General features: G+C 62.9%; 53 protein-coding genes (2 of these 53 only partly in view). 32 read left to right on the top strand and 21 right to left on the bottom strand.

The features are described 5' to 3' along the window. Positions 1–2416: the 3' portion of an efflux RND transporter permease subunit gene (locus HED64_RS07555; protein WP_168151427.1), read on the top strand. It extends 989 nt beyond the left edge of the window; the window shows 2416 of its 3405 coding nt (coding positions 990–3405); the start codon falls outside the window, past its left edge; it ends in the stop codon at positions 2414–2416. Between the two features lie 54 nt (positions 2417–2470). Here the strand turns inward: HED64_RS07555 and HED64_RS07550 are convergent, their stop codons facing one another. Then, the gene (locus HED64_RS07550; protein WP_168151426.1) at positions 2471–2995 is read right to left on the bottom strand and encodes a hypothetical protein; all 525 of its coding nucleotides are present in this window, start codon (positions 2993–2995) and stop codon (positions 2471–2473) included. Between HED64_RS07550 and HED64_RS07545 the strand changes: the two genes are divergently transcribed. Then, the gene (locus HED64_RS07545; RefSeq protein WP_168151425.1) at positions 2985–3167 is read left to right on the top strand and encodes a hypothetical protein; all 183 of its coding nucleotides are present in this window, start codon (positions 2985–2987) and stop codon (positions 3165–3167) included. The genes HED64_RS07550 and HED64_RS07545 overlap by 11 nt on opposite strands. A 9-nt stretch (positions 3168–3176) precedes the next feature. After that, entirely contained in the window at positions 3177–3722 is a 546-nt protein-coding gene (locus tag HED64_RS07540) for a pyridoxamine 5'-phosphate oxidase family protein (protein WP_342590672.1), read from the top strand. Positions 3723–3753: 31 nt separating this feature from the next. Here the strand turns inward: HED64_RS07540 and HED64_RS07535 are convergent, their stop codons facing one another. Both HED64_RS07535 and HED64_RS07530 read right to left on the bottom strand, forming a co-directional pair. Then, positions 3754–4599 (bottom strand): ABC transporter permease, encoded by an 846-nt coding sequence (locus HED64_RS07535; RefSeq protein ID WP_168151424.1) that lies wholly within the window; start codon positions 4597–4599, stop codon positions 3754–3756. Beyond that, a complete protein-coding gene (locus tag HED64_RS07530) occupies positions 4596–5516 on the bottom strand; it encodes an ATP-binding cassette domain-containing protein (protein WP_168151423.1) in 921 nt (306 codons plus the stop codon). The genes HED64_RS07535 and HED64_RS07530 overlap by 4 nt, the downstream gene beginning before the upstream one ends. A gap of 328 nt (positions 5517–5844) precedes the next feature. Here HED64_RS07530 and HED64_RS07525 point away from each other — a divergent pair, with 328 nt between their 5' ends. After that, complete coding sequence (locus tag HED64_RS07525; RefSeq protein WP_168151422.1) at positions 5845–7698, top strand: HNH endonuclease signature motif containing protein; 1854 nt, start codon at positions 5845–5847, stop codon at positions 7696–7698. 97 nt (positions 7699–7795) lie between these two features. On the opposite strand, the gene HED64_RS07520 is transcribed toward HED64_RS07525, so the two are convergent. Next, positions 7796–9277, bottom strand: a complete 1482-nt coding sequence (locus HED64_RS07520) for an MFS transporter (protein WP_210149357.1) — start codon at positions 9275–9277, stop codon at positions 7796–7798. A 155-nt stretch (positions 9278–9432) separates the two neighbouring features. On the opposite strand from HED64_RS07520, the gene HED64_RS07515 reads away from it, so the two are divergent. Beyond that, positions 9433–10551 (top strand): LLM class flavin-dependent oxidoreductase, encoded by a 1119-nt coding sequence (locus tag HED64_RS07515; protein ID WP_168151421.1) that lies wholly within the window; start codon positions 9433–9435, stop codon positions 10549–10551. Then, entirely contained in the window at positions 10544–10999 is a 456-nt protein-coding gene (locus HED64_RS07510) for a MarR family winged helix-turn-helix transcriptional regulator (RefSeq protein ID WP_168151420.1), read from the top strand. Before HED64_RS07515 ends, HED64_RS07510 begins: the two co-directional genes overlap by 8 nt. A 99-nt stretch (positions 11000–11098) precedes the next feature. On the opposite strand, the gene HED64_RS07505 is transcribed toward HED64_RS07510, so the two are convergent. Next, positions 11099–11611: a GNAT family N-acetyltransferase gene (locus HED64_RS07505; protein ID WP_168151419.1), complete on the bottom strand. Its 513-nt coding sequence runs from the start codon at positions 11609–11611 to the stop codon at positions 11099–11101. Positions 11612–11698: 87 nt separating this feature from the next. Continuing rightward, entirely contained in the window at positions 11699–12064 is a 366-nt protein-coding gene (locus HED64_RS07500; RefSeq protein ID WP_132358206.1) for an SPW repeat domain-containing protein, read from the bottom strand. Positions 12065–12395: 331 nt separating this feature from the next. Between HED64_RS07500 and HED64_RS07495 the strand changes: the two genes are divergently transcribed. The 3 genes from HED64_RS07495 to HED64_RS07485 all read left to right on the top strand — a co-directional run bounded on the left by HED64_RS07495 (position 12396) and on the right by HED64_RS07485 (position 15341). After that, a complete protein-coding gene (locus HED64_RS07495) occupies positions 12396–12605 on the top strand; it encodes a DUF4287 domain-containing protein (protein ID WP_132358208.1) in 210 nt (69 codons plus the stop codon). Between the two features lie 276 nt (positions 12606–12881). Next, entirely contained in the window at positions 12882–13625 is a 744-nt protein-coding gene (locus HED64_RS07490; RefSeq protein ID WP_168151418.1) for a D-alanyl-D-alanine carboxypeptidase family protein, read from the top strand. Positions 13626–13694: 69 nt separating this feature from the next. Continuing rightward, positions 13695–15341: an ABC-F family ATP-binding cassette domain-containing protein gene (locus tag HED64_RS07485; protein WP_168151417.1), complete on the top strand. Its 1647-nt coding sequence runs from the start codon at positions 13695–13697 to the stop codon at positions 15339–15341. A 390-nt stretch (positions 15342–15731) separates the two neighbouring features. Here HED64_RS07485 and HED64_RS07480 read toward each other — a convergent pair whose 3' ends face one another. After that, positions 15732–17081: a 6-phospho-beta-glucosidase gene (locus tag HED64_RS07480; protein WP_168151416.1), complete on the bottom strand. Its 1350-nt coding sequence runs from the start codon at positions 17079–17081 to the stop codon at positions 15732–15734. Positions 17082–17491: 410 nt separating this feature from the next. On the opposite strand from HED64_RS07480, the gene HED64_RS07475 reads away from it, so the two are divergent. From HED64_RS07475 to HED64_RS07445, 7 genes are all read left to right on the top strand, one after another. Continuing rightward, positions 17492–18610 carry a PfkB family carbohydrate kinase gene (locus tag HED64_RS07475; RefSeq protein WP_255556972.1) on the top strand — a complete coding sequence of 373 codons (1119 nt, stop codon included), beginning with the start codon at positions 17492–17494 and terminating at the stop codon, positions 18608–18610. Between the two features lie 80 nt (positions 18611–18690). Continuing rightward, a complete protein-coding gene (locus tag HED64_RS07470; protein ID WP_168151415.1) occupies positions 18691–20052 on the top strand; it encodes an ABC transporter substrate-binding protein in 1362 nt (453 codons plus the stop codon). Next, positions 20027–20947, top strand: a complete 921-nt coding sequence (locus HED64_RS07465) for a carbohydrate ABC transporter permease (RefSeq protein WP_168151414.1) — start codon at positions 20027–20029, stop codon at positions 20945–20947. Before HED64_RS07470 ends, HED64_RS07465 begins: the two co-directional genes overlap by 26 nt. After that, the gene (locus tag HED64_RS07460) at positions 20944–21759 is read left to right on the top strand and encodes a carbohydrate ABC transporter permease (RefSeq protein ID WP_168151413.1); all 816 of its coding nucleotides are present in this window, start codon (positions 20944–20946) and stop codon (positions 21757–21759) included. The genes HED64_RS07465 and HED64_RS07460 overlap by 4 nt, the downstream gene beginning before the upstream one ends. An 87-nt stretch (positions 21760–21846) precedes the next feature. After that, positions 21847–22413 (top strand): GNAT family N-acetyltransferase, encoded by a 567-nt coding sequence (locus tag HED64_RS07455; RefSeq protein ID WP_168151412.1) that lies wholly within the window; start codon positions 21847–21849, stop codon positions 22411–22413. A 113-nt stretch (positions 22414–22526) separates the two neighbouring features. After that, positions 22527–22982 (top strand): HD domain-containing protein, encoded by a 456-nt coding sequence (locus HED64_RS07450; RefSeq protein ID WP_168151411.1) that lies wholly within the window; start codon positions 22527–22529, stop codon positions 22980–22982. A gap of 140 nt (positions 22983–23122) precedes the next feature. Further along, positions 23123–23881 carry a response regulator gene (locus HED64_RS07445; RefSeq protein WP_245325799.1) on the top strand — a complete coding sequence of 253 codons (759 nt, stop codon included), beginning with the start codon at positions 23123–23125 and terminating at the stop codon, positions 23879–23881. Here HED64_RS07445 and HED64_RS07440 read toward each other — a convergent pair. Next, positions 23878–25416, bottom strand: coding sequence for a sensor histidine kinase (locus HED64_RS07440; protein WP_168151410.1), 1539 nt, complete (start codon positions 25414–25416; stop codon positions 23878–23880). The two genes, HED64_RS07445 and HED64_RS07440, sit on opposite strands and share 4 nt — an antisense overlap. 222 nt (positions 25417–25638) lie before the next feature. Here HED64_RS07440 and HED64_RS07435 point away from each other — a divergent pair, with 222 nt between their 5' ends. Continuing rightward, positions 25639–26472 (top strand): sulfurtransferase, encoded by an 834-nt coding sequence (locus tag HED64_RS07435; RefSeq protein ID WP_168151409.1) that lies wholly within the window; start codon positions 25639–25641, stop codon positions 26470–26472. A gap of 204 nt (positions 26473–26676) precedes the next feature. Here HED64_RS07435 and HED64_RS07430 read toward each other — a convergent pair whose 3' ends face one another. The 5 genes from HED64_RS07430 to HED64_RS07410 are packed head-to-tail and all read right to left on the bottom strand — an operon-like array spanning position 26677 to position 32487. Then, positions 26677–27822 (bottom strand): aminotransferase class V-fold PLP-dependent enzyme, encoded by a 1146-nt coding sequence (locus HED64_RS07430; RefSeq protein ID WP_168151408.1) that lies wholly within the window; start codon positions 27820–27822, stop codon positions 26677–26679. A gap of 1 nt (position 27823) precedes the next feature. Further along, positions 27824–28690, bottom strand: a complete 867-nt coding sequence (gene nadC, locus HED64_RS07425; RefSeq protein ID WP_168151481.1) for a carboxylating nicotinate-nucleotide diphosphorylase — start codon at positions 28688–28690, stop codon at positions 27824–27826. Between the two features lie 52 nt (positions 28691–28742). Then, positions 28743–30497: an L-aspartate oxidase gene (nadB, locus tag HED64_RS07420; protein ID WP_342590671.1), complete on the bottom strand. Its 1755-nt coding sequence runs from the start codon at positions 30495–30497 to the stop codon at positions 28743–28745. Beyond that, positions 30494–31762, bottom strand: a complete 1269-nt coding sequence (gene nadA / locus HED64_RS07415; RefSeq protein ID WP_168151407.1) for a quinolinate synthase NadA — start codon at positions 31760–31762, stop codon at positions 30494–30496. Before nadA ends, nadB begins: the two co-directional genes overlap by 4 nt. Then, positions 31759–32487 (bottom strand): NUDIX hydrolase, encoded by a 729-nt coding sequence (locus tag HED64_RS07410; RefSeq protein ID WP_245325798.1) that lies wholly within the window; start codon positions 32485–32487, stop codon positions 31759–31761. Before HED64_RS07410 ends, nadA begins: the two co-directional genes overlap by 4 nt. Positions 32488–32711: 224 nt before the next feature. Here HED64_RS07410 and HED64_RS07405 point away from each other — a divergent pair, with 224 nt between their 5' ends. The 4 genes from HED64_RS07405 to HED64_RS07390 all read left to right on the top strand — a co-directional run bounded on the left by HED64_RS07405 (position 32712) and on the right by HED64_RS07390 (position 36745). After that, entirely contained in the window at positions 32712–33170 is a 459-nt protein-coding gene (locus tag HED64_RS07405; protein ID WP_168151405.1) for a hypothetical protein, read from the top strand. After that, positions 33167–35077, top strand: coding sequence for a M64 family metallopeptidase (locus HED64_RS07400; RefSeq protein WP_168151404.1), 1911 nt, complete (start codon positions 33167–33169; stop codon positions 35075–35077). Before HED64_RS07405 ends, HED64_RS07400 begins: the two co-directional genes overlap by 4 nt. A 435-nt stretch (positions 35078–35512) precedes the next feature. Beyond that, positions 35513–35836, top strand: a complete 324-nt coding sequence (locus tag HED64_RS07395; RefSeq protein WP_168151403.1) for an antibiotic biosynthesis monooxygenase family protein — start codon at positions 35513–35515, stop codon at positions 35834–35836. Between the two features lie 93 nt (positions 35837–35929). Then, on the top strand, positions 35930–36745 hold the full coding sequence (locus HED64_RS07390; RefSeq protein ID WP_168151402.1) for an alpha/beta fold hydrolase: 816 nt from the start codon (positions 35930–35932) through the stop codon (positions 36743–36745). A 67-nt stretch (positions 36746–36812) separates the two neighbouring features. Here the strand turns inward: HED64_RS07390 and HED64_RS07385 are convergent, their stop codons facing one another. Beyond that, a complete protein-coding gene (locus HED64_RS07385) occupies positions 36813–37610 on the bottom strand; it encodes a hypothetical protein (protein ID WP_168151401.1) in 798 nt (265 codons plus the stop codon). Between the two features lie 565 nt (positions 37611–38175). Between HED64_RS07385 and HED64_RS07380 the strand changes: the two genes are divergently transcribed. From HED64_RS07380 to hpaD, 4 genes are read left to right on the top strand one after another with little or no spacing between them, the layout of a single operon-like run. Beyond that, positions 38176–39681, top strand: coding sequence for a fumarylacetoacetate hydrolase family protein (locus HED64_RS07380; protein ID WP_168151400.1), 1506 nt, complete (start codon positions 38176–38178; stop codon positions 39679–39681). Between the two features lie 6 nt (positions 39682–39687). After that, positions 39688–40347: a GntR family transcriptional regulator gene (locus tag HED64_RS07375; RefSeq protein WP_168151399.1), complete on the top strand. Its 660-nt coding sequence runs from the start codon at positions 39688–39690 to the stop codon at positions 40345–40347. Positions 40348–40402: 55 nt separating this feature from the next. Next, on the top strand, positions 40403–41908 hold the full coding sequence (gene hpaE, locus HED64_RS07370; RefSeq protein ID WP_168151398.1) for a 5-carboxymethyl-2-hydroxymuconate semialdehyde dehydrogenase: 1506 nt from the start codon (positions 40403–40405) through the stop codon (positions 41906–41908). Between the two features lie 48 nt (positions 41909–41956). Next, the gene (gene hpaD / locus HED64_RS07365) at positions 41957–43066 is read left to right on the top strand and encodes a 3,4-dihydroxyphenylacetate 2,3-dioxygenase (protein WP_168151397.1); all 1110 of its coding nucleotides are present in this window, start codon (positions 41957–41959) and stop codon (positions 43064–43066) included. A gap of 136 nt (positions 43067–43202) precedes the next feature. Here hpaD and HED64_RS07360 read toward each other — a convergent pair whose 3' ends face one another. Next, on the bottom strand, positions 43203–43763 hold the full coding sequence (locus HED64_RS07360; protein ID WP_168151396.1) for a dihydrofolate reductase family protein: 561 nt from the start codon (positions 43761–43763) through the stop codon (positions 43203–43205). Between the two features lie 100 nt (positions 43764–43863). Here HED64_RS07360 and HED64_RS07355 point away from each other — a divergent pair, with 100 nt between their 5' ends. Continuing rightward, entirely contained in the window at positions 43864–44637 is a 774-nt protein-coding gene (locus tag HED64_RS07355) for a phosphoribosyltransferase (protein WP_168151395.1), read from the top strand. 28 nt (positions 44638–44665) lie between these two features. On the opposite strand, the gene HED64_RS07350 is transcribed toward HED64_RS07355, so the two are convergent. Continuing rightward, complete coding sequence (locus tag HED64_RS07350) at positions 44666–44914, bottom strand: META domain-containing protein (protein ID WP_168151394.1); 249 nt, start codon at positions 44912–44914, stop codon at positions 44666–44668. Positions 44915–44927: 13 nt separating this feature from the next. On the opposite strand from HED64_RS07350, the gene HED64_RS07345 reads away from it, so the two are divergent. Together HED64_RS07345 and HED64_RS07340 are read left to right on the top strand one after the other, a co-directional pair. Continuing rightward, on the top strand, positions 44928–45221 hold the full coding sequence (locus HED64_RS07345; RefSeq protein WP_168151393.1) for a hypothetical protein: 294 nt from the start codon (positions 44928–44930) through the stop codon (positions 45219–45221). A gap of 641 nt (positions 45222–45862) precedes the next feature. Next, positions 45863–46531, top strand: coding sequence for a phosphoribosyltransferase (locus tag HED64_RS07340; protein ID WP_168151392.1), 669 nt, complete (start codon positions 45863–45865; stop codon positions 46529–46531). Between the two features lie 122 nt (positions 46532–46653). Here the strand turns inward: HED64_RS07340 and HED64_RS07335 are convergent, their stop codons facing one another. Further along, positions 46654–48024 carry an MFS transporter gene (locus HED64_RS07335; protein ID WP_168151391.1) on the bottom strand — a complete coding sequence of 457 codons (1371 nt, stop codon included), beginning with the start codon at positions 48022–48024 and terminating at the stop codon, positions 46654–46656. 530 nt (positions 48025–48554) lie between these two features. Here HED64_RS07335 and HED64_RS07330 point away from each other — a divergent pair. Further along, positions 48555–49139, top strand: a complete 585-nt coding sequence (locus HED64_RS07330) for a dihydrofolate reductase family protein (protein WP_168151390.1) — start codon at positions 48555–48557, stop codon at positions 49137–49139. A gap of 230 nt (positions 49140–49369) precedes the next feature. On the opposite strand, the gene HED64_RS07325 is transcribed toward HED64_RS07330, so the two are convergent. Beyond that, on the bottom strand, positions 49370–49573 hold the full coding sequence (locus HED64_RS07325) for a hypothetical protein (RefSeq protein WP_168151389.1): 204 nt from the start codon (positions 49571–49573) through the stop codon (positions 49370–49372). Between the two features lie 189 nt (positions 49574–49762). Here HED64_RS07325 and HED64_RS07320 point away from each other — a divergent pair, with 189 nt between their 5' ends. After that, the gene (locus HED64_RS07320; protein ID WP_168151388.1) at positions 49763–50479 is read left to right on the top strand and encodes an IclR family transcriptional regulator; all 717 of its coding nucleotides are present in this window, start codon (positions 49763–49765) and stop codon (positions 50477–50479) included. A 95-nt stretch (positions 50480–50574) separates the two neighbouring features. On the opposite strand, the gene HED64_RS07315 is transcribed toward HED64_RS07320, so the two are convergent. The 3 genes from HED64_RS07315 to HED64_RS07305 all read right to left on the bottom strand — a co-directional run bounded on the left by HED64_RS07315 (position 50575) and on the right by HED64_RS07305 (position 56229). Beyond that, the gene (locus HED64_RS07315; protein WP_168151387.1) at positions 50575–51828 is read right to left on the bottom strand and encodes an MFS transporter; all 1254 of its coding nucleotides are present in this window, start codon (positions 51826–51828) and stop codon (positions 50575–50577) included. Between the two features lie 106 nt (positions 51829–51934). Next, complete coding sequence (locus HED64_RS07310; protein ID WP_168151386.1) at positions 51935–55066, bottom strand: AAA family ATPase; 3132 nt, start codon at positions 55064–55066, stop codon at positions 51935–51937. Further along, on the bottom strand, positions 55063–56229 hold the full coding sequence (locus HED64_RS07305; RefSeq protein WP_168151385.1) for an exonuclease SbcCD subunit D: 1167 nt from the start codon (positions 56227–56229) through the stop codon (positions 55063–55065). The genes HED64_RS07310 and HED64_RS07305 overlap by 4 nt, the downstream gene beginning before the upstream one ends. 77 nt (positions 56230–56306) lie before the next feature. On the opposite strand from HED64_RS07305, the gene HED64_RS07300 reads away from it, so the two are divergent. Continuing rightward, a complete protein-coding gene (locus HED64_RS07300; RefSeq protein ID WP_168151384.1) occupies positions 56307–57308 on the top strand; it encodes an ADP-ribosylglycohydrolase family protein in 1002 nt (333 codons plus the stop codon). 10 nt (positions 57309–57318) lie between these two features. Beyond that, positions 57319–57501 carry the beginning of a bifunctional lysylphosphatidylglycerol flippase/synthetase MprF gene (locus HED64_RS07295; RefSeq protein ID WP_168151383.1) on the top strand. 1935 nt of this gene lie beyond the right edge of the window, so 183 of the gene's 2118 nt are visible here — the first part of the coding sequence; it begins with the start codon at positions 57319–57321; the stop codon falls past the right edge of the window.

Raw genomic sequence — 57501 nt, 5'->3', positions numbered from 1 at the left:
CCTCACCGTGGAGGGACTGCTGGGACTGGGCTTCGCGGTGATCGTCATCCTGATCTTCCTCCTCTCGGTGCGCTCCACCCTGGTCACCGCCATCTCCATCCCGCTCTCCCTCTTGGTGACGTTTATTGGGTTGCGCGCCGGCGGCTACTCGCTGAACATGCTCACCCTGGGCGCGCTGACCATCTCCATCGGCCGCGTGGTGGATGACTCCATCGTGGTCATCGAAAACATCAAACGGCATCTGAGCTACGGCGAAGAAAAATCCACGGCCATCCTCAATGCGGTGCGTGAGGTAGCCACCGCCGTGACCGCAGCGACGCTGACCACCGTGGCGGTCTTTTTGCCCGTGGCTCTGGTCGGCGGCATGGCCGGGGAACTTTTCCGTCCCTTCGCCCTCACCGTTACCATCGCACTCATCGCCTCCCTCTTTGTCTCGCTGACCATCGTTCCGGTGCTGGCCTACTGGTTCCTAGGTCACACCCGACCCGGGGCACAGAATGTTCAGGCCGCCAGGCTCGCGGCGGAAAAGAAGGAAGCCGCATCCTGGCTACAGCGTGGTTATGCCCCGGTGCTGCGCTCCACCCAGCGCCATCCGGTGATCACTCTGGCCTCCGCGGTGGTGCTGCTGGGCCTTACCGTCTTGATGGTCCCGCTGGTGCCCACCAACCTCTTGGGCGGCACCGGGCAAAACACGTTCTCCGTGACCCAGAAGCTCCCTGCCGGTTCCTCGCTGGATACCACCATGAAGGCAGCTACTCCGGTGGAAGAAGCCCTCCGTACCGTTCAGGGCGTGAAGGACGTCCAGCTGACCGCCGGGAATCCATCCGGTGGATTCTCTGCCTTCCAAACCGGTGGCAACAATACTGCCAGCTTCACCGTGATGACCGATGCCGATCAAGATCAGGAAGCAATCCAGGCCGCTGCCCGCGCTATCATCGATCCGCTGGCTGGTGAGGGTGAAATTACCCTCTCCGCGTCGGAGGGCGGCATGGGCGGATCCACCGACATTACCGTCCAAATTGGCGCACCCACCCCGGAGCTGCTCACCGAGGCAACGGATCTCACCCGCAAGGCCATGACCGGCATAACTGGTGCCACGTCCGTGAGCGATAACCTCTCCACCGCCGGCCCACAGGTATCCATCACGATCGATCGGACCAAGGCCGCCAAAGCAGGACTCTCCGAGGAGCAGATCGGTGCGCTGAGCGCCGGCACTATCTCCCCGGTTCCCGCCGGCACGGTGCGCCTAGGGTACACCGATTTCCCCGTGCTGATCGGTGAGGGCACCGACCTGACAAATCTTGACCAATTACGCCAGCTGAAGCTGCCGGTACCCGGCGGCACCATCACCCTCGGTGAGGTGGCGAGCGTAGAACGCAGCCAAACCCCGGCCACCATCACCTCCTCCAATGGGGACCGGATCGCCACGGTGACCATCACGCCGGGAGAAAATGACCTCGGTTCGGTCTCCGCCGAGGTGTCCAAGCGCCTCGAGGCACTCACCCTGCCCGAGGGCACCACCGCCGAACTCGGCGGCGCCGCCACCGAACAGGCCGAATCCTTCGCTCAGCTCTATCTGGCGCTTCTGGCAGCCATCGCCATTGTGTATGTGGTGATGGTTGCAACGTTCAAGTCGCTGATCCAGCCGCTGATCCTGCTGGTATCCATCCCGTTTGCCGCCACCGGCGCCATCGGGCTGCTCCTGCTCACCGGCGTCCCGCTGGGCCTGCCCTCGCTGATCGGCATGCTGATGCTGGTGGGCATCGTGGTGACTAACGCGATTGTGCTCATCGATTTGATCAACCAATACCGCAAGCCCCGCGCCGGGCATCCGGCAATGAACCTGGCCGATGCAATCCACCACGGCGCCCGGCAGCGTCTGCGCCCGATCCTCATGACGGCATTGGCCACCATCTTCGCCCTGATCCCGATGGCGTTGGGACTCACCGGTGGTGGCGGGTTCATCTCCAAGCCACTGGCCGTGGTGGTCATCGGCGGGTTGGTTTCCTCCACCGCGCTGACGCTGATCCTGGTTCCGGTGCTCTACTTCCTCATTGAGGGTGCGAAGGAACGCGGGGCCGCCCGCCGTGCCGCGAAGCATTCGACTCCCGATGGGTCCGGTCCTGGGGCAGCCGCCGCGGTGACGGTCAACGCCACGGCCCAGGTCGCGGGTCAGCCCAGCGAGCCGACACCCGAACTGCTTCGGGCCATGAACGAGGCCGAGACGAAGCCGGCGCCGAGCACGGCAGGTCCCTCGCGTCCGCGCACCAGCGCCACCACTCCCGCCAGCTCCGCCAATTCACGGGATGAGGCACAGGACGAGTTGATCAATCCGGCCACCGGCATGATCCCACTGACCCGCAAGGAGCGTAAGGAAGTCGAAGAGGGATTCCGGGCCAAGCACAAGGCTGATTAGCCCCGTCCGCATCCTCGCGGCAACGATCCTTCGCCCGAGTGGTCGCTAGTGGCGCTAGCGGCCGCGGAGCCCGCCCAGACCGTGGGCTTCGATGGCTTCCCGAGCGATATTTGATCCGACGCGGTACACCAGTGGCGCGGCTTCGGGCGCCTTCCAGGCGAGCACCAAATAGTGCTCCACCACGGCTTCGGTCCACTCCCGGGCCAAAACATCACGTCCCAGCGCGTGTACCCGGATCCGATACCAGCCTTCACCCGCTTCATCAATCCGCGCCATGAAGGCGGGAGACGTTCCTGCAATAAAATCTTCGGTTCCGGCCACGATCACCGGTTCAATGCCGGCTGACCAAAAACTGACCTCGGAGACGTCCTCCCAGCCGGCATCCACCCGGTCCGGAGCCGCATCAAGAATGTAGGTTTCCATGCTGACCGGGCCATCGATGATCCCCGTCCCAATAAAAAGACTCTCCTCCGGGTGACCCCAGATCAGCCCACCCACCCACGTATCTTCATCACTAAACGTCGTCCTGGCATTGGCGATGTCGATGGTGGCGCCAAAAACATTGGTGATGTACTCCAAGAAATTTCTCTCCTACAAACTGGTCCTGCCGAGCCTCGGCGACTTCTCCGGCGGTCACTGCCCCGAGCACCGTCTCGACCTGGGCCTGGGCCTGGGCCTGGGCCTGGGCCTGGATCACTGTCTGGATCACTGCTTCGACGCAGGCACGGTGCCACTGGGGGCTGGACTTTGACCCTACAGGATGCGCACCGGCAAGAGCCCCGAGGCCAAGCCGAACGAATACTGCACCCTCGGACTTCTGGCCACGGTGCCCCGCGCGACGTACGCTCAAGACATGGACAGGGAACAGATACACACGGACGTCGAAAACCTCGAACCGAACCAATCTCTGGAGCTGCTTCGAGCCGTTTCAGTCGGTCATCTTGCCGTCAGTCACGGTGACATGCCACAGATCTTCCCCATCAATTTCACCGTGGACCATGGGTCGGTCATTTTCCGCACCGGCCCCGGGACAAAACTAGAAATTTTGCGCGCCCAACCCCACGTTGCTTTCCAAGCGGACGGCGTCAACGCGGAAACGGGTGTCGCGTGGTCGGTCATGATCCAGGGTCGGGCCGAACTCTTCGCGGGGATCGAGGAAACACTCGATTCCTTCAATCTCATGCTCTTCCCCTGGGAATCTGGCCCCAAGGACCAGTTCGTGCGCATCGTCCCCGACTCGATGACCGGTCGTCGCTTTAAGGTTGCCGACCCGCTGACCTGGTGGAAGCACATGCGCCACGGTTAAATCCACTGTTGCGGATGGACTACCGCCGGTTCTAAGCATCCCGACGATGAAACACCCACATCCCCGCTCCCAGCAGAACCGCGGCCCAAATCACCAAGATCAGGGCCGCGGTTCCCGTGCCGTAGGGCTCGAGCGCCCCGGTGCCCAGCACCTGTCCGGCGGTTGTCGGCAGATAGGACACCAGAGCTTGCAGCCAGTCAAGCGCGAACAGCGGCAGGATCTGCGGCAACCCAAAGAGCAGAACAAAGGCGCTGGATATGGCCCCGGCGGTGCTACGTAACAAGACCCCGATGCCCAGCATCATGACCGCGAGCAGCCCCAGATACACCCCGCCGCCAACCAAGGCCAGCAACAGCTCACCGATGGTAAAGCGCCCGTACTGCGCGGCTACGGGTGCGGCAATCAGCGTTCCGGCGCCCACCAGTGCCACACCGGAAACGAAGCCGAGCATCAATAGCACAGCCGCCTTGGCCCCCAGGAGCCGGGTGCGCACCGGCACTGCCTGCAGCGAGGAGATGATCGTCCCGTTGGAATACTCGGAGGTGATACTCAGGGCCGCCACGGTGGCGATGAACAACTGAGCCAAATTCAGGCACACCAGGGCGATGAACGGGGCGGGCATCACCGCTTCATAACCGTTATCCCCGCTGGCCTTCGCGGAGAAGCTCAGCAGCCATGCCATGGAAAGTTGCCCAAGAACCATCACCGCCAGCGTGATGCGTGTGGAGCGCACCGCCCACAATTTGGTCAGCTCAAAGGCGATGGCTGCTCCGAACCCCGGCCGCGCTCCCGGCAGCTGCGCCGACTCCCCCACAGCCGGCTCGCCCGTTCTCCGCTGGGACAGCCGAGCCCGCGCCAACGTCGATTTCGCCTTCATGATGATTCCCCGATCCGTGTTGGCACATAGTCAAGACTCTGTGCCGTCAGCTCCGTGTAGGCCTGTTCCAACGACGCTTGGCGCCCACCCAATTCGTTAACCCGCACACCCATCGTGTGTGCGATGCCACCAACCACTTCCGGGCTCGCGCCGATGACCTTCAGCCTGCCCTCTGAGGCGGCCACCACCGTGTAGCCAGCCCGCTGAAGCGCGGTGGCAAGTTCGCCCGCCTGCGGGGAGGCGACGATGACCGAGTTCTGTGCACTGGCGGCCAACACGTTGTCCATCGACTCGTCCGCTAGCAACTTCCCGCGCCCGATCACCACCAGATGGTCGGCCGTGGACTGCATCTCACTCATCAAGTGACTGGACACAAACACCGTCGCCCCGCTCGCCGCCTTCGCGCGCATAAGGCCACGGATCCAGGCGACCCCATCGGCGTCCAACCCGTTCACCGGCTCGTCGAAGATGAGCACTTCCGGGTCCCCCAACAACGCGGCGGCGATCCCCAACCGCTGGCGCATGCCGAGCGAAAAGGTTCCGATGCGCCGCTTCGCCGCCTCCGCGAGCCCCACCTCCTCGAGCACTGCTCTCACCCGGCTCACCGGGATCGAATTGCTGCGCGCCAACCCACATAGGTGCGAATCCGCACGCTGCCCGCGGTGCCCGGTCCGCGGCTCGAGCAGTGCACCGACGGTGCGCAGCGGCGCCGCTAGTTGGCCATAACTGACCCCGTTGATCAGCGCCCGCCCGCCACTGGGTGCATCAAGGCCCAGCAGCATCCGCATGCTGGTGGTCTTCCCCGCCCCGTTCGGTCCCAGAAACCCGGTGACCTTCCCCGCCGCTACCTCAAAGCTCAGCGAGTCAACGGCCAGCGTGGACCCGAAGCTCTTGCTCAGGTTCTCTAAGGTGATCATGCTGCTTCCCCGCCCTCGAATCGATGAGAATGCCTGCTGAGGGAGGTGCATCCTCGCCGCAATTCCTCTGCCTTTCACGCTAGCCCCGGCCCACGCCCCAGCACAGCAAAATCCCTCGGGGTCTGCCCCGAGGCCACCCTGATTTATCCCCTAGTCGAGTCCTCGCGCGCGGCGCTCACGCGTGCGCGCGCGAGAGGTCATCGCGTGCATTACAGACCACTGGCCTTGGGCAACCCTCTCGCGGCCCGGCAGATCATGCCCGCCAAGGTTCTGCACAACCCCGCGCACCCATCCCCCGTCGGGACCACGGCGCCCGCACACTGGAGAAATGCAGACAGCCACGCTCATCGCTCACCTCGCTGGCCACAGCGACGATCCGGGGTACACACCGACCCCGGACGATGAGTTGCGTGCACTATTCGAGACCATCCGCGGAATCGACGTCCTCGTCGCCCGCATCGCAGCCCGTCCCGCGTCCCCCACCCGGGCCCTGCTCGCCGCAATCACCATCGAGCAGGCCAAGCACGTCGTCGCCGTCGCACAGCTGAAGGTAGCGCAACTGGCCCGAAAAACGCTGGTCAACGAGCTCCCCGCCGACACCCTCACTCAGCTGCGGAGCATCACCGAAGACCCCACTGCCTTCGTCACCGGTGCTGCCCGGCTCCCGGATGACCCACGCACCGTTCCCACCGGCCGCCTGCAGTTCAGGACCCCCGCCGATTGCCTCGCAGCCATGGCGGGCATCAACTACTTCGAGGTCCTGAACCGCATGCAGGCGGGCGACGATCTACTGCCGGGCATCGACGAGCACGGCGTAGCCCATGGCCCGCACTACCCGCAGCTGGCCGAGCAGCTGGCCACCGGCAAGAGCGCGCCCGGTGCCATTGCCGCCGCCGCGCGCAAACTGGAGAAGTTGCGCCCGGCCATTGAAGCCCGCCCAGACGCCGCACAACTCTCTGAACTTCTTGAGTCCCGGGTGGCAGAGTCTCTGGCCGAGGGAGATACGAAGAACACCACCAAGCTTTTCGAGCAGATCAGCGACGAGCTCGACGAAGCCGGCTCCACCCCCACGCCCAAGGAAATCCGTAACAAGACCGGCATCTCCGTTACCAAGCGCACCCGGCATTTCACCTACTTCACCGCTTGCATGCTCAATGCCGACGCAGAGGTTTTCCTTTCCCACTTCGCCGAGTCCGACAACGCTCGCACGCTGGCCGGAAACCGCCAGGCCATCGCCGCAGCAGCCACAGTCCCAGTCCCAGTCCCAGTCCCAGTCCCAGTCCCAGATCACACTTCCTCGGCTGCCCAGGCCGACGGCCGGGACTACCAGGAGGCCGGCACGGCAGAGAACGCGAAGACCTCTACCGAAACCGATACGAACACCGACACCGACGCCGTAAATGAAACCCCTCAGAACCTCGAATCTCACCCTGAACCGGCACCCGGCTCTCCTCCAGCCAAAGGCACCGACGACAACCCAACTCAGGATTCCTTGTTCCCGCCACCAGAAGCGTCGGATGGTCCCGATTGGTTCGAACACCCGGCCACTGCGGAAACCTTCGATGACCCACCGCCGCTGGAATCCGGGACCACCGTTGAGGGGCCAACTCCAGCCCAGCGGCACCTACAAACTCTGCTGAACCTCATGCGCACCCCGAGGCCTTCGGCCAAGGGTGCCACCGGCCTGCCGACTTCAAAGCTCTTCGTGTACATCACGCTGGAGGTGCTCCTCGGCATGGCCCGCGGCGCCGGATGGAGCGCGCACGGACTGGAAATTTCGGTCACCGAATTGCGCCAACGCCTGACCGAGTTTGGATTCATTCCCATCGTCCTCGGCGGTGATGGCCAGATTCTGGACTACGGGCGAGAGCGCCGATTCCCGCCCGAGTCCATGAAGGAGGCGATCCGTGCCCGCGATCGCGGCTGCATCAAGCCCGACTGCACCGTCCCGCCGGAGCACTGCGATCTCCACCACATCAAGCATTGGTCCGATGGCGGAACCACGAGCGTATGGAACTTGGGGATGTTCTGCCCCTCCGAGCACCGCGGCGCCGACAAGGGCGATTTTGAGGTCGTCATGAAGAACGGTGTGCCGTGGGTGAAGCTTGCCCCGTTCGAGGACCCCGAACAGCTTCCCCGCCGCAACAACCACTGGCAGGGCGAACAGCCCCCGCTCTTCTGAGCCTTCAGCTGCAAATCTCCGCTTCCCCCGACCGCCGAACCGCCAAACGGCCAAACCGCACGGTGTCACGGCACAATCACGATGCCGCGCACGAATATCAGGAACGAGTGTCCTCCAACGCATCGCGCGGGACGGCAAACAGGATCACGGCGCAGACGATGGCGGTTCCGCCGCAGATCACCCACACCACCATGTATCCGGACAGCGGAGCCGCGAAGTTCTCGGCCGCTCCATTGGAGAGTGCCCCGGTCACCTGTCCAATCAGCGCCAAACCAAAGATGGCCGAGGCGAAGGAGCCACCGATGGTTTTGACCGCGTTGGTCAGCCCGGTGGCCATGCCCGTGCGGTGGAAGGGCGCGGCGGCCGCGGCCGCCGCGGGTAGTGCGGCAACCAACGCACCGGAGCCGATGCCGGCGATCATCATGTTAATAAGCACCTGCGTCAGTGAGTCATGAAGTGGCAGGAAGAGCAGGTAGCCGAGACCCACCAAGAAGCTGGCGGCAATCAAGGTTCTTTTGCTACCGGCCCGGCGTGCCGCAAGCGGGAAGAGCAACGCCCCGATCAGCAGTGCCAACACGTAGGCACCGATGATGATCGAGACTCCGGAAGCACTCAGGCCCAGCCCGTAGCCGTTGACCGCCGGGTCGGTGCGGGCAAAGGTGCTCATCGGGATTTGCGCGCCGAGGACCGAAACTCCGAAGAGTCCCGCGGTGAGTTGCACCGGCCACATGGAGCGAGCCAAGAGCACCTTGAAGTCAATCAGCGGATCGCGTTGCTCGTTTTCGTGGCGATAGAACACATAAAGAACAAGCAGCCCCAGCACCAGGCAGCCCCAGACCAGCGGGCTTGCCGGCCCGTTGATCCGTAGGAAGCTCAGTCCGCTGGTCAGCAACAACAGTCCTACCGCCAGATAACCGAATCCTCCGCCATCGATCTTGGCCCCATTGCGCGCCCCGTCATCGGGCACCCCCAGGGCCACCGCCCCAATGCACACCGTGGTGGCAAGCGCGGGAATAGTCATCGTTAAGGCGAGATTCCCACCAAACACGCCGATGAGCGCGCCACCGGCCAGCGCGCCGGCGATCACCCCAAGTTCTAGGGCACCCACCAGCAGACCCGCGGCCCGGCGGGTCATGGGACCGGGGACACCCAGCTTGCGGGCGCGGGAGAAGACGATGGCAATTTCCAGCGGCAGCCACACAGCATAAAAGCCCTGCAACGCCCAGGCGATCAGGAAGGTCGTGAACGAACCGGAGAACACGACCGCCCATGAGGCAAGTGCCGTGACGACGGCGGAGAGCAGCAGCATCCGCTTGTGCCCAAAGATATCTCCCAGTGAGGCCAGCAGGGGCACGGCGAGGGCCGAAACCATCAGTTGAGCCGCCTCAAACCAGTTCACATCCGCGTCGTGAATGCCCAAATGTCGGGCAATATCGGTCATCAGCGGGGTGTAGTAGCCCTGAAGGATGCCGCTGGTCAGTTCCACGATGGCGAGGAATCCGACGATGCCCGCCACCGCGCGCCAACGAACCGGTATTTGCTTGGCGATTTCCGGGTTCCCTGGCGGTTGGATGTCCATAGCGGGAGCCTATCGCGAAGCAGCGTGCCGCGTGACGCAAACCATAGTCGAAAGCCGGGAATTTTTCCGAGCCCGTGAGTGCTATTACATGCAAACGCATACAAATCTGTCATACTGATTACAGAACGACAGTCCAATGGCCCTAGGAGGCACCCATGCAGTTCGGTATTTTCTCAGTCAGCGACATCACCCGCGATCCCACCACGGGCAAGACGCCGTCCGAGGCCCAGCGCATCAAGGACATCGTGGCCATCGCCAAGAAGACCGAAGAGGTCGGTATGGACGTCGTTGCCATCGGCGAACACCACAACCGCCCGTTCTTCTCATCCTCCCCCACCACCACGCTGGCCTACATCGCCGCGCAGACCGAGAAGATCATCCTCTCCACGGCCACCACGCTGATCACCACCAATGATCCGGTGAAGATCGCCGAGGACTTCGCGATGCTCCAGCATCTGGCCGACGGCCGTGTGGATCTGGTGCTCGGGCGCGGCAACACCGCCCCGGTCTACCCATGGTTTGGGAAGAACATGCAGGACTCGGTGAACCTGACGATCGAAAACTACAACTTGCTGCGCCGCCTTTGGGATGAGGACACGGTGAACTGGGAAGGCAAGTTCCGCGGACCCCTGCAAAACTTCACCTCCACCCCGCGTCCGCTCGACGACGTGGCTCCGTTTGTCTGGCATGGCTCGATCCGCACCCCTCAGATCGCCGAGATTGCGGCCTACTACGGAGACGGTTTCTTCGCCAACAACATCTTCTGGCCGAAGGAGCACTACATGCAGCTGATCAACCTCTACCGCGAACGCTATGAGCACTACGGCCACGGCCGCGCGGATCAGGCCATGGTGGGCCTGGGCGGACAGTTCTTCATCCGTAAGAACTCGCAGGATGCCAAGAATGAATTCCGTCCGTACTTCAACAACGCACCGGTCTACGGCCACGGTCCATCGATGGAAGACTTCACCGATCAGACCCCGCTGACCGTCGGCTCACCGCAGGAAATGATCGAAAAGACCCTCACCTTCCAGGAGGCGTTCGGCAACTACCACCGCCAGCTCTTCCTCGTTGACCATGCTGGCCTGCCGGTCAAGACCGTTCTGGAGCAGCTTGATCTCTTCGGTGAAGAGGTGTTGCCAACACTGCGGAAGGAACTGGAATCCCGCACTCCGGCTGATCACCCGGCACCGCCGACCCACGCCAACCGCGTTGCTGCCCGCGATGCGAAGCTCGCCGCCGAAACCCCAGCGGCCGGGAGCGTTAATGCCTAATAATCCAGCTTCATTACGTTCGTCAACCGCCGCGTGGGAGGCACTCTTCCGGGCACAAGTAACCGTGATGCGCGAAATTCAGAAGCTTCCGGAATTCAAGGCGTTGAGCACCAAGGAATACGACGTGCTCTTCAATCTCTCGCGCTGCCCCTCGGGATCCAGCCGACTCACGGATTTGAACCAGTACCTGCTCATTTCCCAGCCGAGCCTGAGCCGCATGGCCGAACGTTTAGAGTCCAAGGGCCTGCTTTCCCGCCATCCCGACCCCACCGATCAGCGCGCGGTACTCTTCACCCTGACTGAGGAGGGCGCTAGGCTACAAAAGGCCGTGGGCCGCGAGCACATCAAGGGTATCCATGCCCTGATCGGCAAGGCTTTATCCGCTGAGGAGTTCGAAACGCTCCAAGAGCTGAGCACCAAATTGCGTCTGCACATGGAAGCACGCTAAGGCAGTCAGCGAACCTGACTTCCTTGGTCCCGCCTCGCCGAACATCCGGCAGGGCGGGGCCTTTCCCGTTTCACCGGCACCTGCCCGGCAACGCAGCATCTAGACCCCAAACGGTTCCGCATAACGAAACTTGCCCTTCGGCAGCGGCGCTGTCGATAGATTAAGCACCATGAAGTAGTCGCCCCAGGAACTATCGGAAGGAATGATTCCGCTGGGGATGGCCGGGACGTATCCGAAACGGGTGTAGTACTCGATGTGCCCCAGCAGCACGATGGCGCGTTCACCATTCTGCGTGGCCCGGAGCCGGATCTCCGCCAAAAGTGCTGCACCAATTCCCTGTTTCTGGCTCGCAGGGTCCACCGATAGTGGACCAAGACCCAGCAGCGGGATGTCCCCGTCGAGCCACCCACGTGTGGCAATCACGTGTCCAACGATGTGTCCGTTAACCTCTGCCACCACGGAATACTCGGGCAGGTACCCGTCGCACGCGTAGAGTTCGGCAAGCAATGCAGCTTCACCGGGCGTTGTGACGGAATCGGGGTTGGTGAAGGCGCGAATTGTCAGCTTATGGATGTTGGGCCGGTCCGCAGGCGTCTCGGTACGAAGTTTCATCCATCCAGCCTACGGCGCAAGAGCCCGCGATGGTCGGCGGACAGCACAAGGGCCCGGTCAATGACCGAGCCCCAAATTGTTGAGGATCTAGTGCGAACCCATGGGGTGATGCTCGCGGTAGACCTTCATTGCGGGTTGAACGGCCATCACCGAAGCAACCAGGGCCACGGCTCCTGGGATCCAGGTATTCCATGCAACGCCTGGAGTGTTCATTGCGAAATTACCCATCCAAGGTGACGCAATCACCAGTGCTGCCACGATCAGCTGAATCCATTCGGCCGCGGGCATGCCCGGTGCTGCGAGGTTGATGGCTCCGATAACCGCCAGAACGACACCACCGGTGAGCATGTACGCGTTCGATGATCCGACTGCGGTTGTCCACGTCATGGCCACGACCGTATAGACACCAGCGGCCACGGCGACCCAATTTTGCCATGCAGTCCATCGCTTCATGGTCAAGATCTCCTTTTGTCTCTCTTCAGCTCCCGATTAACGGATGACCCGAAATCGCGAAGTTTGCCCTTTCATGCACCGCCAGCGCTCCGGATCAATTGCGACCCACTGCCGCTTCGGCTGTATCTCCATCGTGCTCGTGTGCTGATACTTCGGGTAGGGTCCAAAGTCACTGTCGGTAATGCTGCGGTCTGCGCGTGGTTTGATCTACAAATCCTGCCACTCAGCGTCGCCCTCGTCCGTTTCGCCCGCTCCAGGCCATTGGTCGCGGTGGACTAGCGCCGGACAAAGGCCCTTGATTGCGTCAAGATCATACGGTTGGATAAATGCCATGAGTGAACCGATAAAGGGTCCTAAATCCTATTTCCCGTCCATTGAAACTAAGTACGGTCAGCCGATCGAGCACTGGATGACGTTGCTGGGAACAGTTTCTGGACAGAAGCACCTTGAGCAGGTGAACTGGCTGAAGGTTGAGCACGGTATCGGACACGGACATGCAAATGCGTTAGTCCACGTGTACCGGGCAGAACACCAGCAATAACACCCCACGTCCGGCCGCCGAGAAGATGGCCGTGCGCCAGAGACCTACGAGCAGTGGAGTTATAGAAAAATGAGCAAACGGCCTAATATCTGGGCGGCTGTTACGGCCGCATCGTTCAGCCTTGCACTAGTCACTGCCCCGATGGCGACCGCGTCTCCCGCGCCATCAACTGCACAAAATTCGGTGAATCAGCTACTGCCTAGCTCTTCCTCTCATTTGCCGCTCATCCCTTTGGCATCCAAACCTGCACCTCCCCGCGATCCTGAAAAGATCAACGTGCTGGTCAATAAGGTCTATCCATTGGTGCCACGGAAATACACACCCAAACTGCGGACCATCTCTGGCACTGATGTCCGGCTGCGCCCCGAAGCTGCTGCCGCCTACAAAAAACTGTTGGCCGCCGCGCGCAAAGACGGTGTGCGCATCAGGCTGACCTCCGGCTATCGGTCCTATTCGGTTCAGGCTGGCTTGCTCGAGAAATACACGCGAGCCTACGGGCTGGACTATGCACTTCGGATCGCAGCTCGTCCGGGAACCTCCGAACACCAGACTGGCCTGGCCATCGACGTGGGAAATCCCAGCCGAGCTTGCGCCCTGCGTGACTGCTTTGCCACCACCAAGGTTGGACGGTGGATGGCCAAGAAAGCCCCCAAATACGGGTTCATCCTGCGATATCCTGAGGGCCAAGAATCCGTCACCGGCTACAAATATGAGCCATGGCATTTCCGCTTCGTCGGTGTAACACAGGCAAAGTCCATGGCAGGTTTTAAGTCCCTCGAGCATTACTACGGCGTCAGCAAGGCATCAACCAAGACCCCAAAAACTAGCAAATCTGCTCAGGGCACCAAAATAACAACCGCCAATCTGAACTTGCGAACCGGGCCGTCCACCAGCGAATCCATCATCAAGACCGTCAAAAAAGGGTCGAAGGTACAGCTGGCAGGGAAGAGCTCTGGCGTCTGGATCAAGGTGAAGCACGGTGGCAAGACCGGTTGGATGAGCTCCGAATACTTGCGCTAAATGCCCGCGAAGCACCCGCCCGACGAGCACGATGCCCGTCAATACCCTGCGGGAAACTAAACTGGAGGAATGACAGCAACACTCGTGGCCAAAGACCTTGCAGGTGGCCACGCCCACCGCACACTCTTCTCTTCCCTCAGCTTCACCGTTTCCCCCGGGGACGTTATCGGGGTGGTCGGTGCCAACGGGGCCGGCAAGTCCACGCTGCTGCGGCTTCTTGCCGGTGTTGACGAACCCCTGGGCGGCACCATCTCCAGCGCCCCCGACGGAGCCTTCATCGGTTGGCTGCCTCAGGAACACGAACGCATCGAGGGTGAAACCATCGAGGGCTATCTGGCCCGGCGCACGGGTTGTGCCTCGGCAACCGCGGCCATGGAGTCAACCGCCGAAGCTTTGGGATCCGGTGCACCGGGCAGCGATGACGCCTACGCCACCGCTTTTGATCACTGGATGGCATCGGGTGCCGCCGACCTTGAGGACCGAGCACCGGCGACGCTGGCCGAGCTCGGATTCACCCTGCCCATCAACACGTTGATGACCGCGCTCTCCGGTGGCCAGGTGGCCCGCGTGGCGCTGGCTGCGCTATTGCTCTCGCGCTTCGATTTGGTGCTGCTTGACGAACCCACCAACGACCTTGACTTGGCAGGCCTAGAGCGGCTCGAGTCCTTCGTCTCCTCTCTGCGCACCGGTGTCGTATTGGTATCCCACGACCGCGAATTCTTGGCCCGCTGCGTAACCCGCATCGTTGAGCTGGATCTGGCACAGAACCAGGTCGCCGTCTACGACGGTGGTTATGACTCCTACCTCGAGGAACGCGCCATCAACCGGCGCCATGCTCGTGAGGCCTACGACGAGTTCGCCGATAAAAAGGCCGACCTAGTGACCCGCGCGCGCACCCAGCGCGAATGGTCATCCCAGGGCGTGCGTAATGCCATGAAGAAGAACCCCGACAACGATAAGATGCGTCGCAAAGCCTCCAACGAGTCCTCCGAGAAGCAGGCCCAGAAGGTCCGCCAGATGGAATCCCGCATCAAGCGGCTGGACGAGGTCATCGAGCCACGGAAGGAATGGGTGCTGCAATTCGAAATTGCTGCAGCCCCGCGTTCCTCTACCGTGGTCGCCACGCTGAATGACGCGGCCATCACACTGGGCGATTTCACCTTCGGGCCGATTTCGGCTCAGGTGAACGCGGGCGACAGAATCGGGATCACTGGCCCAAACGGTGCCGGCAAATCCACGCTGCTGAAGTTGCTGCTGGGTCATCTTTCTCCCGATGCTGGCTCAGCGTCCATGGGATCTAATGTGGCCATCGGCGAGATTGATCAGTCCCGTAGTTATCTCGGGGAAGACTCCGTGCTGGGTGATGCCTTTGAACTGGCCGTCCCGGACATGTCCCCGGCCGAGGCCCGGACCTTGTTAGCCAAGTTTGGGCTCAAGGCCCATCAGAGCGCATCGTTGGTGCGTGATCTGTCTCCGGGCGAGCGGACCCGGGCTGGCCTAGCCCTTCTGCAGGGTCGCGGGGTTAACCTTTTGGTACTGGACGAACCCACCAACCACCTTGACCTCCCGGCCATCGAACAGCTGGAGGAGGCGTTGGAAGCCTATGAGGGAGCATTGCTACTGGTGACCCACGACCGCCGACTACTGGACAACGTACGGCTCGATTCCCGTTGGCAGGTTGAGGCCGGAAACGTCAGCATCTCGGTCGTCTCCTAAGACCGGTTGTCGCTTTCGCGCCGTCCGAACTGGAGTAGTTGAGCAGTTTCGCTTGTCCGTGACTCGTAGCAATACCGAGCCACGGACAAGCACCAGGTTGCGCTGCAGGGCCACGCATTGGCAGTTCTCCGGATGCCCGGGATGCAGCACGAGGTGATCAGGGCCCTTCGTTAGCCAGGTGTCCCAGCAGCGCGGTGTCTAGGCCGTGGGTGACCTCGCAACGATCTCGGGAACATTATTTCCAGACGCGACAGCCCGGGCCCCCGGATCTCACGATTCGATCCGATGCTGAAGGGTCATAACACCGGCAAACTGTTCGCCGGCCGCGTCTCACCGCTGGGCACCATGCAAGGCTCGATCAGTAAGCGCGCGCTGCGGCACCTAGGATATTTAGGGTGTCAGAAAAACCTCGGCCACTCCTGGGATCTGTTCCTTATAGGTCTGAAGCAGCTGCTTGGCCACGGAAATTGAATCCACCAACGGGTGTGCGGCCAGCGCCCTCCAGGCCAGAGTTTCGCTTTTGTCCTTCGCTGCGGCAATCACCAGTTGCTCAACGGCCTTGAGTTGCTGCAATAGCCCGAGCATTTCCCCGGTGACAGGAGCAATGTTCATCGGGACAATGCCAGCACCCGTTACCCTGCATGGAACCTCGATCACCGCTTCATCGGGCAGCTGCGGCACCAGACCACGATTGGCCACATTCAAGATCATGGTTGCTGGTGTTCCGCCGAGTAACGCCGTCATGAGGTCTAGGGCGACCTGTTGATACCCCCCACCCTCAATATCCGAGGCTTCCCGGTTGCTGCGCTGGTCTTCGGGCCGACTTTCGGCCATGTAGCTGGCCTCACGTTCATGTTTGGTCCGCTGCCACAGCTCCAGGGCGCTATCAGGGTGCTCGCAAGCTAGCTCGTAAAAATGTCCCTGTTGGTCATGCAGGAACTCGCCACGGGTTTGCCCCGAACCGCGTAGCCGCGCGGTGGCTTCACGTTGAAAGTAGTAGTAGTAAAGGTACTCGTTGGGAATCGCGCCCAGCGCCCTGATCCAGTCCAAGCCCATGAGGCGGGCTTCCTCGATCGACTCCAGCGCCGCGTCATCGGCCAACAACGCGGGCAATTTGTCTTCCCCGTCCACCACCAGGCTGCGCAACCACCCCAGATGGTTCAGGCCCACGTAGTCGAAGTCGACCTGGCGATCGGTGGCCCCGATGGCATGTACAGCGCGTCGAATCAGTCCGATGGGGGTATCGCAGATGCCCACCACGCGATCGCCCAGTGACTCACGCATGGCTTCGGTAATAATGCCGGCGGGATTGGTGAAGTTGATGACCATCGCCTCCGGGGCGAGTCTGGCCACCCGCTGCGCGAGGTCGCGGGCGTGCGGCAAGGTGCGCAACGCATAGGCCAGCCCACCGGGACCGGTGGTTTCTTGGCCCAGCACACCGAGATTCAGGGCGATGCGTTCGTCCATGATGCGCCCTGCGGTACCCGAGATGCGCATGGCGGAGAAGATGAATCTGGCCCCGATGATGGCCTCATCCAATCCATTGGCGGTGGTGACTCGCGGCGGGCGAGGCAGGGAGGACGCCATTTGATTAAGCACCGCTTGGATGGTGAGCACCCGCTGGGGATGGGCGTCAAAGAGGCACAGCTCGGTGATCCGCACCGAATCGTTGTCCCCCGAAAGCGCTTCAAAGATCTGCGGTACCCGGAACCCGCCACCACCGATAATGGTGAGTTTCATGCCAGAATCACTTCACTTCCTGCGTCTTTGAAGGCCCTCATGTGGCGTGGATCTGCACCCCACCTGCGCACCAACCCGGTGGCATCCGAGGTAGTGCAGGACGTGGCAGCGTGCCGGTTCGGCTCCCACGTGCTTACGCAAGGCCTTTTCACGACGTCGGCAGTTAGTGGCGCAACAGAAACACCACCGGTCTCCCGGACCCTGAACAGGATGTTGCACTGCGACACGCTGATGAGCATGGCCCCAGAGTAGCAGTCGCACGTGAGCAAAACCGAGCACTTTCAATTGCTTGTACCGCTCCCCTATGCGTGTTAGCGTCCAAGCCAAGGTGTGTTTCACCGATGCTCCGTGCCGCGAGAGCCATGGGCACACCGACCCGGTCCGCGAGAAGACAAACGAAGAGGTGCCACGTGCTGGAGACGGCAGCAGAGCCCGGCCCCGAGCTTGATCTATTCCTCACCGGATCACTCTTCTTCGACATCATCTTCACCGGCCTGCCCACCGAGCCGCGACCCGGCACCGAAGTCTGGGCCGAAGGCATGGGCTCGGTGCCCGGCGGCATTGCGAATCTGGCGGTGGCTGCCGCCAGGCTGGGTCTGTCCACCGGCCTCTCGGCGGGATTCGGCGACGATGCTTACGGTGCTTGGTCCTGGTCACTGTTGGCGGAGCAGGAGGGCATCGATTTGAGCCGGTCACGAATCTTTTCCGGCTGGCACTCGGCACTCACCGTTTCTCTGGCCCGCGGCGGGGACCGTTCCATGGTCACCCATGGCCACCCGATTCCCATCAGCGACAAGGAACTCATCGGCATCCCGCCCACCTCGCGGGCCATGATCACCGAGCTGACATTGCCCGGCAACGAGCAGCCCTGGTGGGTTGATTCCGTCCCGGATCAGGGCAAGATTTTCGCCGCCGTCGGCTGGGATCCCACCGAAAAGTGGGACACCGCCATGCTCAGCGATCTGGACCTCTGCCACGGTTTTTTGCCCAACCATGTTGAGGCCATGGCCTACTCGCGCACCTCCTCGCCCGAAGCCGCGCTGAGTGCACTGGCTGACCGCGCACCGCTAGTGGTCATCACCCAGGGCGTGGACGGTGCCATGGCGGTTGACGCCTCTACCGGCGAACGAGCGCAGGTGCCCAGTCTCCCGGTGCCTGCGATTGATCCAACGGGCGCCGGCGATGTCTTTTCAGCCGGTATCGTGCTTGGCACCCTGGCCGGATGGCCGCTCGAGCAGCGACTGCTTTTCTCCACGCTCTGCTCGGCTTTGGCGGTGAGCCACTTCGGCGGATCCCTGGCCTCGCCCGGCTGGGGAGATATTTCCGACTGGTGGGCGTCCAAAAAACTGCGAGCCAGGGAAAATGCCGAATGTGCAGCCATCGCCAAGCGCTACGGATTTCTCGACGAGGTCCTGTCCCAGCACAAGCTCAACGCGGTGCGCCGTGCCGAGGCCACCTTCGGATTGCTGACCGAGGCCGAAGCTCACTACCGTCCCAACGAGCCTTTGCGCCCGGCCGCAGAGACATAATCCACCACCAGCACCAGCACCAGCACCAGCCACCGAAACCCGGCGCATCTGGGTCACCGACACCGTTCGAAAGGACAAAAATGTTTCCCCGAGGCAAAACCTTCACCGGCACCCTGATCGCCGCGGCCCTGGCATTAACTCTTGCTGCGTGCACCCCTGGTTCCGATGCTCCAGCACCTTCGGCCCCCGCCACGGGCGCCGCGATCAACAAGGACGTAGCGTCAATGGGCGATGTCACGCTCACGGTCTGGGATCAGGAGGTCCGCGGCGGGCAGAACGAACAAATGACCAAGCTGAATGCCGCCTTCGAGGCGAAATACCCCAATGTGAGCATCAAACGTAATTCCCAGTCCTTCGAGGATCTGGGCAAGACCCTGCGGCTAGCCCTCTCTGGCACCGATGCACCGGACGTGGTCCAAGCCAACAATGCTCGCAACACCATGGGCGCATTCGTGAAGGCCGGCCAGTTACTGCCACTGGACGGCTGGGCCGATGCCTACGGCTGGAATGAGAGATATCCCGCTTCGGTGCTGAAGTACTCGCAGTATTCTACCGACGGCACCACCTTCGGCTCGGGTTCGATCTACGGCTTGCCACAGGTCGGAGAGATCGTGGGCGTCTTCTACTCCAAGAAGAAGCTCGAGTCCTTGGACCTGACGCTCCCGGCCGATTGGGCAGGGTTCGAATCGGCCATCGTCACGGCCAAGGAGGCTGGCGAAACCCCCTTACTCCTGGGCAACATCGAGAAGTGGCCGGCAGGTCACGTCTTTGGTCCCATTCAGGGCGCAAAGGTCCCCGCGGAGCAGATCGAAAAGCTCGGCTTCGGCAATGCTGGTGCCTCGTGGATAACTCCCGAAAATCAAGCCGCGGCACAGACCCTGGCGGACTGGAACGCCAAGGGATACTTCAACAAGGGGGTGAACGGCACCGAGTACGACGCCGCATGGCAGAAGCTGACCAAGGGCGAAGGCGTATTCCTGATGGGCGGATCGTGGATGGCCGCCGACTTGGCCGATGCCATGGGCGAGGACGTCGGGTTCTTTGTTCCTCCCGCCACGGCCGGGGACGGAGCGCAAACTACCGGAGGCACCGGATTGCCGTTCACCGTGACGGCCAAAACCAAAAACCCCGACCTGGCTGCCGCCTACATCGACTTCATCACCAACGATGAGGCCATGGGCATCTTGGCCGACACCGGGAACCTGCCGGTGCGCAACACCTCCACCTATGCGCCGGAAACCGGGGTGCTCAAGGATGTGTTCACCGCCTTCGAATCGGTGACCACCGACGGGGTATTGCTGCCCTACCTTGACTATGCGACACCCACCATGGGAGACACCCTCGGCGACTCGCTGCAGGGCCTGCTCGAGGGCAAACTGGACGCACAGGCATTCACCGAGGCCATGGAAGCTGACTATGCGGGCTTCACCCAAGGAAAGTAGAACAACCGGCGCCCCGCGCAACGCCTCGGGGCGCCGGGGGCACGCGGCCACACCGTACCTTTTTATCGCCCCGGCGTTCATTCTCTACGCGGCCTTTATGCTCTACCCACTGGCCCGTTCCGTACACCTTTCCCTCTTCGCTTGGGATGGGTTAACGCTGGCGACCTTTGTCGGGTTCGGCAACTACACCGAGCTATTCACCGACGATCGACTGCGCGCTGCCTTTGGCCATGCACTGGCCTTTATCATCTTTTTTGCGGTGATTCCCTGCGGCATCGGACTCGTGTTGGCGGCGGTCCTGACGCGCTCCAAGGCCCGCGGACTCTCACTTTTCCGTACCCTAGTGTTCCTGCCCCAGGTCATTGCGATGGTCGTGGTGTCGGTGGCGTTCAAACAGATTTATGCTCCCGATGGGTTACTGAACTCGGCCCTGCGCTCCATCGGATTAGACTCACTGACCCGCGCCTGGCTCGGTGACTATGTTTTCTCACTGCCCGCCGTCGGGTTGATCGGCTCCTGGGTTTCCACCGGGCTGGTCACGGTGCTATTGCTCGCCGGCATGGCCAAGATCCCCACCGAGCTCTTCGAAGCCGCTCGCCTCGATGGCGCCGGGGCCGTGCGTGAATTCATCTTCATCATTGTTCCCTCGGTGCGAGCCGAGCTCACCGTGGCGCTCACCCTGACCATCGTCGCATCGCTGAAGACCTTTGATTTGATCTACATGACCACCGCGGGCGGGCCCGGATCCTCCACCACGGTGCCGAGCTATGAGGTGTACCGCAGGGCCTTTGAGACCGGACAGGTGGGCTCCGCCGCGGCCATCGGCGTCACGCTGAGCATCATCATCTTCCTGATCACCCTGGCCGTTAACCGGATCTCGGAGCGTGGCGCATGAGGGTTTCGCCGAGTGAACGCACGCTGAACTACGCCATCCTGATCTTCTTCTCCGTCGTGGTGCTCACCCCGGTCTTCTCCATCGTGGTTACGGCGTTCGCTCCGGCCAACGCCGCTGCCGCCCGGGCCGGTGCCTTCCACCCCGAGAACTTTGCCCAGGCCTGGGTCCAGGGCAGGTTTGGGACCTACATGGCCACTTCGGTGCTCATCGCGGTGATCGTGGTGTCCCTCGCGCTGGTCCTTTCGGTCATGGCCGGCTACGCCTTTGGCACCATGCGCTTCCGTGGTGAACAGGTGCTGTTCTACCTGTTCCTCTTGGGGATCATGGTGCCCTCCGAGGCCATCATCGTCCCATTGTTCTTCGATCTGCGGACCTTCGGACTCACCGATACCCCCTGGGCCGTGGCACTGCCCCAGGTCGCCCAGTCCATCGCCTTTGGTACCTATTGGATGCGCGCCTATTTCAAATCCGTGAGTCCCTCGATCATGGATGCTGCCCGCGTGGACGGGGCCTCAAAGGGCCGCATCCTGGTCTCCATTCTGGTGCCGATGGGGCGCCCGGCGATCACCACGATGATCGTGCTGATGTTCATGTGGACGTGGAACGAATTCCTGATCCCGCTGGTGATGTCACCCTCCGGCGAGTTTAGAACGGCACCCCTGGGTCTGGCCTTCTTCCAGGGCCAATATACTCAGGGCACCGCCCTGTTGGCGGCCGCCGCGGTCATGGTCGCGCTACCGGTGGTAATTCTCTACTTCCTGATGCAGCGCCACTTCATCCGGGGCATGCTCGAAGGTGCGGTGAAGGAATAGCCGGGCCCCGCTTCCGCAGATTTGCACGGATCCCTCAGTCCGGCAGAGACTCTGCCGGGACGGGCTGCGGGAGCGCACACTGGAGGCATGAAGATCCTGTTGCGCAGCCCGCGCCTGATATTGCGAGAATTTACCGGTGAGGATGCCGGGCTATTGGAAGAGCTGGATTCGGATCCACGCGTCATGCGCTTCATCACCAACTCGATACCCACACCCGTTCGCGAACTCATCGAGGACTACCTGCCCGCCTACCTGAACTACCACCGCGCCGGTGCTGACTTCGGATTCTGGGTGGCTCAGCTGCGCGAAACCGGGGAGTTCATCGGCTGGTTCCACCTGCGCCCGGAGCCCGGTGGACCCATCGACGAACCGGAACTTGGCTATCGAATCAGGCACAAGTTTTGGTCTCAGGGATTCGCCACCGAGGGAGCCCGGGCACTGATTAACCATGGGTTCACCGTGGATTCCGTGGCGGTTACCCGAATTATTGCCAGCACCATGGTGGTGAACACGGCATCACGTAGGGTGCTGGAAAAATCCGGCATGACGTTGATCCGCCACTTTACCGCCGACTGGCCGGTGCGCATCGACGGGGACGAAGCAGGAGATGTTGAATATGCCATCACCCGGCACCAGTGGCTCGCCACGCGCTAAGCGGTGTTGGTCTCCAGGTCTCGACGCCGGGCGTCGATCAAGATCACGGTGAGATCTGTACGCTGGGAAATAACCTCACTCCTGCCCAACAACACCCAACGACGAAGGACCAAATGACCGAAACAGCATTCGTACTGATCGCTGAAAATATCGCCCGCATCAATCACGCCGGACAGGTAGATAAATCCGGTATCGACTACATCACCCATCCCGAACGCGTTGCCGCTGGCGTTGCCCAACACGGCGGCAGCACTGAAGCCGTTGCCGCAGCCTGGCTACACGACGTACTGGAGGACTGTCAGGTGAGCGCCGCCGAACTCGCGCATGCCGGGATCCCGGCCACGGTAATCGAGGCGGTGCAAGCAGTGACCAAGATCGAGGGCGAATCGCTGGAAGATTATTGCGCGCGCATCGCGGCGAATCCCACGGCCCTGGCGGTGAAGCGGGCGGATCTGGCGGATAACACCGATCCGGCCAGGACCGCCGTGCTATCAGCGGAAACCCGCGAGCGGTTGGCTGCCAAGTACGCCCGGGTTCGCGCGCTGCTCGGATTCCCTCACCCGGCCTAGGCACCGCACCGCCCTGCGCGGCAGCGTTTGTTAGTTATTATCCACCACGGGGCTTTTGCCCCTTGTCCGGGGCAGGTTCGGCGGCCAAGAATAGAGTAAAGCGCAGGATTGCTGCGGTACACACCATCAATGGGGGCACCATGGAGAACGTCGGTACTGCGCTGCCTGCGCCTCATCAGCTGCCAGAGCCTTCTCAGGATCCCTCAATCGCCGAGGCAACGGGCCCGCTGCAGCACAAAGACCCCGAATCGCCCATCCGTGTTTTCATCCTTGATGATCACGAGTTGGTCCGCCGCGGCCTGCGCGAATTACTTGAGGGCGAAGGCTTTGAGGTGGTGGGCACCTCCGGCACCGCGGGTGAGGCACGCAAACAGATCCCGGCGCTCCGCCCGGATGTCTCGGTGCTTGATGCCCGGTTGCCCGATGGCACAGGCATCGAGGTCTGCCGCGATGTGCGGTCAATTGACGAGTCGCTCAATTGCCTGATCCTCACCAGCTACGACGACGAACAAGCCCTGCGCGGGGCGGTACTCGCCGGCGCCATGGGATACGTGCTTAAGCAGATCGCCGGCAACGACCTGATCAACGCGCTGCGCCGGGCGGCCCGCGGCGAATCGCTTTTCACCCCGGGACTCAAGGCCCGCATCATCTCCGGGTTAATTACCCACGAAAACCTCGACCCGCGATTCACCCAACTGACCACCCAAGAACGCCGCGTACTGGAACTGGTGGGTGAGGGGCTGAGCAACCGGCAGATCGGCGAGCGCATGCGCTTGGCGGAGAAGACGGTGAAGAACTACGTCTCCTCGATGTTGGCGAAGCTGGGTTTTGAGTCGCGCACGCAGGCGGCGGTGTTTGTGACCCACCCGGTGCCGGGTCCGGACGCCGGGGGCACCTAGGCCGTTCTGCCGGGCGCGGACGGTGCCGGCAGCGGGATGATCCAGCTCAGGGTGGTTCCGTGCCCTGGCGTTGAGTCCACGGCCAGCGTTCCTCCGAGTTCGGCGGCACGCTGGCGCATGTTCGCCAGTCCGCTTTCATGGTGCATTGCCCCAAGTCCCACTCCGTCATCGTGGATACGCAGGTGCAGCGTGGTGGGCGTGAGCTCGATGCTCAGATCCACGGCGTTTGCGTGGGCATGGCGCACCACGTTGCTCAAGGCCTCGGTGATCACCGCAAGCAGGTGGGTCAGGGTTCTCTTGTGCATCAGCGCGTCTAATCCGTCGCCCAGGTGCACCCGTGGGGTGAAGTCGAGGGGTTCGGCGGCCAAGCGAATGGCTCGCAGGATCCGGGAGCTAGGACTCTCGGTAGCCCCCACGGTGGCCTGCAGCGAATAGATGGTGGCGCGCAGCTCGGCGATGGTGGTGTCCAGTTCCCCGGCGATGGCCCCCGCGCGTTCCCTGGTGGCGGGCGTGGGTAGGTGTTTGCTCAGCGCACTGATGCCCAAACCCGCGGCGAAGATGCGTTGGATGACGATGTCATGCAGGTCCCGGGCAATGCGTTCGCGCTCCAGATAGAGCAGGACCTCTTCGCGCAGGTGGTGCATCTGGACCAGCCCAAGTCCCTGGGCGACGTTATCGGCGAAGATCCCGGCCATCTGGATGTCGACCGGCCCATACTCATCACTTCCCTCCTCGCGGATCATCAGCAGTAACCCGTAGTGCGTGGCACGGGCACTGAGTTCTACCAGCAGCGTGTGGGAACCGGCGGGGATCAGTCCGGAGGGCAGAATGGCATCGGGGGTGGGTAGCAGCAGGGACTTGGAGTACGCCAGGTTCAGTTGATTGCTCTCCCCCTGCTCCGGCAACACCTGACCCACGAGCTCATCCGGGAGGTTCTGGCTGATCCCGGAGATCCGGTAACCGGGTTCGCTTCCCTCATGATGTTCGATGGGGGTCAGCAGCAACGCATAACTGGCGCGCGATTCGTTACTGGCCAGCTCCGCCACCTCGTTGAGCCCCTGAGTGTGGTGGCGTGACTCTCCCCCCAGCAAACCGCCTATGCGTGCACAGGCGGTGAGCCAGCGGGCGCGATCTGCCGCATCTTGGTAGAGCTGCGCATTCTCCAGGGCGACCGATGCGCTTCCGGCGAGCGCAGCGCCGAGCTCTTGATCGGCCTTGGAGTAGCGGTCCTTACCGTTTTTAGGTCCCAGGGTGAGCAGGGCGAAGATTTCCTGCCGGGTCCGTAGTTCTAGGCGCAGTCGCTTGGCTTCGTCCTTACCTGCCGGTTGACTTAAGCCGGCAGCATCCTTGCCCTTGGCTAGGTGTGCTTGTTGGTGCGACGAGCTGGTGAGCTCTAAGAGGCCGGAGGTGGCGCCGTAGATGGCCATTGCCTCATCAAGCACGCGGTGGGTGATGGCGGTGACGGAGAGATCGCTGGAGATCGAAGCCATGGAGGCGAGCAGTTCGCGAATGCGTGCGTCGCTGCGCTTGGACATTGAGACCTCCTGACCCCTACGCGTCAGACTACTCGCGATGCCGAAGCTGGGACCAGAGAGTGCGCTGTGGATTTATTGCTCCGTGCGCTCAGTCCCGCCAAGTGGTGGGGGTACCCCTGCGCAGGTCCCCAATGCGCATCCCCAGTCGGGAAGGTCATGGGGGCGATCTCGATATTTGAGACCTCGCTTCGTGGATGGCTGACCGTCTGTATATCGTGAGGCATGGACGCGACTCAAGCCATCGAAGACATCCTTCCTCCCTTTGTCAGCGGAGCGTGGCTGGACAGGCACCGCCATGAGGTGATCATTGCCGATGCACGCTGGTACCTCAATGGTTCCTCCGGGCGGGCCGCCTTCGACAGTGGGCACATCCCTCACGCCGTGTTTGTCGACCTCGATACGTGCTTATCCGGCGAGTCCGGTGCGCGGGGGCTGAATCCTCTGCCTTCTCCGGCGGTTTTCGCCCGTGGGATGTCTTCTCTGGGGGTGGGCGATGACTCGACGGTCATCGCCTACGACGATGCAGGCGGCGTCATTGCGGCACGGCTTGTGTGGATGCTGCGGGCACTCGGGAAGCGGGCAGCCTTGCTCGATGGCGGAATTGCTGCATGGTCCGGTCCGCTCGAACGTGAGTCGGTACATCCTGCGCCGGCACACTTCACGGCGGTGCCCTGGCCCGAAGAATCTCTGGTTCATGCCGAGGACCTCGAGTCATGGACCGGGATCGTGATTGATGCCCGCACCACCGAACGCTTCGATGGCAGCCTTCAGCTCCCCACGGATCCCCAAGCCGGGCATATTCCCGGCGCGGTGAACGTGCCCTGCCGAGAAAACCTGGACTCCGCTGGCCGGCTCCTGCCGGCCGCCGAGGTACGTGAGGCGTTTGCGAGCGCCGGGGTCCAGGACGGCTCTGCCGTCGTTTCCTATTGCGGATCCGGCATCACTGCGTGCCACAATCTGCTGGCCCTCGAACACGTCGGGCTCGGTCGCGGCCGTCTCTACCCCGGTAGCTGGTCCGAATATGCCAGAGACCCGCAACGCGTTGCGCAGCGGTAGAACAAACCGAGTTGATATTCGACCACGCCCCGGTCCTATGATCTGGCGCGTTCTCACCTAGCTCTGTCGCTGGCGCACGTTAGGCAGCACCATCGAAGGACACTAGAACATAGATTCGAATACGTTCGAGAATGCACCAGCCCGGACCGTCGCACGCTGACAACTGCCCCGGCTTGTCGACACGAGCGGGGGCCTCTGGCCGGCTCAGTTGCCCGCGATCGCCTTCACCGCCGCCACCACGGCACGGGCAGCGGTGGCAACCTCGGATTCCTTAACCTTGCGCGTGAAACTCAAGCGCACGGCTGTATGCGCCTCTTGTTCGCTGTACCCCATACCAATCAGCACCGGTGAGGGATCGGTGGATCCTGCCGAACATGCCGAACCGGAGGAACAGATCACCCCACGACGTTCCAGTTCCAGCAAAACCGTCTCGCCTCCGGTCTCCGGGAAAACGAAGGAGACGATGCCAGGGACGCGGTGTACCGGATCCCCGGTGAGCCGAGCGCGAACCCGCCCATCGGTATTCAGCCCCTTGAGCACCGCGGAAATGATGTAGTCGCCATAACTCTGGGCGGCGGCCTCGGTGTTGGCTCGCGCGGCAAGGGATAACGCGGTGGCGGTGGACACGGCCCCCGCCACGTTCTCGGTGCCCGAACGCCGTTCCCGCTCCTGCCCGCCCCCATGGATCAGCGGCTCAAGGGCTAGCTTGCCGCGAACCATCAGCAGCCCGGCCCCCTTGAGCCCGCCAATCTTGTGCCCGGAAATGCTCAGGGCATCGGCATGTGCGGCGATCCGCCCCATGTGAAGCCAACCGGCCGCCTGCACACCGTCCACATGCACCAGGGCACCGACGGCATGCGCGGCGGCCGCCAGCTCGGCGATCGGCTCGATGGTGCCCACCTCATTGTTCACCGCCATGACGCTCACCAGCGTGGTGTCATTACGCAGCAATGCCGTGAAGGCGGCCAGCTGAACACGGCCGTGGGCATCCACCGGGGCGATATCCAGCTCAAAACCGTGGTGGCGCACCAAATAGGCGCAGGCCTCGGCGACCGAGGGATGCTCGATGGCCGAGCGAATCAGGTGGCGTCCGCGCGGGGCCCCAAGGGCCAGCCCCTTGATGGCCAGGTTGTTTGACTCGGTACCGCCGGAGGTAAAAACGATGTCCCCGGTGCGTACGCCCAGCACGCCGGCGGCGGTTTCGCGCGCGTAGTCGAGGGCGCGGGCCGCGGTTTGGCCCATCTCATGGGTGCTGGAGGGGTTGCCATAGTCGTGGGTCAACAGTGGAATGATGGTATCCAGCACGTCTTGGCGCACGGGGGTGGTGGCCGCCGCATCGAGGTAAATCACGTTAGTTTGCTTCCATCCTGATATCCAGGCCGAGGTCAAGGGCGCGCACCGAGTGGGTCAGGGCGCCGGAGGAAATGACGTCGACCCCGGTGGCGGCAATTGACGCCACGGTCTCCAGCTTAACGTTCCCCGAGGCTTCCACCAGTGCGGCACCGGCAATGCGACGCACCCCGATGGCCAAATCGGCGAGCGTGAAGTTATCTAGCATGATGGTGTCCACTCCGGCGGCAAGCACCGCGTCGAGCTGATCAAGGGAATCGATCTCCACCTCAAAGTGCACGGTGTGCCCCAGTGCGGCACGGGCCTTGCGCAGCGCATTGGTCAGCGTCGATCCGGTCCCCAGCAACGCGAGGTGATTGTCCTTGGCCATCACGGCCTCGGAGAGATTATCCCGATGATTAAAGCCGCCACCGCAGCGCACCGCGTAGCGTTCAAGTACCCGTAAGCCCGGGGTGGTCTTGCGGGTGTCGACGATCCGGGCGCCGGTTCCCTGCGCGGCCGCAACGTAGGCGGCGGTGGCGGTGGCGATGCCGGACAGGCGCTGGAGCAGGTTCAATCCCACGCGTTCTCCGGCCAGCAGGGAGCGGGCCGGACCGCTGACGGTGATCAGCGTATCCCCCGGCGCAAAACTGTCCCCGTCGGCGAGCGCCGGAATCAGTTCGAGGGCGGGATCGGTGAGTTTCATCGCGGTGATGAAGGTATCCAGCCCGGCGCAGATACCCGGTTCGCGGGCGATGACCGCGGCGGTGGCGGTGGTGTGTACGGGAATCAGCGTGTTCCCGGTGAGATCTCCGCGCGGGTTATCTTCCTCCAGTGCCGCCAGAACAATCTTCTGGATCACGCGAGCCGGTACCGGCTGGATGTTGATGCCGTGCACCGCAATCTCTGCGCTGGGATTGGAGGTGGTGTGGGTCGTGGTTTCAGACAAGGGTCGTGATCCTTTGCTGTGCTTGGAGCGATTCTTGAAGCGCGGTGGGTGCTTGTTGGGCGAAGCGCTGGAGGTGACCTGCCACCGGTAGTGGTGGCTCAGGTGCATCGGAGCGGTAGTGTGCCCCGAGGGAATTCTCCCGATGCAGCGCCGCGGTGGCGATCAATGTGGCCAGGGTCAGCAGGTTGGCCAGTTCGTGGGAGCTGCGATCATGCGGGCTCACCTGCCAGCGTTCAAGTTGCCGTAGCGCGGTTCTGAGCCCATCTCCGGTGCGCACCACACCCAGGTAGCGCTGAGCTAGATCTTGGAGCTGGGCCAGGTTAAGCAACTCGTCTGATTCGAAGTTCGCGCTCGGGTCTGCCTTGCCCTCGATCCTCCGCGGGGGCTGGGTGACAATCACCTTGGTGAGAGCCTTGTTGGTCTCGGAGTTGGTAAAGTCGCCGATCTCGGGGGTCATCGGCAGGTTCACCACCATCCGCCAGGCGAAGACCAGGCCCTCGAGCAGCGAGTTGGACGCCAAACGGTTGGCCCCGTGCACACCGGTGTTCGCACATTCCCCGGCGGCATAAAGCCCGGGCAGCGTTGAGGCACCCAGATCATCGGTCAAGATCCCGCCCATGATGTAATGCGCGGCGGGCGTGACGGGTACCGGTTCCAGGCCCAGGTCATAACCCAGCTTCTCCAGTTCCGCGGTGATGGAGGGGAAACGGCGGGCCAGGAACCCGGGGCCGTGTTTGGCTTCCACCGCGCGGGCATCAAGGTGCACGGTGCCGCCGTTGGCTCGAACCGAGTGGATGGCGCGGGCCACCACGTCGCGTGGCGCCAGCTCGGCATCGGGATGGACCTCTTGCATAAAGCGCTCGCCGTGTTCATTAATCAGTACCGCGCCCTCCCCGCGCACCGCTTCGGAGACCATAAATCCGCCGGGGCTCACCAAGGTGGGGTGGAACTGGATGAATTCGAGATCCCCTAGCGCCGCGCCGGCCCGGTAGGCTAGGGCCGCACCATCGCCCGTGGCACCGGCCGGGTTGGTGGTGGCGGCATATAGTTGCCCCGAGCCGCCGGTAGCCAACAGCACCGCGGAGGCGAACAGCTCTTCACGGCTCGAATCTGGTCCCAGTGTGCGCACTCCGATGACTCTGGTGGCGGCATGATCCGTCGCTGCATGAGCCTCGGACGCCTCGGCATCGGGGTTAGGTGTGGTGATTAGTTCGGTGACAAACACCTGCTCCCGGATGATGAGCCCGCCGGCGGCTTCCTGTTTGCGGCAGGCGGTGATCAGCGCGCTGGCCAGTGAACGGCCCGTGGCATCACCGCCGGCATGCAGGATTCGCGGGTGACTGTGCGCCGCCTCAAGACCCCGAGCAAATTCACCGCTGGCGTCGGTATCAAAGTGCGCGCCGGCGCTCACCAGAGCCTGAACATGTGCCCAGGCCGAGGAACACATCAGCGCCACGTTCTCAGCATCGTTCAGCTGCGCCCCGGCGGTCAGCGTGTCAGCCACGTGGCTGGTGATCGAATCCCCCGCGGCGATTCCCTCCGGGCCCACGGCGCTGAGCCCACCCTGGGCATACCAAGAGTTGGAATTCTCCAGCGCATCCTTGGTCAGCAGCGTGACCGTGCGTCCGCGGGCAGCTGCCGTCAGCGCCGCGTAGAGACCGCTGACACCGGAGCCGACTACAATCAGGTCCACACTGTTCAGCTCCGGAGTATTGAACTGCCCGGCATTCAGCTCCCAGGTATTCACGGCCGGGCCGCCAGCATCCGCTCCAGGGCCACCTTCGCGTCGGCCGCCACGTCATCGGCCACGGTGATCTTGTTCAGCACCACCCCATCCACCAGTGCCTCCAGCACCCAGGCAAGGTAGCCCGGGTGGATGCGGTACATGGTGGAGCAGGGGCAGATGACCGGGTCCAGGCAGAAGATGGTGTGTTCGGGGTGCGCGGCGGCCAGCCGGTTCACCATGTTGATTTCGGTGGCGATGCCGAAGACCGAACCGGCCGGCGCGTTGGCCACGGCCTTTTGGATGTAATCGGTGGATCCGGCCTCATCGGCCGCGTCAACTACCGGCATCGGGCATTCGGGGTGCGCCAGAATCCGCACCCCGGGGTGTTCGGCGCGCGCCTTCTCGATCTGGGCCACGGTGAAGCGCTTGTGCACCGAGCAGAAGCCATGCCAGAGAATGACCTTCGAGTCCAGCAGGGTGGCAGCGTCATTGCCACCCAGCGCCTTGCGCGGATTCCACATCGGCATCTTTTCCAGTGGAACGCCCATGGCCTTGGCGGTATTGCGTCCCAGGTGCTGGTCCGGGAAGAAGAGCACCCGACGACCGCGCTCAAAGGCCCATTCCAACACCGTGGCGGCGTTCGAGGAGGTGCAGACAATTCCGCCATGCTTGCCAACAAAGGCCTTCAGCGCCGCCGAGCAGTTCATGTAGGTCACCGGGATGACGGCAGCCTTACCATCGGCATCCGACTCATCCGCGTACAGATCCATGAGCTGTTCCCAGCATTCCTCCACCGAGGATTCATCGGCCATGTCGGCCATCGAACAACCCGCGGCCAGGTTCGGCAGGATGACCTGCTGCTCCGGCGTGGAGAGCACATCGGCGGTCTCGGCCATGAAGTGCACACCGCAGAAAACGATGTACTTGGCCTTTTCACGGGTCAGCGCCGCGTTGGCCAGCTGGAAGGAATCCCCCACGAAGTCGGCAAACGCCACCACCTCATCACGCTGGTAGTGATGCCCCAGCACCACGAGGGATTCGCCGAGGGTCTTTTTCGCGGCAAGGATACGTGTGGTGAGTTCGGCATCCGAGGCTTCGCGGTATTCGGCGGGAATATCTCCCTGGCGCGGGGTGGAAACCGGGGCCACATCCTCTTGCGAGGAGCCGGGCCCATAGGCCGGTGCGCCGGTGTCAAAAAGCCACGGACCCTTGGACAGATCGGTGTTGCAGCTGGCCTCGGGTGAAACGAGTTTCAGACTCTGCAGGGTGGAATTGATGCTGCTCATGCGATGGACTCGCTCTCAAGTCGGTGGGTAGGTGTGCCGGTATAGCGATAGAGGCGCGGGGGGCGGTGTTTGCCGCCGGAGAGGAACTCGTCGGTTTCCTCGATGTTGGCCGCGGTGCGCAGTTGCCGGCGGAAGTTGGCCGGATCAAGGGCCTTATCCAACACGGCCTCGTACACCTCACGAACCTGGGCCAGGGTGAAGCGCTCGCCGAGGAGGCGGTGGGCGATGGAACCGTATTCGACCTTGTTGCGCAAGCGCCACAGCGCGTACTCAATGATTTCGCGATGGTCAAAGGCCATCTCGGCCAAGACCTGCGGGTCATCGGCACGGAACCAGGCGACATTTGGGTCATCCAGGAGCACCGAGGTGGCTCGATCGTGCGCATCGTCCTCACGGACCAAGGCCCAGTAGACGATGGAGACGACCCGTCGGGTGGGCGAACGGTCCAGGTCCCCGAAGGCGTAGAGCTGTTCGAGGTAGCGCGGGATCAGCCCGGTGGTGTCGCGCAGGTTGCTCGCCGCGGCGTCCAGGAGCGAGTCGCGGGCCCCGAGCGGGCCACCGGGCAACGCCCATTGGCCACGGAATGGTTCGCGTGTGCGACGCACCAGCGGCAGCCAGAGGCTTTTACGCCCGGTGCGTTCGTTATCGCGCAGCGAAAAGATCACCGTGGACACGGCAAGTGTTGGCGGCTGCTCGCGGCGTTCTGCCACATTCGAAAACGACAAGCGATCCACCTTCCTAGTTAGTGTCACTTTGACCATAAGTGAGATTACTCCGAACCAGCACCATCCGCAAGAGCATGACACGCCGCGCAATGACGTGGCATTACCGACTCGTTACTCGGCCATGACGAGCATTGACTCGCCCGAGAACGGCGGATGTACTGGGCTCACCACCGGTCTGCATTCCATCTTGGATGCCGACTTCCTGCAGTGAAAGCGTGAATGACATGCCCCAAGAACCGGGCCCCGACACCAATACCGGGGCCATGCGACTGATCTTCGAATACGAGGGAGACGCGGTTCGACTCATCTCCCAACAACCGGTAGATATGGCATTAACCGGAGCCGAAACACCTCTTGAATCCCGCAATGGCCACTTCGCCGTCATCCGCGATACGGCAGAACGAGAGATCGCCCGCGTCCCGGTGAGCGCCCTCCAGAGCACACTGGAGGTCTTTCCCGAGACCGCTGGAGAACCCATCCTCCGCATTACCCCCGATACACCACGCGGAGCCTTCACCGTGATCGTGCCGGCCGCCACGGCTGCGGCAAGCGTCGCACTACTTTCTGTGAGCACCCCAGCGCCGGAGCGCGAGGTTGAACCGGGACTCCCGCCGGCACCGATCGAGCCCACCGAAACTGTCCTTGGCGTCTTTTCCCTCGAGCCTCAGGGAGATTCACAATGAGTACCGCCGACGGCACCATCATTGGAACGACCCAGATCAGTGGCTCAGCACCGGCAAATAGGGCCTTCAACGTGGTGCTGCTGGGTGACGGATTCCAAACTGGCCAACAGGGGGCCTTCAACACGGCCTGCACCGCGTTCGTCACCGCATTGCTGGGAACGGCACCGTTTAGCGATCTGGCCAGCGCCATCAACGTTTTCCGCGTTCATGTCTCCTCCACCGACACCGGGGCGGATGATCCGGTCTCCGGAGGTGGCACCGGGGCAAGCGCCCGCACCTACTTTGATGCCAGCTTCGGCGGCAACGGCATCCGTCGGCTCCTGATCTGCAATACCAGCACGGTGCTTTCCGTCGCCGCGGCCCAGGTCCCACAATTCACTTTGGCGATACTGGTGGTCAATTCCACCATCTACGGCGGATCCGGCGGCTCGGTGGGCACCTTCTCGCTGGCCTCGGGCGCCTCGGAAATCGGCATTCACGAGGCGGGGCATACCGCCTTTGGCCTGGCCGATGAATATCCCTACTACGCCGGCGGCGCCGAGACCGGGCACGACCACCACCCGGCCTCCGAACCCGGGGAACCCAACGTCACCATCAACACCAATCGTGCGACGCTCAAATGGGGCTGGGCCGTCGCCGCGAGCACCGCGTTGCCCACCATGGCCAATCCCAATTGTGCGGCCGTGGACTCAAGGGCCAGCACCGTGCCCAACGGCACCGTGGGAACATTCGAAGGAGCGCACTACTACCACTGCGGGGCCTACCGCCCCGAGTACGACTGCAAGATGCGCAACCTTTCGGTTCCGTTTTGCCGGATCTGCGCTCAGGTGATCATCAACCGCATTGGTCCGCTGACCACACTCACGGCCCGTGCTCGCACACCCATCAGCGTCGTGGCTCGGTACCCCGAGCATCTTGACGTCTTTACTGCTGGTTCCGATGGACGCACCGTCACCGACTGGTGGGATGCCTCCACCGGATGGAGCGGCTGGTTCCAGATTTCCGGTGGCATCGCGTCCCCGGGTGGACCCGGCTCCCCCATCACCGCGGTTTCCCGCTACGCCCGTCATCTGGACCTTTTCACCGTTGGCACCGACAATCGCATCTATTCGGCCTGGTGGGACGCGTCGGGTGGATGGTCCAGCTGGTTCGTCTTGGCCGGCGGACTAATCGCGCGGCCCGGCTCCACCGTGAACGTGGTCTCACGCCTGAGCGGACACCTGGATGTGTTTACCACGGCCGCCGATGGCCGGATCATGTCCTGTTGGTGGGATGCGGCCGGCGGCTGGTCCACATGGTTCCATGTCTCCGGCGGTATTGCTGCAGCCGGGGCCACCGTCACGGCGATCGCCCGGTACCCCTTCCATTTGGACCTCTTCACGGTGGGCACCGACAATCGCATCTGGAGCTGCTGGTGGGATGAACGCAGCGGTTGGTCCTCCTGGTTCCGGATCGGGTCTCAGCTCGCACGCAGCGACTCGACAGTGAATGTGGTGGCTCGCCATCGGGACCAGCTGGATCTGTTCACCGTGGCGTCGGACCAAAAAATCGTGAGCACGTGGTGGAATGCGCTCGGCGGTTGGGGCAGCTGGTTCCAGGTCTCCGGCGGTCTCGCCTCACCCGGATCTCAAGTTACCGCCGTGTCTAGGTACTCGAATCAGCTGGATCTGTTCACCGTAGGCACCGATAACCGCATCTACAGCACGTGGTGGCATGATCCTGGCGGATGGGCCGGATGGTTTAACGTCAGCGGTGGCATTGGCGCCCCGGGCAGCACGGTCACCGCCATCTCGCGCATCACCGAGCACCTTGATGTTTTTGCTGTTGGCTCCGATTCCAAGGCCTACAGCACCTGGTGGGACGGGAGAACCGGTTGGGCCGGCTGGTTCCAACTCGGCGTTAGCTAGCCACAGCAGGTTGCCTGCGTCTTACCTGCCCCCCCGACAACACACCTGATACCCAGCTGAGAGCCCGCTCCGGAGCGATGGAAACCACCACCGCAGGATCATCCCGGATCGGGCCCTCCCTTTTTTGCGCCAGCGTTTCTAGGCTTCTGCGCTCAGCCAGCGGGCTCCGCCAACTTCTACCTCACCGCGCATCCGCCACCCATCCACGGCGCGTATTGCCCTCTGTCGTTCAACCTCCGGCTCAACCCCTTGCGCAACCTCTTACGCAATGCGTGAGTGAGCACTGACGCATTTTTCTGTGCCTGACATTCTGGAAACCGCCGCCGCACCAATAAGGGGTGCCCTGCTGCATGTTCTCGCCGCCGGCGAGCGCACCGCCAGCCCGCATCGGCACAATTTCGCTTCGGTGACCCGGGTTGGTGCAGACTTGGATGCATGATCACCGAACACGCATTGCTGCCAGTCATCGAGGGAATGGAAGAAGAATTCATGGCCGCGTTTGAACGCGCGCGCCCGCTCATCGCTGCCACCGAGGGCTTCGAAGGCCTGCAGCTCTCGCGCAGCATCGAGACACCACACATTTTCCTGTTATTGGTCTTGTGGCAGAGCGTGGAGGCGCACACCATCGGCTTCCGCGGTTCTGAGAATTACCTGCAATGGAAGCACCTGCTACACCGCTTTTACGAGCCGTTCCCGGTGGTTGAGCACTTTAGGACGATCGACCCGATGACGGATGCGCCGGCAGAGCGGGCCTACTAAGCACCGTGGTCGTGGAATGACACATCGGCATCCACAGCGGGCACACACCCTCCACACTCGCATTGCTCATCAAGATCTGAAAGGATCTGCCTCATGGACACCACACACGATCACCTTGTTGAAGGCACCGCTAACGCCCTGGGGCTGAGCGTTTATGAGCCGGGCACCCCCTCGGCATTGCGCCCGGTGGTCCTGCTGCACGGCTTTGCCTCATCCAGCGTGCTGAATTGGGTCAAATCCGGTTGGATCCGCAGCCTGACCGAGGCCGGGCGCAAGGTATTGGCCGTGGATTTACCCGGCCACGGCACCTCACCGGCGCCCGAGGATCTTGATGCCTACACACCCAGCCGCATGCGCGCGGACCTGCTCCAGCTGCTGATGGACCACGGGGTCACCGCGCTCTCCCCTAGCGACGCGCTGAGCGGTGTGGATCTCGTCGGCTATTCCCTCGGCGCCCGACTGGCGTGGGAATTTGGCGGCACCCAGCAGCAGCTCGTGAACCGTCTGGTGCTCGGCGGTCCGGCCAGCATTGACCCGCTGGCAACCTTTGATGTTGATGCTGCCCAACGGTTCCTGGCCGATGGCACATCGATCGTCGACGAATCCACGGCGGATTTGCTGCGCATGGCGATGACCGTGGAGTCCAACGATATGTTCTCGCTGATGAGCATGATCCTGGCCATCAAGACCGAACCGTTCGCGCCCGAGCAGATGGTCCCCTCGATGCCCACGCTTCTGGTGGCGGGAGACGGTGATGCGTTGGCCACCACCATGCCCCGCCTCACCGAGCTCCTGAGTACTCGGGGAACCCAAAAGTCGGTGCTCTGGATAGCCGGCCGCGATCACGCCAACGCGGTGACCAGCCGGGAGTTCAAAAACGCCGCCGTCGAATTCCTGGGCGAGAAATAGACCCAGACTCAGCGTATGGCCCGTCGCCCTCATGCCCGCGTCCGGCCATAGACCGCAGCATCCTGATTCAGCTGGCCGCTCGAACCTGCACCAATAGTTCACCGAGCCGAGTGTGGGCGCGCTTCAGGGCTGGCAACGTTACGGGCAGGGATGCGGTCCGGTCGGTTCGGTGATCGTCCTGATCGTCCTGATCGTTACCGATGGTGTTCCAGCAGTCCAGAGCGAGGTAGAAGCAACCGCCACTACCGTCGGCGCCGGGGGTATAGATGGCCCGTGCCGCCAGCAAGTCGGCCGCCCCTGCCGCAGCACCTAGATCCCCGTAGACCAGGTTGTCGTCGCTGGATCCTGCGGTCAACCCCAACGTCTTATTCAGGCGGCAGCCGTCGTCACCATGGACCTCGCACCACGGCTGACAGTCGTCCGGGTGCTGTTGGTCCCGGGGCCGGGCAACCCAGTCCACGTGGGTCGGGGCAATGCCCGCTTCCCGTTCGGCCCGGTGCGCATCCCCACTGCAGACTAGGGACAGAAACCGTCCCAGCTGCGCGTGGACGGTTTTCATGCCCGGAACGCTCGTTTGGAACGATGCCATCGCCTCCCCACGGTAGGTGTTGTCAATCCGCGCGAGGTTCAGGGTGCACCACATTAATGGCGCGTGGTCCTCGTCATCTAGAAATTCGCTGCCCACCGAAAGCTCTAGGTCGTTGCAGCCCGAAACCCCGCCGCTGGCCCCTTCGAGGTCGATCCCGGCCAGGGTCTCCCTGCTGCGAAGAGTTGTGGGCTTTTCATAGAGCACAAACGCGGCCCGGCAGGTACCGCCGCCGTGATCGTCGCACCATGGCTGGCAGTATTCTGTGGTCTCTGGCATGTCTGTTGGCTCCTGGGCTATAAGGGGAACGATGGTTGGCGCACACACTGCCATGGCGCACCGATACTTTGACCTGCGGAGCCGCCGCCGCCCACGAAAACGGCAGGTTCTGGATCCCCCACGGAACCTAGATCCTGCCGTTTCTCACATCGAGGGACCCCCGAGGCCCCAGCGTCTTCGCGGAAGTTCTCCTCTCCCCCAAGGAGTGGAGATCACCCATGGGCAGATCACCTTGCCAACGTCGTTTAATCGGCACGCAGCCAAACCTCGACGTCTCCCCCAGCGGGCAGGAGCGTCTTTTGTACATTGTGCTTCCGCGGAGATGGGCTACATCGACCGGCTTTAACTAGCGAAGACACACGTTCATCTGGATCGTGACGCGAATCGGAAAAGAGAATGGGGAGTCTTTTCCGAACCCTCCCCAGCCCCGATTTTTCGGCATTTCTGGGGCTCAGCACGCCAGCGTTCAACCCGACGGAAAGAATCTTGAGCCAGCGCCTTGACATCCGTGGAGATCCGCATCACACTGGATCGTATACGATTTCATACACAACAGGAGGAACCCGTGAGCGAAGAAGCCACAGCCACCGAATTGGTCAAGGTCGACCAGAGCATCTTCGATGCTGCAGGCAAGGTCCTTGCTGTTCATCTCTCCTACTCCTCACGGGCCGCCCAGCGCGGACGTACCCCCGCCTTCCCGTCGTACTTCATGAAGGCTTCCTCCTCGCTGGCAGTCACCGGCGCCACCGTCGAACGTCCCGCCGGCACCGAACTGCTCGCCTTCGAAGGCGAAATCGCGCTGATCATCGGCACCGACGCCCGCCGCGTGTCCATCGAGGACGCTTGGAGCCACGTCGGACACGTCAGCGCGTCCAACGATCTGGGCGTGTATGACATGAAATACGCCGACAAGGGATCGAATATTCGCTCCAAGTCCGGTGACGGCTACACCCCACTCGGCCCGGTTCTCTTGCCGGCAGCCGCCCTGAATCCCGCCGCTCTGCGCATCCGCACCTGGGTCAACGGCGAGATCGCCCAGGATGCCTCCACCGCCGAATTGATCTTCTCCTTTGCACAGATTGTTGCCGACCTTTCTCAGCAGATGACCCTGAAGGCAGGAGATGTGATCCTCACCGGCACTCCGGCGGGTTCTTCGGTCATCGTCCCGGGCGATGTTGTGGAAATCCAGGTCGACGACGAGGCAGCGGGCCTGTCCACCGGGCGCCTGTCCACCACCGTCATCGAGGGTACCGAGACGTTCGCGGCGTTCGGCAACCAGCCCAAGATCACCGACGCCGACAAGATTGATGCCTTCGGCACCGCCGCCGCAGCTGGCATCGATGCTCCGATCACCGGCAAGCAGGCCCTGACCGACGAGGTCAAGGCCAAGCTGCTCTCGGTAGCCACCGCCACCATTTCCGGTGCACTGCGCAAGCGCGGGCTGAACAACGTTTCGGTGGACGGGCTGCAGGCCACCAAGGGCATGAAGAAGGTCATCGGCACCGCCCGGACCCTGCGCTATGTACCGAACCGTGAGGACCTGTTCAAGACGCACGGTGGCGGCTACAACGCCCAGAAGCGCGTCATCGACGACATCGGCCCCGGTGAAATTCTCGTCATGGAGGCCCGCGGCGAAAAGGGCTCGGGCACCTTAGGTGACATCTTGGCGATGCGCACCCAGGTGCGCGGCGCCGAGGCCATCATCACCGACGGCGGCGTGCGCGACCTTGACGCCGTCGCAGCCCTGGACATTCCCACCTTCCACAACGGTGCACACCCCGCGGTGCTCGGACGCAAGCACGTGCCGTGGGACACCGACGTGGCAGTGGGCTGCGGTGGCACCACCATCGTCCCCGGGGACATCGTGATCGCCGATGCCGATGGCATCCTGGTCATCCCACCGCACCTGGCAGCGGAGATCGCCGACGAGGTCGTCGAATCCGAACGCCAGGACACCTTCGTGTTCCTGAACGTGAAAAACGGCAACCAGATCAAGGGCCTGTTCCCGATGAACGCCGACTGGAAAGCCAAGTACAACGCGTGGGTCGCCGACGGCGAACCGGAAATCTAGGCCGCCATGGCCCCGAGTAAATCAGAGTCGGCCTACCGGCTGCTGCACGAGCGGATCACCGAGGGCGCCTTCACCCCCGGCTACCGACTGGTGCTGGGCACCATCGCGGCGGAACTTGGCTGCTCGGTGGTCCCGGTACGCGAAGCCATCCGGCGTCTGGAAGCAGAAGGCCTGGTGACATTCGAACGCAACGTCGGAGCCACCGTGGTGACCACCGATGCCGCACTGTACCTGCACACCATGCAAACCCTGGCCATCATCGAGGGTGCGGCCACGGCCCTGAGTGCACCGTTTGTTGATGCCGGGCAGCTGGCCGCAGCCCGGGCCATCAACCAGATCATGAGCGAGTTGTTGCTCGATTTTGATGCCACCCGATTTACCGAACTGAATAACGAGTTCCACCAGGTGCTCTACCAGCATTGCCCCAATCCGCACATTCTGGATCTGGTGCACCGCGGGTGGAACCGGATGTCGCTCATGCGCTCCTCATCGTTCACCCACATCCCCGGCCGCGCCAGGGAATCGGTGAAGGAACACGAACAGATCCTGGATCTGATCGAAGCCAAGGCCCCGGCCGCCGAGATTGAACAGGCAGCTCGGGCCCACCGCACCAGAACACTCAACGCCTACCTCGCGGCGGCCAGCCTTCCGGCCTCACCGCTTTAAAGAACCGGCGCGGGATAACCCGCCGCCATCACACTTACCAGCAAGGAGAGAACATATGAGCAAGCACTTCGTTCCCGAGAACCTCCCGACCCACCTGCAGCACTACATTGGTGGACAATTCGTTGACTCCATCGGCGGGGAAACCTTTGACGTCCTGGATCCGGTGACCAACACCAATTACGCCACCGCTGCCGCTGGCCAAAAGGCAGACATCGATGCGGCCGTCGCTGCGGCCACCGAGGCCTTCAAAAACGGCCCGTGGCCCACCATGAGCCCGCGTGCCCGCGCCAAGGTCCTGTACAAGATCGCCGACGCGGTCGTCGCCCAGGAAGACCGCCTGGCGGAAATGGAAACCTTCGACACCGGCCTGCCGATCACCCAGGCCCGCGGCCAAGCACAGCGTGCCGCGGAGAACTTCCGCTTCTTCGCCGATTTGATCGTCGCCCAGCATGACACCGCGCTGAAGGTCCCGGGTTCGCAGCTGAACTACGTGAACCGCAAGCCGATCGGCGTTGCCGGGCTGATCACCCCGTGGAACACCCCGTTCATGCTCGAGTCCTGGAAGCTGGCCCCGTCCATCGCTTCCGGTTGCACCGTGGTGCTCAAGCCGGCCGAGTTCACCCCGCTCTCAGCATCCCTGTGGGCCACCATCTTCGAGGAGGCCGGCCTGCCGGCAGGCGTCTTCAACCTGGTCAACGGCATCGGCGAGGAAGCCGGCGACGCACTGGTCAAGCATCCCAAGGTCCCGCTGATCTCCTTCACGGGCGAATCCTCCACGGGCCAGCTGATCTTCCGCAACTGCGCGGAGAACCTCAAGGGCATGTCCATGGAGCTGGGCGGCAAGTCCCCGGCGATCGTGTTTGCCGATGCCGACTTCGACGCGGCCATCGACTCCACGCTCTTCGGTGTCTTCTCCCTGAACGGCGAGCGCTGCACCGCCGGTTCCCGCATCTTGGTACAGCGCCCGATCTACAACAAGTTCGTTGAGGCTTATGCGGCCCGCGCCAAGAGCATCACCGTGGGCGACCCGCACGATCCGGCCACGCAGGTCGGCGCGCTGGTCCACCCGGAGCACTATGACAAGGTCATGAGCTACGTGGAGATCGGCAAGTCCGAGGGTCGCGTGGTGGCCGGCGGTGGACGCCCGGAGAATCTGCCCGAGGGCCAGGAAAACGGCTCCTACGTCGCCCCGACGGTATTTGTCGATGTGGCTCCGGATGCACGCATCTTCCAGGAAGAAATCTTCGGCCCCGTCGTGGCGATCACCCCGTTCGACACCGACGAAGAAGCCCTCGAGCTGGCGAACAACACCAGGTACGGACTGGCCGCCTACATCTGGACCAACGATTTGAAGCGCGCGCACAACTTCGCTCAGGACGTCGAGGCCGGCATGGTGTGGCTCAACAGCCACAACGTACGTGACTTGCGCTCCCCCTTCGGCGGAGTGAAGGCCTCGGGCCTTGGACATGAGGGCGGCTACCGCTCCATCGATTTCTACACCGACCAGCAGGCAGTGCACATCACCCTCGGTGAGGTTCACACCCCCAAGTTCGGCGCCTAGTTTCCTCCCCCCTCCCCAAATATTTTTTCGCGAAGGAGCGAACCCATTATGACGAAGTCACCAGCAAACCCCATTCCCACCCCATCGGTTCCGGCACCGGACATCCTGCGCTGCGCCTACGCCGAACTGGTTGTCACCGATCTGGCCGCCTCGCGTAAGTTCTACGTCGATGTCCTGGGCCTGCACGTTTCCTACGAGGATGACACGCAGATCTACCTGCGCTCCTTCGAAGAGTTCATCCACCACAACCTAGTCCTGACCCTGGGTCCGGTCGCAGCGCTGAAGGCCATGGCCTTCCGTGTACGTTCCAACGAGGAAGTTGACGCCGCCGAGGCCTACTACAAGGAACTGGGCTGCCGCACCGAGCGTCGCAAGGAAGGCTTTGTCCGCGGCATCGGCGATGCACTGCGCGTGGAGGATCCGTTGGGCTTCCCCTACGAGTTCTTCTTCGAGACCACCCACGTGGAACGCCTGCACATGCGCTATGACCTGTACTCCGCAGGTGAGCTGGTCCGCTTGGATCACTTCAACCAGGTGACCCCCGATGTTCCGCGGGGCCGGGCGTACCTCGAAGATTTGGGCTTCCGCGTCACCGAAGACATTCAGGACGAAGAGGGCACCACCTACGCGGCCTGGATGCAGCGCAAGGGCACCGTCCATGACACCGCCCTGACCGGGGGCGATGGTCCGCGCCTGCACCACGTGGCCTTCTCCACCCACGAGAAGCACAACATCATTCAGATCTGCGACAAGATGGGTGCCCTGCGCATCTCGGATCGTATCGAGCGCGGCCCGGGACGCCACGGCGTCTCCAACGCGTTCTACCTCTACATCCTGGATCCGGATGATCACCGCATCGAGATCTACACCCAGGACTACTACACCGGAGATCCGGACAACCCGGTCATCACCTGGGATGTCCACGATAACCAGCGTCGCGACTGGTGGGGCAACCCCGTGGTTCCGTCCTGGTACACCGAGGCGTCCAAGGTCCTTGATCTGGACGGCAACGTCCGCGAAGTCCTCAAGCGTACCGACAGCTCAGAGATGGCAGTGACAGTTGGGGCCGACGGCTTCTCCTACACCCGGGCTCCGGGCGATGCCATGACCGGAGATCCGGGCGAGGAAATCGGTTTCAAGATGGGCAACCAGGTCTAGGCAGCTCATCCGGCAGGGGGTCGGTCCTTCGGTGATTCATCGGTTGATGCATCATTGAAGGACCGGCCCCTTGCTGCGCATGTGCCCCTTAGCCCCTGCCCGCCATCGCCCTACCTTCGTTTTCGCTCTCCCGTGCTTAGTGCTCCACGGCGTAGCGCAGGAAGACCATGCCGTTGCCGAAGCGACGTTCTTCAAGCAGCTGCAGGGCTTGATGAACACCGTTGGGGAACATCCGTTTTCCGCCCCCGACGAGCATCGGGGCCACATAGATCTGGACCTCGTCGATGAGTTGCGCGCGCCATGCCGAGGCGGCCACGTCCGCACCGGAAATACCGAGGTCATGCCCGGCCGACGCCTTGATGCCCCGGACCCGATCGGGATCAAAATTGCGCTCCAGCACTGTGCGCTTGGTGGACACCGCCTCAAGTGTGTGCGAGAAGACGATCTTGTCGGCAGCCTGCCAGATCCGTGCAAACTCTGCGTTCCCTTCCGATGCAGCGGCATATTCGGGGTCGGTTTCCCAGCCGATCATCATTTCATACATGGTGCGCCCGTAGAGGTAGGTGCCCACATCGCGCTCGGAAATGTTGATAAAGTCCAGCACCTCTTCGCCCGGGTACGCCCACCCGAAGTCCCCTGACTCGTCGGCAATATAGCCGTCCAGCGAGGCGAGAAAGGTGTAAATCAACTTGGACATAATGAGCCCTTCGACGGCGTGTGGCTAACTCTCTGGCTGGTATAAAAGCGTACAAATCTGTCGACCTCACGCTACTCTCCGGTGCGCATGAAGTCATCGGATGTCGGAGAGGAACAACGAACTTGGACGTCCTCGTGCCCAGCTTGGCCTTCACTCACCCCGGGAACCCGATCACACTAAGACCATGGGTAAGCATGCGGGATTGCGCTTCCAGGATCGGGCGCAGGCAGGCACTGCGCTCGGCGAGGTTTTAGCCGCCCAGGGAGTGAACGGATCAGGCGTGGTGCTGGGGCTGTTACGTGGCGGAGTGCCGGTGGCTGCGGCGCTGGCCCAGCGGCTGGATGCGAAACTCGGGGCCCTAGCGGTTCGCAAGCTGGGGGTTCCGGGACAGCAAGAGCTCGCATTCGGAGCCATCGCAACCTACGGTTCGGCGCACGGGAGATACCTGGTGCCGCGGGTGTACCGGATGGCTCTAGATCTGGTATCGGACACCGACTTACGGGGTGTGGAAACTCGCGCCGCGCTCGAGCTCGAGCGCTTGGCCAAGCTCTTTGCCAGCTTCGCCCCCGATCTCACCGGCCGCACGGTGGTGCTCTGTGATGACGGGTTGGCTACCGGGGCCACCATGCGCGCTGCCCTGGAAGCGGCGGCACAATATGGCGCCCGGGAAATCATCACCGCCGTTCCCGTGGCACCGTCCAACCTGATCCATCCCCTGGCCGGGGCGTCGGCCGCTACGGTGCTCATTTCCCCACCGGATTTTTCCTCCGTTGGCGCACACTATGCCGACTTTTCACAGGTCACCGAGGAAGAAGTGCTCCAGCTTCTGCATACAGCGCGAGAAACCCGCCATGCCGGCGGGCCTCGATTCTAGACGCGGTGCCCGAAGAGAATCAGTTGATTTAGCCGGCGACGTTGAGCCGCGGCAGCGTGCCGATCTCCACACCATTCTTGTCGCTGACCCGTAGCGTTTCTCCGTCTACCCTCACGACGGCGGCGCCCGACAGCCAGGTGTCCATGCCGAGACAAGCAACCAACGTCATGGTCATCTCGCGCAGCTCGAACGTCATCCCGGCACCGGTCCAGGTGCCGTTTAACGAGTTGCACCCATCGTTGCCATTAAAGTAACCTTCCGGAGCGAACCACAGCACCGGGGAACCTTCCGTGGCGCCGCCCCATTGGCCGATGACCGCTGCGTTGGTATCAACTCCAGGCGATGGGCTCGATGAGCTCGACTCGGGTGAGGTGGACACCGGCGAGCTCGTCTCCGGCGAAGCTGTTGGCGAGCTCATCTGGTTCGGTGCGCTCGATGTGGTGGGTCCGCGCTGGTCGGTTGGTGAAACCACGCTGGGAGCAGAGCTATCGGCTTCGCCGGGACCGGTCGAGCATCCGGACAAGGCAACAGCCACGACCGCAAGCATGATCGGGGTCCACGTTCGCTTCATGCTCACATGCTAGCTCCCCGGACCGGAATTCAGCAGCGTTCGTGTTGCCTCGCGTTGCCTCGCGCGCGCGTGCGCGCGACGCAACAAGCAGGAGTACAGCTTGCACCCGTACGTCAGAAAATGGAGGGTCCCCCGGCTGGGGCGGCTGTCGGGCGCGAGCCGCCCTTGGTCATCTTGACGATCACCAGTGCGGCGCCATCCCGGCGAAGTTCGGTCCCGAAATTTCTCCGCCATCTCAACCAAGAGCTTCGATGGGTCGGATCATGCACACCGTAAAACGCAGTAAAGGTTGGGCGATCGGGTGTCCAGACCGCGTTTGCCGCCGGTTCGATGACAAAAGTCTGGCGATTCACGTGGAGCTACGTGCGGATCACTGATGGCGTGCTCAGTGCAGTTCTCCTCGCACTCGAAGGAGCCGCCTGTCCGAAGGCTCCGCCTGAGACCACCGTGGGGGCAGCAAGGAACTGGGCAACCACGATGGTGGCTTCGCGCGCCCGGCAGCACCCGGCCCATGAGAAATCACCCGGGAAAATCGAGCAACCACCACTTCTGCCGCCTTTTTGGCATCATCGGTCGTCACGTGGAAAAAAGACCGCGGGCAGGTGGATCGTGGCTGGGTGACCACGCGGGAGGTGACTGGGGCACACTTAGGAGATGACAACCGAGCATATAGCCCCCACCCGCTTTGACGATCGTACGGCGGCCGGCACTTTTTTGGCCGTGGGCTTGGCAACTTATGCTCAAGACCCCAACGCATTGGTCCTTGGCCTGCTGCGCGGCGGGGTACCGGTGGCAGCCGAGGTTGCCACCCGATTGGGACTTCAGTTTGATGCCCTGGCGGTGCGTCGACTGGTGATGCCCGAACGCACCGAGATTGCCTTCGCCGCGATCGCCGCTTATGGCGAACATACCTCGTTGAAGTACGTTGAGGGCGTCTGGGACTCCGCGCAGCTACGCTTCGAAAAGGCCGTCCTGGACCAGGTCGAAACCACCGCGCGGCAGGAACTCGAGGAATTGCGTGCCCGCCTGGTCGGCCAGAGCGTCCTGCAGGTTGCCGAGCGCACCGTGATCCTGGTTGACGATGGCATGGCCAGCGGGGCCACCATGTGCGCTGCCATCGAGCTGATGCGCGAGGCCGGCGCCGGGCGCATCGTCGTGGCCGTCCCCGTGGCACCGAAGGAAGCACTCAAGGAAGTGACGCCGCTCGTTGACGAGCTGCTCTGCGCCATCTCCCCCAGGGTGTTCCACTCCGTGAGTGCCTTCTACTCACGCTTTGATTCGCTCGCCGACTACGAGCTCACCGCTCTGATCCCGCGTCGCTAGAGGCCACTGCCTGCGCGGGCGCGGGCGGACACAGCATAAAGGGGCCGAGCGGCCCTCTCACCCGGCTGGTTCAGCGCGGAGAAGAGGGCAATCGCTCGGCCCCTTGGAGTTGGTGGTGAGGTTTAGGCGTGCTTACCGTGGTGCTTGGCGTCGTGTGCCGCCTGCAGTTCCGGGTCCACATCCTCAACATGCAGGTTGTTGCCCTTGGTCTCCCCCACCCACAGCACGGCTGCGACCGAGATCAGCGTGAGCACCATGATGTAGAGGGCGATGGAGATCGACTTGCCGGTTTCCTCCAGCAGGATCTGGGCGACGGTCGCAGCGAAGGCGCCGCCAAGGATCGCACCCAGCGCGTAGCCGATGGAGATGCCCGAGTAGCGGATGTGCGCCGGGAACATCTCGGCGTACATGGCCGACTGCGGTCCATAGGATAGCCCCAGCCCGGTGGTCAGAACGAAGACCGAGAGCCCGTAGAGGAAGATGGAGCCGGTGTCGATGAGCATGAACATCGGAATCATCCAGATGAAAACGATGGCGTAGCCGAGCACAAAGGTATTACGTCGTCCGATGATGTCCGAGAGCCACCCACCGACCAGGGTGAAGATCAGCCAGCCGACGGCACCAATGGTGGTCGCCAGCAGCACCGGTGCAACGGGCATGCCCAGCACCTTGGTGGTGTAGGAGATGAAGAAGGCGATGACCAGGTAGCCGGCCGCGTTGTTCGAGACAAAGATCAGTGCGGCCTGGAGAACTTCCTTGGTATTGGTCTGGAAGAGCTGCTTGAGCGGGGTGTGCTCACTGGCCTTGCGCAGGGCCAGCTGCTTGAAGACCGGGGACTCCTCGACGGCCTTACGAATCATGTAGCCGACCACGATGAGCACGACCGAGAGCAGGAACGGGATGCGCCAGCCCCAGGCGCCGAACTGCTCCGGGGTCATCGAGGTACGCAGGATGTAAAGCATGCCGGTGGCGATGATCATGCCGATCGGAACGCCGATCTGCGGGTAGGCACCAAAGTAGCCGCGCTTGTTTTTCGGTGCGTGTTCAACGGCCATCAATGCCGCGCCGCCCCATTCCCCGCCGGCGGAGAAGCCCTGGATGATCCGCAGCAGCACCAGCAAGATTGGTGCCCACACACCGATGGAGGCGTAGGTGGGCAGCATGCCGATCAGTGCGGTGGCCGCCCCCATGAGGATCAGTGTGGCAACTAGGACGCGTTTGCGTCCGTATTTGTCACCCAAGTGTCCTGCCACGATCGCGCCCAGCGGGCGGAAGAGGAAGGAGATGCCGATCATGGCGAAGGCCAAGATCTGGGCCAGACCCGGGTTGGACTCCCCCAGGGGTGCCAGGAACAACGGGGTGAGTAGCGTCGCCGTCAGCTGGGCGAAAATGAAGAAGTCGTACCACTCAATGGTGGTACCAACCAAGGTTCCGGCGAGAACCCGGCGCTCCTCGGATCGTTTCGAGGGTGCTGCCTGAGATAAGGAAGACATGAGGAGCTCCAGCGTTGGGCGCTTCGCGCATTGTGAGTGTTGACCGACCGTTCGGACGGTAAGTGTGCTGTGAACATGATAACCCATCGGGGTGATAACGCTCACATCATTTACCGGGCCGCGACACGGGCAGCGAATCCCCATCGACATTTTTCATCTACGTTCAGGCGTTCTCGAGCACGTTGAAGCTCTGGGCAGCTATGTGAAGTTTCAGCCGAAGCATCCTGCGGATTTTTGTCATCCCCGCTAAAGCAATCACGACACACAGTCGCTACTGTTGAAGGATGGGCCACCTGTTGGCTGAGCCCGAGCACTCGGGCCGGCATTCCGTTGTCGTGCGCTCTCTGGGCTTCAGGGCGCAATTCTCCTCCGGGTCAACCACTGGTCGACCAACGGATAGCCGGATGATCGCGCTCGAGGATTGCTCCCGGCATGAACGAGACCAACAGTTCCGACCCCGGCCCAACGCTACCGATCAGCTCAGGGTGTCAATTGAGCACCCATGAGTCCCATATATCCGAGGAGTACCCATGCGCGTTCTAGTTGTGAATCACATTAGCCTCGACGGAGTCTTACAAGGTCCGGGGCGAAGCGACGAAGACACCCGTGACGGTTTCCTGCACGGCGGCTGGGCCGAACCGGACAACGATCCGGCGATGGGTGCCGCCATGGGCGAGCGGATGGGCCAAGACTTCGCTTGGCTATTTGGTCGACGCAGCTACGACGACATGCTCACTCACTGGAACGAGGTCGGCGGACCCTTCAAGGACGGACTCAACCAGAGAATAAAATACGTTGCCTCCTCCAGCCCCGAAACCCAACTCCCCTGGCCGAACTCCACGCTGCTCGGCGGTGACGTCCCGGCTCAGGTAGCTGCGCTCCGCGAACAGCCCGGCGGCAACCTTGTCATCATGGGCAGCGGTCAACTCATCCGCTCCCTCCTCCCACACGGCCTCGTCGACGAGCTGTTGCTCATGATTCACCCGATCGTGATCGGCTCCGGCCACGGCCTGTTCGGTCCACAGGAAAAAGCGCACCGAATGCAGCTGATCGCCTGCACCCCCACCGCCACGGGAGTTCTCATGGCGACCTACCAACCGACCACGATGGCGTGATCCGACCAGGCATTCGCGAGTCCTCGGCTCATAACGGGCGCGCTCTGCATAGCGCACCCGAACGCAGGCTTGATTCGATGATTTGGTTCGCTGGTGGTGACATGTTTGAGTGCCGGGCAGTCTCCCAGCCGTGGAGAAATCCCCATGGATTCCGAGCTTGTGGTGCTTCAAGCACCGTGGCATTGCTTCACGTTGGATGAGGCCGGGCGCTGCCGCTTCCGGATCGGTTCTCAGCGCAGCTCGTCATGGTCCCCGCAGTCGCGGGCGATGCAGACCAGTCGCAGCAGCATCCCCATCGCCATCGTGGTGGAGGAGTTGATCGGGACGCTCGTGCCAAAGTGGCCGAGACTGCCGCAAAAATGTGGCAATGTTGAGGCATCAACCGCGCGTGGCACGCCGTCCTCGTCGACGCCCCAGTGGTGCAGGAGAAGCATCGCAGCTTCCTGAATTCAGTTTGGTCCGCTGGAATCCTCGCATTCGAGCAGCAAGTGTTCTAATATCGAACGAGTAGTTCTAATAAGGAACTACTTCTGCACCGTAACCCCGCCGGCGGCCGAACGACAACCTACAGCCACCGGCCATGCCACCACAGCGCGAATCCCCAAAGGATGGCCACCGAACACATGACTGCCACCAGTACGTCTGCTCCGGCATCCCAGACTCTCTCCCGCGGCATCCGCATGCTCGAAATCTTGGCCGAAGCCAACGGTCCGATGACCATTGCCGAGCTTTCCTCCGGCCTCGGGGTGCACCGATCCATCGCCTACCGCATCCTGCGCACCCTGGAGTCGCATCGTTTGGTGACCCGGGATGAGTCGGGTCGTGTCCACGGCGCCCCCGGTCTGGCGGTGCTGGCCTCCAGCGTCCAGCGAGATCTGCAGAGTGCCGCACTTCCGGAGCTGACCCTGCTGGCCAACGAGCTCAAAATGTGTGCCTTCATCGCTGTCTGGGACCAACCAGATTGCACCACCTTGGTCACCGTTGAACCACGCCACGTGCACGCGGCGGTGGTTCAACGCCCCGGTTCACGCCACCCCTTTGGGCATGGAGCCCCCGGCATCGCCATGCAGTCAACACTCACCGAGGATGCGTGGAACGCGCTAAATCACGAGACCAGCTACCGGCAGATCGCCACCACCGCTCGCACTCTGGGCTACGCCACCAGCATCGATGAGGTGATCCCCGGGCTGTCCTCGGTGGCCGCCCCAATCATGATGCCCGGACAGCTACCGGCGGCCGTCGCGGTGGTGTACTCCACCGGATCGGAGCACATTGATGTAAATGACATCGGCGAACGAATCAAGGCGGCCGCCCGCGCCATCGAAGCCGAACTCGGTTAACCACAGCGGCCAGTCCCGACCAGCGCCTAATGACGCTGGCCGGAACTGGCCGGGACCGCTCCGAACTTGCCGGAGCTAGGTGGAGGTAGGTGGAGCTAGGGCAGGTGGCGCAGCATGACCCGGCGCTGTTGTCCGCGCAGCAGGGCCATACCGATGCCGGAAAGAAGGATCAGTCCCGCGGCACCACTGGCCACACCGAAGGCGCCGGCGTAACCGTGCGAATCCGCCAGCACTCCGGCCAGGGAGTTACCAATGGCGGTGCCCACCACGATGCCCGAGGAAAGCAGGGTCATCACGGTGGATAGTCGCGTCGGCGGTGCAATCTCCCCACCCAGGGTGAAGATCGTGACCAGAATCGGCCCGACCCAAATACCGACCAGCAACAACGCACCGATCATCGGCAACACTTCGCCGGGTAATTGCAAGACCAGCGAGGCGGGGACCATGAAGATGGCGGCGGCCAGCCAGCGGCTTGCTTGCGGCCAGCCGCTAGGCCAGAAGGCCACCGAGAGCGCGGCGATCGCCGAGGTGAACCCGACCGCGGCATACAGCAGCCCGCCAATGTTGGCATCGCCCATGGCACCGGCGAAGGCTAGAGTTCCGGCGGCGCTGGAGCCAAAGAACGTGCCCATGCCGATCATGCCCAGGATGGCGATGCCGATCCCGATCCCTTGGGCAGAGGTGAGCTTGACCTTGACGGCGTTGCGTACCGCCGGCACCACCGCGCGCTCGGTGCGGTGCACGGCAAAGAGTGGGACCAAGATCAGGGTCAGCAGTGCGGCGATGGCTAGCGGGAGCCAGGGTGCCACCAAGGCGGCGAAGAGACCCACGAGCGCCGGGCCGAGTACAAAGCCCAGCTCGTCGACCATCGATTCGTAGCTCAGGGCCGCGCCCAGCTCCTTACCGCCGGATTTTCGCTTGGCGGTCAGCGCCATCCAGCGCACCCGGGCCAGCGGACCAACCTGCGGACCCGTTGCGCCGGCGAGGATCGAGAGCACGGTGAGCACCGGCAGTGATGCCAGTGGCCCGGCACCACCAAACCACAACAGGGCCGTGACAAAGATGGCTTGTAGCAGTGCGACGGGAATCAGCACGCGGCGCTGACCGAACCGATCGGCAAGGTATCCGATGGACGGTCCGCCCACGGCGGAGCCCAAACCGACCATCGCAGCGGACATGCCGCCGGCGGCGAAGGATCCGGTTGAATCGCTGATCAGCGTCATCGAACCGATGGTGAGCATCGCTAAGGGTAGGCGGGCGAAGAAGCCCAGGGGGAAGAAGGCCCACCCGGAGAGCGGCGGAAGCGCCGCATAGGGTGAGGAATTGGTCTTGGGGGCAGATTTGGTCATGGTCAACCGGGTACTCCACAGAAACGCGTGTAGCGTCCCTGCCTCCCGCTACACAGAACCCTTTGCAGACATCTCCCATCCTAACCGAGGCCCACAAGGGCGGAGCTCACACCCCGATCTGCATCGAAACGGTGGAGCCGAACTGCGACTTGTGCACGTTCAGCTGGGTAGCGATGCGTTGCTTCATTTCCGCGACATGGGATACCACCCCAATGACGCGGCCCCCGCTGCGCAGCTTCTCCAAAGCGTCCATGACGTGTTCGAGTGTTTCGGCGTCCAGCGAGCCGAAGCCCTCGTCAACAAAGAGCGTTTCGATGTCAATGCCACCGGATTGCGCCTGAATCACGTCGGCCAGACCCAGCGCGAGGGCGAGCGAGGCCATGAAGGACTCCCCACCCGAAAGCGTTTGGGTATCGCGTTTGACCTGGGTCCACGAGTCCAACACCTGCAGGCCGAGGCCGGACTTGTTGTTGCCCTTAGGGGTGTCATCGTGAACCAACGAATAACGCTGCCCGGTCATCATCAGCAGTCGTTGGGTGGCGGCCAGCGCGACGGACTCCAGCCGGGCCGCGAGCACGTAGGTGCTCAGGGTCATCTTCAGCCGGTTCTCCCCCGCTCCCCGCACCAGCTCGGAAATGCCCTTCAGCGTGGCGTAGCGTTCCAGCACCGGACCGGCCTGACGCGCCAGGACTTCCAACGTGTGCAGTGCTTCCTCCAGCCGCTGTCCATAGCTGGCGAGCACGGCGTCGCGGGACAACACGGCATCACGGGCGGTTGTTGCCGCAGCAAGAACCTGGGCTGCCGCGGCGTGCTCGGCATCGTCCGGGGCCCCGATTCCCGCTGCGGCCTCGAGCCGGGCCGCCTCGATGCCGGGCGCCTCGGCCAGCGTCTTGATGCGTACCGCCTCATCGTTGTGAGCGCGCACCTCACGCTGGTGAACGGTGCGTTGAGCATCATCCAACAGCAGGGCACGCCAGGCAGCGGTATCGGGGACAGAAATCTCGCCCAGCTTCTGCTCCCACAGTTTTGCCGCGGCATTCTCTGTCCTACCGGCCTCCAAGCACGTCCGCACGGCGGAGACAAGGCCCTCCAGCGCGCTTGCGCCAGCCCCCAGCAGAACGTGGCGTTCGGACAGGGATTCTCCCGGCCTGCCCAGCTTGGCCAGCCGCGTCTCGAGCTTCACGATCCGCGCCGCTTGGGCTTCCTGCTTCGCGGCAGTCACCTGACGTTCGGTTTCGGCCGCGGAGGCTTCGGCCTTCAGGGTTTCGAGCTCGATTTCCGAGGAGTGCAGTTTCTCTTCGGCGGCGCTTTGTTGCTGGCCCGAGGCCAGTGCCGTGTCATGCGCCTCCGTCGCGGAGGCCAGCTCCGTGGCTGCAGCGGCGGTACTGAGCTCACCGATCTTTCCGCGACAGAGATCAAGCGCCGTTTCCGCCTTCTTCAGGACGGCATTCCGCTTCTCCTCGGCCTTTTCGGCCGCTGCCAGCAGGTTCCGGGCGGCCTCGATGCCGTCAGTGGTGACCAGCTCACCCTCCGGCAAATTGGCGGGTTCGGGGTGGGAGGTGGAACCGCAGACCAGACACGGTTGACCGTCGCTCAGTTCCTGCGCCAGCACCGCAGCGGATTGTTCAAGCCGCAACGTGATCAGGTTGTTAACCCGCTCGCGGGCATCAAGCGTGTGTGTCCGCGCCGTATTGGCCGCCGTATGTGCCGTTGCCTGCGCCTTCTCCGCTTGGGTCCGCTCGAGCACCGCGTCACGGCGTTGTGTGGCGGCAAGCACCGCGGCCTCAAGTGCCGCTGCCGATTCGGCGAGCGCGGCAAATTCCGCATGTCGTTCGCGCAGCATCGGCAGTTCCGCGTTGATCACCTCGATGCGGGCCGCGCGTTCTCTCTGCTGGGCGGTGAGTGAACCGAGGCTCTCCCCCAGGACAAGAACCTCGCCGCGCACCTGCTCCAACTCCTCCTCCTCGGGCAGAGCCGCCTCGATCAGCGCTGCGGCGGCGCGCGCGGCCTTCGCGGCCTCACTTCCGTGACCGGCCAGGGATTCGAGCACGCTCGTCTCGGGTTCCGAGTCGAGTGCAGCATCCAGCACCCCGGCGATGTCGGGTTCCCGGGCGAGCAAAAGCTCGTTGGCTGCGCCGCTCTGAACCGCGGCTGCTGCCGCAGCGAGCAGGCGGTGTGCCTCCTGAACCTTCGCCCGGGCGTCAACAAGTTGCTGGTGGTAGGGCAGCAATCCGACGGCGCGGGCATCAGCCTCCAGCAGCGCACCGAGTGCGGCGATCGATTCGGCGTGGGACTCGTGGGCCTGCCGCAGGTTCCCCAGTTCACTCAGCTGCCGATGCCGGGTGGCCCGCTCATCGAGCGCAACATGAGATTTCTGCGCCGCGGCCAGTTGTGCATCGGCACGCTCACGGCTCTGCGCAAGCCCACTGCGGGTGCCCCGAACCTCGAAGCGCAGAAGCTCACCCAGTTCGGCGCTTTCCCCCGCGGCGAGGTGTTCGCGGGCAGCCTGCGGCAATCCACCGTCCCCATTCTCGTCCGACTCCGACTCCGACTCCGCGTAGAGCGTGGAGCTTGCATCCGCCACCAGCTGCGCCAGGGTCGTGCTGCGGGCCCGTTCGGCGTCCTCGGCCTCGGCACGGGCGGCAGTGGCTCGCTCATTCAGGATCCTCTCGGTCATCGCGTAATCGCTGGTATCGAAGAGCGAGCGCAAAAGTCCCTCACGGTCTTTATCCGACGCGCGCAGGAACGCGGCGAAGGCTCCCTGCGGAAGCATCGCCACCTTGGTGAATTGTTCCCTGTCCAGGCCCAGGATCCCGAGCAACGTGTGACCGACCTCGTCGTTGCGGGTTGATTTTTCCACCCAGACCCCGTTGATGCGTTCACGCAAGCGCGACTGCGCCTTCTCGGTGGTGAACCCGCTTTTGGCTCGCTTTGAAGGACGCTCCCAGGCGGGAGAACGGGTGACCTCAAAGCGCCGCCCACCGGTGGAGAACTCGCAGATGACCTCCGGGAGCGCATCGGGGGCCGCGTGGTCACTACGCAGTGACTTAGACCCGGTGCGGACCCCGGGAAGCGAGCCGTAGAGGGCGTAACAAATGCCATCGAGCACGCTGGTCTTCCCTGCCCCGGTTTCCCCGTTAAGCAGGAAGATCCCGGCCTCGGAGAGCGCATCAAAGTTGATAAACGCGCGCTTGGCAAAGGGGCCGAAAGCCTCCAACTGCAGTGCATGAACTCTCATCGTTCAACCTTCTCGCTACGCACCTGGGCCAGGACCGAGGTCACCAGCTCTTCCTCGGCATCGTTGAGCGGGCGCATTCTCACATGGTCAACAAACCCCGCGCAGACTTCCACCGGGGAGGTTGCTGCGGCCAGCCGATCGGCGTAGGAATGCTGTTCGTCCTCCGGTCGGTCCTCGGGCTCAAAGTTCAGCACCAGGGTGTCGGGGAAGCGGGCCCGGAGCCGTTCCATGGCTCCGGCGGGGCGGTGCGTGTCGGTGAGGGTGATCTGGCACCAAGCGTCCGTGGCCGACTCGTACGCCGGCTCGGTGAGCAGCGCATCAATCTTGCCCTTGAGGATGCGCAGTTCCTTGGCCGCGGGCCAGTTGATGCCGCGCACCTCACCCAGCCCGTCCGCCCCGAGCTCCAGCAGCCAGGCGCCCTTGGAATGCCCCGCCTCGGAGAAGGAGTATGGAATCGGGGAGCCGGAGTACCTGATGTGTTCGGCCAGCTTCTGGCGCCCATGCAGGTGGCCCAGGGCCGCATAGGTGAAGTCGGCGAAGTAGGAGGTGGGCACGATGTCCAGCCCACCGATGCTCAGTTCGCGCTCCGACTCCGAGGCAGCACCTCCCGCGGCAAAAACGTGGGCCAGCACGATGGAATGCACCGGATGTGACGCCGTATCTTGCCGGGCGGCCAAATCCGCACGCACCTTTTGCAGGGCCGCGTGGATGACCGGCGGGTGCCCGGGTTCGCTCACCTCCAGTGCCTCGGCGACCATCCGCGGTTCCAGATAGGGCAGCCCATAAACGGCCACCTCAAAGCCCTCCCCATTAAAGACAGCGGGCCTGTCCATGGTGGCCAGAGAGGTGCGCAGGTGCAGCCCCGCATGCTCCAGCAGTGCCGAGCCGAAGCCCAGGCGCAGGGCCGAGTCGTGGTTGCCGCTGGTGATCACCATCTGCACCCCGGTCTCGCGTAATCGCAGCAGGGTATCGTCGAACAATTTCACCGCGTCCACCCCCGGCAGCGCACGGTCATAAACGTCCCCGGAGACCAAGAGCACATCAACTGACTCGGCCTCGATGGTGCTGATGAGCCGGTCAACAAATTCACGCTGAGCCTCCAATAGCGAAGCCTGGTGGAAGGTGCGGCCCAAATGCCAGTCGGAGGTGTGCAAGATACGCATGGATTCCACATTAGCGACACCGTGCAACGCGTTGGTATTCGCAGTCTCAAGCAGCGGATAACTACTAGACTGAGATCGTGAGTGAATCAACTGATCAGTACGCGCTTCCCGCCGATTATTCGGACCATGTTTTTGGCGTGCTGCTGGCCGCTGCCGACGGTGCAGCCCACGCCCGTGACGGCCAGGAACCCGGTGAAACCGAGACCCTAGCCCTGTACCTGCTTGACGGATTGCTTGAGGCCCTGGAATGGGCCCATGAGGGAGTTGCCTCCGATGAGGCTGCCTGCATGTGGTTGGCCGCGCTGCGCTGGTACAAGCTGGTCAACAAGTCCTACCCCGTTGATGCCCCCGAACCGCAGCCGCGCTGGATCGATGAGGCCTTCGCTGGGGCTCCGGACTTCGCCACCGGCGATACGCAGAACCTGCTGGCGCTGGATAACAAGGACATGGCCTCGACGGGCCGGCCGTTGTTCCCCGAGGCCAATAGCACCGGGGTGCTGACCCGCGCCGCGTTTATGGCGCTACTGCCCCGTGTTGATGAGGCCACCACCGCCAAGATCGCCACCGACGCCGCGGCTCTGACCCACGGTCATCCGGCCGCCCACCGTGCGGCAGCAGCCGCTGCCCTGGTGGTGCGTTCCGCGTTGGAATCCGGAACCGACTCGATCAGCCGCTGGGCCGCGCTGGTTCAGGAATTTGATGTTCAGGACCTTGAGACCCCGCAGACCGATATCGACGCCGTCGATACCGAACTGGACGCCGTCGAGGATGCCACGAACGACGCGGAACTACGTGACGAAGAGCAGAGCGAAGCCCTAGACCTCAGCGCCGGTGCGGGACTCGTGAGGGCCGTGAAGTACGTGACGCTCGCGCTGAAAAACGCGGATCCCAAGGCCTGCTACGACGCGCTCTTCGACGCCTTGGGCGAGGAACCCGATGTTGAGACCGCTGCCTTCGCCACCACACTGCTGGCAGCAGTGCAGGGCACCGACGCCGTGGCTCACCGCCCGGCATCGGAAATTGACCCGATCCTCGATGCGATGCACGACCGCTGGGTAGCCCTCACCGCCGGAAAGTAAGACACCGCACATGCCCCGCGAGCACCAGCAACCGCACCGAATGCCTCGGCGCTCGGTGATCGGATCCATGCGTGGCGTGCTGGCCGCCGCCCCGTTCACCGTAGTGCTGTGGCTCGCGGTGGCGGCCGGTGGGGTGCTGAGCGGCGGCCTCTTGCGAGATATTGGGCAGGAACCGTGGTTCGCCCAGTTGTCC

It is taken from the genome of Paeniglutamicibacter terrestris (assembly GCF_012271785.1).
Taxonomy (GTDB): Bacteria; Actinomycetota; Actinomycetes; order Actinomycetales; family Micrococcaceae; genus Paeniglutamicibacter; species Paeniglutamicibacter terrestris.
Note: the sequence above shows the minus strand (reverse complement) of the source record. Positions and strands in the feature narration are given on the sequence as shown.

Excerpts from the sequence above, each read along its gene's own strand:
- HED64_RS07455 (WP_168151412.1), top strand. The coding sequence starts at position 21,847 with ATGAAGATCCTGTTGCGCAGCCCGCGCCTGATATTGCGAGAATTTACC.
- HED64_RS07390 (WP_168151402.1), top strand. The coding sequence starts at position 35,930 with ATGGACACCACACACGATCACCTTGTTGAAGGCACCGCTAACGCCCTG.
- HED64_RS07495 (WP_132358208.1), top strand. The coding sequence starts at position 12,396 with ATGAGTGAACCGATAAAGGGTCCTAAATCCTATTTCCCGTCCATTGAA.
- HED64_RS07465 (WP_168151414.1), top strand. The coding sequence starts at position 20,027 with ATGCGGGCTTCACCCAAGGAAAGTAGAACAACCGGCGCCCCGCGCAAC.
- HED64_RS07325 (WP_168151389.1), bottom strand. The coding sequence starts at position 49,573 with ATGCTTCTCCTGCACCACTGGGGCGTCGACGAGGACGGCGTGCCACGC.
- HED64_RS07315 (WP_168151387.1), bottom strand. The coding sequence starts at position 51,828 with ATGACCAAATCTGCCCCCAAGACCAATTCCTCACCCTATGCGGCGCTT.
- HED64_RS07545 (WP_168151425.1), top strand. The coding sequence starts at position 2,985 with ATGTACTCCAAGAAATTTCTCTCCTACAAACTGGTCCTGCCGAGCCTC.
- HED64_RS07535 (WP_168151424.1), bottom strand. The coding sequence starts at position 4,599 with ATGAAGGCGAAATCGACGTTGGCGCGGGCTCGGCTGTCCCAGCGGAGA.
- HED64_RS07445 (WP_245325799.1), top strand. The coding sequence starts at position 23,123 with ATGGAGAACGTCGGTACTGCGCTGCCTGCGCCTCATCAGCTGCCAGAG.
- HED64_RS07470 (WP_168151415.1), top strand. The coding sequence starts at position 18,691 with ATGTTTCCCCGAGGCAAAACCTTCACCGGCACCCTGATCGCCGCGGCC.
- HED64_RS07335 (WP_168151391.1), bottom strand. The coding sequence starts at position 48,024 with ATGTCTTCCTTATCTCAGGCAGCACCCTCGAAACGATCCGAGGAGCGC.
- HED64_RS07530 (WP_168151423.1), bottom strand. The coding sequence starts at position 5,516 with ATGATCACCTTAGAGAACCTGAGCAAGAGCTTCGGGTCCACGCTGGCC.
- HED64_RS07520 (WP_210149357.1), bottom strand. The coding sequence starts at position 9,277 with ATGGACATCCAACCGCCAGGGAACCCGGAAATCGCCAAGCAAATACCG.
- HED64_RS07355 (WP_168151395.1), top strand. The coding sequence starts at position 43,864 with ATGTCGGAGAGGAACAACGAACTTGGACGTCCTCGTGCCCAGCTTGGC.
- HED64_RS07450 (WP_168151411.1), top strand. The coding sequence starts at position 22,527 with ATGACCGAAACAGCATTCGTACTGATCGCTGAAAATATCGCCCGCATC.
- HED64_RS07310 (WP_168151386.1), bottom strand. The coding sequence starts at position 55,066 with ATGAGAGTTCATGCACTGCAGTTGGAGGCTTTCGGCCCCTTTGCCAAG.
- HED64_RS07385 (WP_168151401.1), bottom strand. The coding sequence starts at position 37,610 with ATGCCAGAGACCACAGAATACTGCCAGCCATGGTGCGACGATCACGGC.
- HED64_RS07505 (WP_168151419.1), bottom strand. The coding sequence starts at position 11,611 with ATGAAACTTCGTACCGAGACGCCTGCGGACCGGCCCAACATCCATAAG.
- HED64_RS07395 (WP_168151403.1), top strand. The coding sequence starts at position 35,513 with ATGATCACCGAACACGCATTGCTGCCAGTCATCGAGGGAATGGAAGAA.
- HED64_RS07440 (WP_168151410.1), bottom strand. The coding sequence starts at position 25,416 with ATGTCCAAGCGCAGCGACGCACGCATTCGCGAACTGCTCGCCTCCATG.
- HED64_RS07515 (WP_168151421.1), top strand. The coding sequence starts at position 9,433 with ATGCAGTTCGGTATTTTCTCAGTCAGCGACATCACCCGCGATCCCACC.
- HED64_RS07375 (WP_168151399.1), top strand. The coding sequence starts at position 39,688 with ATGGCCCCGAGTAAATCAGAGTCGGCCTACCGGCTGCTGCACGAGCGG.
- HED64_RS07460 (WP_168151413.1), top strand. The coding sequence starts at position 20,944 with ATGAGGGTTTCGCCGAGTGAACGCACGCTGAACTACGCCATCCTGATC.
- HED64_RS07500 (WP_132358206.1), bottom strand. The coding sequence starts at position 12,064 with ATGAAGCGATGGACTGCATGGCAAAATTGGGTCGCCGTGGCCGCTGGT.
- HED64_RS07405 (WP_168151405.1), top strand. The coding sequence starts at position 32,712 with ATGCCCCAAGAACCGGGCCCCGACACCAATACCGGGGCCATGCGACTG.
- HED64_RS07485 (WP_168151417.1), top strand. The coding sequence starts at position 13,695 with ATGACAGCAACACTCGTGGCCAAAGACCTTGCAGGTGGCCACGCCCAC.
- HED64_RS07435 (WP_168151409.1), top strand. The coding sequence starts at position 25,639 with ATGGACGCGACTCAAGCCATCGAAGACATCCTTCCTCCCTTTGTCAGC.
- hpaD (WP_168151397.1), top strand. The coding sequence starts at position 41,957 with ATGACGAAGTCACCAGCAAACCCCATTCCCACCCCATCGGTTCCGGCA.
- HED64_RS07340 (WP_168151392.1), top strand. The coding sequence starts at position 45,863 with ATGACAACCGAGCATATAGCCCCCACCCGCTTTGACGATCGTACGGCG.
- HED64_RS07525 (WP_168151422.1), top strand. The coding sequence starts at position 5,845 with ATGCAGACAGCCACGCTCATCGCTCACCTCGCTGGCCACAGCGACGAT.
- nadA (WP_168151407.1), bottom strand. The coding sequence starts at position 31,762 with ATGAGCAGCATCAATTCCACCCTGCAGAGTCTGAAACTCGTTTCACCC.
- HED64_RS07320 (WP_168151388.1), top strand. The coding sequence starts at position 49,763 with ATGACTGCCACCAGTACGTCTGCTCCGGCATCCCAGACTCTCTCCCGC.
- HED64_RS07305 (WP_168151385.1), bottom strand. The coding sequence starts at position 56,229 with ATGCGTATCTTGCACACCTCCGACTGGCATTTGGGCCGCACCTTCCAC.
- HED64_RS07510 (WP_168151420.1), top strand. The coding sequence starts at position 10,544 with ATGCCTAATAATCCAGCTTCATTACGTTCGTCAACCGCCGCGTGGGAG.
- HED64_RS07330 (WP_168151390.1), top strand. The coding sequence starts at position 48,555 with ATGCGCGTTCTAGTTGTGAATCACATTAGCCTCGACGGAGTCTTACAA.
- HED64_RS07480 (WP_168151416.1), bottom strand. The coding sequence starts at position 17,081 with ATGAAACTCACCATTATCGGTGGTGGCGGGTTCCGGGTACCGCAGATC.
- HED64_RS07540 (WP_342590672.1), top strand. The coding sequence starts at position 3,177 with ATGCGCACCGGCAAGAGCCCCGAGGCCAAGCCGAACGAATACTGCACC.
- hpaE (WP_168151398.1), top strand. The coding sequence starts at position 40,403 with ATGAGCAAGCACTTCGTTCCCGAGAACCTCCCGACCCACCTGCAGCAC.
- HED64_RS07360 (WP_168151396.1), bottom strand. The coding sequence starts at position 43,763 with ATGTCCAAGTTGATTTACACCTTTCTCGCCTCGCTGGACGGCTATATT.
- HED64_RS07400 (WP_168151404.1), top strand. The coding sequence starts at position 33,167 with ATGAGTACCGCCGACGGCACCATCATTGGAACGACCCAGATCAGTGGC.